Source organism: Candidatus Kryptonium thompsonii, from assembly GCF_001535985.1.
Lineage (GTDB): Bacteria > Bacteroidota > Ignavibacteria > Kryptoniales > Kryptoniaceae > Kryptonium > Kryptonium thompsonii.
In genome coordinates this window covers 1-57,671 of record NZ_CZVS01000044.1, presented here as the reverse complement: position 1 = coordinate 57,671, position 57,671 = coordinate 1, and the positions used below count along the sequence as shown (strand labels likewise).

General features: G+C 37.6%; 55 protein-coding genes and 2 tRNA genes (1 of these 57 running past the window's edge). 15 read left to right on the top strand and 42 right to left on the bottom strand.

What is annotated here, in order from left to right; all coding sequences use genetic code 11:
- Together AWW78_RS07130 and AWW78_RS07125 are read right to left on the bottom strand one after the other, a co-directional pair.
- A protein-coding gene (locus AWW78_RS07130) for an MBL fold metallo-hydrolase (RefSeq protein WP_102134771.1) crosses the window boundary here: on the bottom strand, positions 1-231 show its start. The gene continues 840 nt to the left of window position 1, outside the view; only the first 231 of its 1,071 coding nucleotides appear in the window; the start codon lies at positions 229-231; its stop codon lies beyond the left edge, outside the window.
- Between the two features lie 29 nt (positions 232-260).
- Positions 261-1,109, bottom strand: coding sequence for an inositol monophosphatase family protein (locus tag AWW78_RS07125; RefSeq protein WP_075426182.1), 849 nt, complete (start codon positions 1,107-1,109; stop codon positions 261-263).
- A gap of 137 nt (positions 1,110-1,246) precedes the next feature.
- Between AWW78_RS07125 and AWW78_RS07120 the strand changes: the two genes are divergently transcribed.
- From AWW78_RS07120 to AWW78_RS07110, 3 genes are read left to right on the top strand one after another with little or no spacing between them, the layout of a single operon-like run.
- Entirely contained in the window at positions 1,247-2,458 is a 1,212-nt protein-coding gene (locus AWW78_RS07120; RefSeq protein WP_075426181.1) for a metallophosphoesterase, read from the top strand.
- Positions 2,459-3,439 (top strand): fibronectin type III domain-containing protein, encoded by a 981-nt coding sequence (locus tag AWW78_RS07115; protein ID WP_047133389.1) that lies wholly within the window; start codon positions 2,459-2,461, stop codon positions 3,437-3,439.
- Complete coding sequence (locus tag AWW78_RS07110) at positions 3,436-4,200, top strand: ABC transporter ATP-binding protein (RefSeq protein WP_047133388.1); 765 nt, start codon at positions 3,436-3,438, stop codon at positions 4,198-4,200. Before AWW78_RS07115 ends, AWW78_RS07110 begins: the two co-directional genes overlap by 4 nt.
- Here AWW78_RS07110 and AWW78_RS07105 read toward each other — a convergent pair.
- The 9 genes from AWW78_RS07105 to AWW78_RS07065 all read right to left on the bottom strand — a co-directional run bounded on the left by AWW78_RS07105 (position 4,197) and on the right by AWW78_RS07065 (position 15,383).
- The gene (locus tag AWW78_RS07105; RefSeq protein WP_047133387.1) at positions 4,197-5,651 is read right to left on the bottom strand and encodes a DUF2851 family protein; all 1,455 of its coding nucleotides are present in this window, start codon (positions 5,649-5,651) and stop codon (positions 4,197-4,199) included. The two genes, AWW78_RS07110 and AWW78_RS07105, sit on opposite strands and share 4 nt — an antisense overlap.
- A complete protein-coding gene (locus AWW78_RS07100) occupies positions 5,629-5,904 on the bottom strand; it encodes a hypothetical protein (RefSeq protein WP_143713999.1) in 276 nt (91 codons plus the stop codon). The genes AWW78_RS07105 and AWW78_RS07100 overlap by 23 nt, the downstream gene beginning before the upstream one ends.
- Before the next feature lie 60 nt (positions 5,905-5,964).
- On the bottom strand, positions 5,965-6,849 hold the full coding sequence (gene speE / locus AWW78_RS07095) for a polyamine aminopropyltransferase (RefSeq protein ID WP_276325948.1): 885 nt from the start codon (positions 6,847-6,849) through the stop codon (positions 5,965-5,967).
- Positions 6,833-7,246 (bottom strand): adenosylmethionine decarboxylase, encoded by a 414-nt coding sequence (gene speD / locus AWW78_RS07090; protein ID WP_075426179.1) that lies wholly within the window; start codon positions 7,244-7,246, stop codon positions 6,833-6,835. The genes speE and speD overlap by 17 nt, the downstream gene beginning before the upstream one ends.
- A gap of 125 nt (positions 7,247-7,371) precedes the next feature.
- The gene (locus tag AWW78_RS07085) at positions 7,372-8,757 is read right to left on the bottom strand and encodes a M20/M25/M40 family metallo-hydrolase (RefSeq protein ID WP_047133384.1); all 1,386 of its coding nucleotides are present in this window, start codon (positions 8,755-8,757) and stop codon (positions 7,372-7,374) included.
- 36 nt (positions 8,758-8,793) lie between these two features.
- Positions 8,794-9,747 (bottom strand): site-specific tyrosine recombinase XerD, encoded by a 954-nt coding sequence (xerD, locus tag AWW78_RS07080; RefSeq protein WP_082349307.1) that lies wholly within the window; start codon positions 9,745-9,747, stop codon positions 8,794-8,796.
- A complete protein-coding gene (locus tag AWW78_RS07075; RefSeq protein ID WP_047133383.1) occupies positions 9,734-12,040 on the bottom strand; it encodes an HD family phosphohydrolase in 2,307 nt (768 codons plus the stop codon). The genes xerD and AWW78_RS07075 overlap by 14 nt, the downstream gene beginning before the upstream one ends.
- 3 nt (positions 12,041-12,043) lie before the next feature.
- The gene (locus AWW78_RS07070) at positions 12,044-12,910 is read right to left on the bottom strand and encodes a Cof-type HAD-IIB family hydrolase (RefSeq protein ID WP_047133382.1); all 867 of its coding nucleotides are present in this window, start codon (positions 12,908-12,910) and stop codon (positions 12,044-12,046) included.
- 94 nt (positions 12,911-13,004) lie between these two features.
- Complete coding sequence (locus tag AWW78_RS07065) at positions 13,005-15,383, bottom strand: hypothetical protein (protein WP_047133381.1); 2,379 nt, start codon at positions 15,381-15,383, stop codon at positions 13,005-13,007.
- A gap of 92 nt (positions 15,384-15,475) precedes the next feature.
- On the opposite strand from AWW78_RS07065, the gene AWW78_RS07060 reads away from it, so the two are divergent.
- Together AWW78_RS07060 and AWW78_RS11010 are read left to right on the top strand one after the other, a co-directional pair.
- Positions 15,476-15,877: a hypothetical protein gene (locus tag AWW78_RS07060; protein WP_047133380.1), complete on the top strand. Its 402-nt coding sequence runs from the start codon at positions 15,476-15,478 to the stop codon at positions 15,875-15,877.
- Entirely contained in the window at positions 15,870-16,244 is a 375-nt protein-coding gene (locus AWW78_RS11010) for a c-type cytochrome (protein WP_082359561.1), read from the top strand. Before AWW78_RS07060 ends, AWW78_RS11010 begins: the two co-directional genes overlap by 8 nt.
- Here the strand turns inward: AWW78_RS11010 and AWW78_RS07050 are convergent.
- The 14 genes from AWW78_RS07050 to ald form a co-directional block, all read right to left on the bottom strand.
- A complete protein-coding gene (locus tag AWW78_RS07050) occupies positions 16,230-16,832 on the bottom strand; it encodes a carboxymuconolactone decarboxylase family protein (RefSeq protein ID WP_141651961.1) in 603 nt (200 codons plus the stop codon). The genes AWW78_RS11010 and AWW78_RS07050 overlap by 15 nt on opposite strands.
- A 77-nt stretch (positions 16,833-16,909) precedes the next feature.
- Entirely contained in the window at positions 16,910-17,680 is a 771-nt protein-coding gene (locus AWW78_RS07045) for a tetratricopeptide repeat protein (RefSeq protein ID WP_047133378.1), read from the bottom strand.
- 127 nt (positions 17,681-17,807) lie between these two features.
- Positions 17,808-19,535, bottom strand: coding sequence for a sodium:solute symporter family protein (locus AWW78_RS07040; RefSeq protein WP_047133377.1), 1,728 nt, complete (start codon positions 19,533-19,535; stop codon positions 17,808-17,810).
- Positions 19,536-19,553: 18 nt separating this feature from the next.
- Complete coding sequence (locus AWW78_RS07035) at positions 19,554-22,448, bottom strand: serine hydrolase domain-containing protein (RefSeq protein ID WP_159421217.1); 2,895 nt, start codon at positions 22,446-22,448, stop codon at positions 19,554-19,556.
- A gap of 1 nt (position 22,449) precedes the next feature.
- On the bottom strand, positions 22,450-23,394 hold the full coding sequence (locus AWW78_RS07030) for an N-acetylglucosamine kinase (protein WP_047133376.1): 945 nt from the start codon (positions 23,392-23,394) through the stop codon (positions 22,450-22,452).
- 20 nt (positions 23,395-23,414) lie between these two features.
- A complete protein-coding gene (locus tag AWW78_RS07025; RefSeq protein WP_075426177.1) occupies positions 23,415-24,440 on the bottom strand; it encodes a PorV/PorQ family protein in 1,026 nt (341 codons plus the stop codon).
- Between the two features lie 21 nt (positions 24,441-24,461).
- Positions 24,462-27,560 carry a hypothetical protein gene (locus AWW78_RS07020; RefSeq protein WP_047133375.1) on the bottom strand — a complete coding sequence of 1,033 codons (3,099 nt, stop codon included), beginning with the start codon at positions 27,558-27,560 and terminating at the stop codon, positions 24,462-24,464.
- Positions 27,524-27,991, bottom strand: a complete 468-nt coding sequence (locus AWW78_RS07015) for a hypothetical protein (protein WP_047133374.1) — start codon at positions 27,989-27,991, stop codon at positions 27,524-27,526. Before AWW78_RS07015 ends, AWW78_RS07020 begins: the two co-directional genes overlap by 37 nt.
- Before the next feature lie 234 nt (positions 27,992-28,225).
- Positions 28,226-29,125 carry a DUF58 domain-containing protein gene (locus tag AWW78_RS07010; RefSeq protein ID WP_047133373.1) on the bottom strand — a complete coding sequence of 300 codons (900 nt, stop codon included), beginning with the start codon at positions 29,123-29,125 and terminating at the stop codon, positions 28,226-28,228.
- 16 nt (positions 29,126-29,141) lie between these two features.
- Positions 29,142-30,002: a DMT family transporter gene (locus AWW78_RS07005; RefSeq protein ID WP_176696236.1), complete on the bottom strand. Its 861-nt coding sequence runs from the start codon at positions 30,000-30,002 to the stop codon at positions 29,142-29,144.
- A gap of 8 nt (positions 30,003-30,010) precedes the next feature.
- Positions 30,011-31,483 carry a polysaccharide deacetylase family protein gene (locus AWW78_RS07000; RefSeq protein ID WP_047133371.1) on the bottom strand — a complete coding sequence of 491 codons (1,473 nt, stop codon included), beginning with the start codon at positions 31,481-31,483 and terminating at the stop codon, positions 30,011-30,013.
- A 12-nt stretch (positions 31,484-31,495) separates the two neighbouring features.
- Positions 31,496-32,812 (bottom strand): serine hydroxymethyltransferase, encoded by a 1,317-nt coding sequence (gene glyA, locus AWW78_RS06995; protein ID WP_047133370.1) that lies wholly within the window; start codon positions 32,810-32,812, stop codon positions 31,496-31,498.
- Positions 32,813-32,839: 27 nt separating this feature from the next.
- Positions 32,840-34,135, bottom strand: coding sequence for an acetyl-CoA hydrolase/transferase family protein (locus tag AWW78_RS06990; RefSeq protein ID WP_047133369.1), 1,296 nt, complete (start codon positions 34,133-34,135; stop codon positions 32,840-32,842).
- Positions 34,132-35,259, bottom strand: coding sequence for an alanine dehydrogenase (gene ald, locus AWW78_RS06985; RefSeq protein WP_047133368.1), 1,128 nt, complete (start codon positions 35,257-35,259; stop codon positions 34,132-34,134). Before ald ends, AWW78_RS06990 begins: the two co-directional genes overlap by 4 nt.
- An 80-nt stretch (positions 35,260-35,339) precedes the next feature.
- Here ald and AWW78_RS06980 point away from each other — a divergent pair, with 80 nt between their 5' ends.
- Genes AWW78_RS06980 through AWW78_RS06970 form a run of 3 tightly spaced genes read left to right on the top strand, consistent with a single transcriptional unit; the run spans position 35,340 to position 37,786 of the window.
- Positions 35,340-35,843, top strand: coding sequence for a cytidine deaminase (locus AWW78_RS06980; protein ID WP_255307821.1), 504 nt, complete (start codon positions 35,340-35,342; stop codon positions 35,841-35,843).
- Positions 35,824-36,408, top strand: a complete 585-nt coding sequence (locus AWW78_RS06975) for a thymidine kinase (protein ID WP_047133366.1) — start codon at positions 35,824-35,826, stop codon at positions 36,406-36,408. The genes AWW78_RS06980 and AWW78_RS06975 overlap by 20 nt, the downstream gene beginning before the upstream one ends.
- 22 nt (positions 36,409-36,430) lie before the next feature.
- Positions 36,431-37,786 carry a NupC/NupG family nucleoside CNT transporter gene (locus AWW78_RS06970; RefSeq protein ID WP_047133365.1) on the top strand — a complete coding sequence of 452 codons (1,356 nt, stop codon included), beginning with the start codon at positions 36,431-36,433 and terminating at the stop codon, positions 37,784-37,786.
- A gap of 63 nt (positions 37,787-37,849) precedes the next feature.
- Here the strand turns inward: AWW78_RS06970 and AWW78_RS06965 are convergent, their stop codons facing one another.
- The 8 genes from AWW78_RS06965 to prfB all read right to left on the bottom strand — a co-directional run bounded on the left by AWW78_RS06965 (position 37,850) and on the right by prfB (position 43,786).
- A complete protein-coding gene (locus tag AWW78_RS06965) occupies positions 37,850-38,515 on the bottom strand; it encodes a site-2 protease family protein (protein ID WP_047133364.1) in 666 nt (221 codons plus the stop codon).
- A gap of 56 nt (positions 38,516-38,571) precedes the next feature.
- Positions 38,572-38,658 (bottom strand) — tRNA-Leu (locus AWW78_RS06960).
- Between the two features lie 69 nt (positions 38,659-38,727).
- A complete protein-coding gene (gene pta, locus AWW78_RS06955; protein WP_047133363.1) occupies positions 38,728-39,711 on the bottom strand; it encodes a phosphate acetyltransferase in 984 nt (327 codons plus the stop codon).
- Between the two features lie 23 nt (positions 39,712-39,734).
- Complete coding sequence (locus tag AWW78_RS06950) at positions 39,735-40,784, bottom strand: glycoside hydrolase family 130 protein (protein ID WP_047133362.1); 1,050 nt, start codon at positions 40,782-40,784, stop codon at positions 39,735-39,737.
- 3 nt (positions 40,785-40,787) lie between these two features.
- Complete coding sequence (locus AWW78_RS06945; protein ID WP_047133361.1) at positions 40,788-41,135, bottom strand: DNA-directed RNA polymerase subunit omega; 348 nt, start codon at positions 41,133-41,135, stop codon at positions 40,788-40,790.
- Between the two features lie 24 nt (positions 41,136-41,159).
- A complete protein-coding gene (gene gmk, locus AWW78_RS06940) occupies positions 41,160-41,753 on the bottom strand; it encodes a guanylate kinase (protein ID WP_047133360.1) in 594 nt (197 codons plus the stop codon).
- Between the two features lie 19 nt (positions 41,754-41,772).
- Positions 41,773-42,642: a YicC/YloC family endoribonuclease gene (locus tag AWW78_RS06935; RefSeq protein ID WP_176696235.1), complete on the bottom strand. Its 870-nt coding sequence runs from the start codon at positions 42,640-42,642 to the stop codon at positions 41,773-41,775.
- Between the two features lie 30 nt (positions 42,643-42,672).
- Positions 42,673-43,786 (bottom strand): peptide chain release factor 2 gene (gene prfB, locus AWW78_RS06930; protein WP_234697363.1). Its coding sequence is split into 2 segments (ribosomal slippage): positions 42,673-43,716 and positions 43,718-43,786, totalling 1,113 coding nucleotides; the frame shifts between segments, so codons are not numbered across the junction.
- Between the two features lie 155 nt (positions 43,787-43,941).
- Here prfB and AWW78_RS06925 point away from each other — a divergent pair.
- The 6 genes from AWW78_RS06925 to hemN are packed head-to-tail and all read left to right on the top strand — an operon-like array spanning position 43,942 to position 50,217.
- On the top strand, positions 43,942-44,766 hold the full coding sequence (locus tag AWW78_RS06925) for a cytochrome C assembly family protein (RefSeq protein WP_047133357.1): 825 nt from the start codon (positions 43,942-43,944) through the stop codon (positions 44,764-44,766).
- A gap of 22 nt (positions 44,767-44,788) precedes the next feature.
- Positions 44,789-46,054, top strand: a complete 1,266-nt coding sequence (gene hemA, locus AWW78_RS06920; protein WP_047133356.1) for a glutamyl-tRNA reductase — start codon at positions 44,789-44,791, stop codon at positions 46,052-46,054.
- Positions 46,055-46,065: 11 nt separating this feature from the next.
- Entirely contained in the window at positions 46,066-47,007 is a 942-nt protein-coding gene (hemC, locus tag AWW78_RS06915) for a hydroxymethylbilane synthase (RefSeq protein ID WP_047133355.1), read from the top strand.
- Positions 47,004-47,780 (top strand): uroporphyrinogen-III synthase, encoded by a 777-nt coding sequence (locus tag AWW78_RS06910; protein WP_047133354.1) that lies wholly within the window; start codon positions 47,004-47,006, stop codon positions 47,778-47,780. The genes hemC and AWW78_RS06910 overlap by 4 nt, the downstream gene beginning before the upstream one ends.
- Complete coding sequence (hemE, locus tag AWW78_RS06905) at positions 47,777-48,835, top strand: uroporphyrinogen decarboxylase (RefSeq protein WP_047133353.1); 1,059 nt, start codon at positions 47,777-47,779, stop codon at positions 48,833-48,835. The genes AWW78_RS06910 and hemE overlap by 4 nt, the downstream gene beginning before the upstream one ends.
- Positions 48,832-50,217, top strand: a complete 1,386-nt coding sequence (gene hemN, locus AWW78_RS06900) for an oxygen-independent coproporphyrinogen III oxidase (protein ID WP_047133352.1) — start codon at positions 48,832-48,834, stop codon at positions 50,215-50,217. Before hemE ends, hemN begins: the two co-directional genes overlap by 4 nt.
- Before the next feature lie 3 nt (positions 50,218-50,220).
- Here the strand turns inward: hemN and AWW78_RS06895 are convergent, their stop codons facing one another.
- Together AWW78_RS06895 and AWW78_RS06890 are read right to left on the bottom strand one after the other, a co-directional pair.
- Positions 50,221-50,721: an HNH endonuclease gene (locus AWW78_RS06895; RefSeq protein WP_047133351.1), complete on the bottom strand. Its 501-nt coding sequence runs from the start codon at positions 50,719-50,721 to the stop codon at positions 50,221-50,223.
- Between the two features lie 90 nt (positions 50,722-50,811).
- Positions 50,812-51,840: a C40 family peptidase gene (locus AWW78_RS06890; protein WP_047133350.1), complete on the bottom strand. Its 1,029-nt coding sequence runs from the start codon at positions 51,838-51,840 to the stop codon at positions 50,812-50,814.
- 114 nt (positions 51,841-51,954) lie between these two features.
- Here AWW78_RS06890 and AWW78_RS06885 point away from each other — a divergent pair.
- Positions 51,955-52,026, top strand: a tRNA-Lys gene (locus tag AWW78_RS06885).
- 3 nt (positions 52,027-52,029) lie between these two features.
- Here AWW78_RS06885 and AWW78_RS06880 read toward each other — a convergent pair.
- The 7 genes from AWW78_RS06880 to AWW78_RS06850 all read right to left on the bottom strand — a co-directional run.
- On the bottom strand, positions 52,030-53,016 hold the full coding sequence (locus AWW78_RS06880; RefSeq protein WP_047133349.1) for an aminotransferase class IV: 987 nt from the start codon (positions 53,014-53,016) through the stop codon (positions 52,030-52,032).
- Between the two features lies 1 nt (position 53,017).
- A complete protein-coding gene (locus AWW78_RS06875; protein WP_047133348.1) occupies positions 53,018-54,211 on the bottom strand; it encodes an aspartate aminotransferase family protein in 1,194 nt (397 codons plus the stop codon).
- Entirely contained in the window at positions 54,211-54,846 is a 636-nt protein-coding gene (gene coaE / locus AWW78_RS06870; protein ID WP_082349154.1) for a dephospho-CoA kinase, read from the bottom strand. Before coaE ends, AWW78_RS06875 begins: the two co-directional genes overlap by 1 nt.
- A gap of 80 nt (positions 54,847-54,926) precedes the next feature.
- Positions 54,927-56,477 (bottom strand): ribonuclease Y, encoded by a 1,551-nt coding sequence (gene rny, locus AWW78_RS06865; protein WP_047133347.1) that lies wholly within the window; start codon positions 56,475-56,477, stop codon positions 54,927-54,929.
- A gap of 269 nt (positions 56,478-56,746) precedes the next feature.
- Positions 56,747-57,040, bottom strand: coding sequence for a cell division protein ZapA (locus tag AWW78_RS06860; RefSeq protein ID WP_075426176.1), 294 nt, complete (start codon positions 57,038-57,040; stop codon positions 56,747-56,749).
- 65 nt (positions 57,041-57,105) lie between these two features.
- Positions 57,106-57,378 (bottom strand): cell division protein ZapB, encoded by a 273-nt coding sequence (gene zapB, locus AWW78_RS06855; protein ID WP_141652079.1) that lies wholly within the window; start codon positions 57,376-57,378, stop codon positions 57,106-57,108.
- A gap of 11 nt (positions 57,379-57,389) precedes the next feature.
- Positions 57,390-57,671, bottom strand: a 282-nt coding sequence (locus tag AWW78_RS06850) for a phenylalanine--tRNA ligase subunit beta-related protein (protein WP_047133344.1), incomplete at its 5' end; no start/stop codon positions are given.

Here is a 57,671-nt window from a genome sequence, read left to right as displayed (position 1 = left end):
TCTTCTCTCTGCCCCACCGCCAAATATCATCTCAAAAATTCTCTTCGCAATAAACGGAAAGACAACCGAGAACTTCCCTCGTTTAAAATTCGGATCAAGATTATAAAATTTGCCATTTATATTTATGCTTCCATATTCAACCTTCAAACGATTTTTTCTATCACCAACAACATCGCAAAAAGAAGCTAAAGAAATAAAGCAAAGGATAAGCGACAAAACTTTCAACATCATAACTCTAAAATTTTGTTATCACTACTTTTCTATTGCTCCCTGATAAACTTTAAAATTTCACCATGCAAGGATTCATTAGCAACTATAACTCCCTTTCTTTTGACTTCCCTCTCGTTATAGTGTAAACTTTTCCCATAAGAGTCGGTAACTTTTAAGCCAGTCTCTTCAGCGATTATATGAGCCCCTGCAAGATCCCATTCGCTTTTATTATAAACGCTTACAACAGCATCGGCAAAACCGCCAGCAACGCTTACAATTTTATAAGCGATTCCACCTGCATACTTCACATTTTTAAATTTCTCTGCAAGCGCCTTTATCAACTTAACATTATTGACCTCTTTTCTGCTCAGTATGACAGTTGCCCCATCAAGTGTGCTCGGATAATTTTTGCTCTTTATCAAAAAATTTTGAAGTTCCTGCTCATCTGGAAAAACACCATTTAATTCTTCCCCTTTTAGCATATACGCACCTTCCCCCTTAACACCAAAATACAACTCCTTGCTTACGGGGTTATAAACTACACCAATCACTGGAACTTTATTCTCAACGAGAGCAAGTGAAATTGAAAACATAGGGAATCCTTCCAAGAATTCCTCCGTCCCATCCAGCGGGTCAACTATCCAAATTCTTTCTTTTTCTAACCTTGCTTGGTCATCAACCGTCTCTTCGGAAAGCCATCCATCATCAGGAAAAGCAAGCCTGATCCTTTCCATCAAAATCTTATTTGACTCAATATCAGCATCGGTGACTGGGCTTCCCTTTCCTGATTTGCTTTTATATGTTATGCGGTAATTTTTATTTTCAAAATACTCTTCTAAAACTTTTCCAGCGTTGAGAACTGCATCTATTGCCACTTTCAACTCTTTTAGGCATTCCATCTACTTAACAGTTTTAAGGGTTTATTTTTCGCAGTTTTAATAAATTATCAAAACTTGACTAAAAATGAAAGTTGTATCGCTTGTTTTTGTTATGCTGATTTTTTAAAATTTAAAAAACAAAATTTTGAATTGAAGCTTTGCCTTGGGTTCTGAGGATGACATTGATCTTGCTCAGCATTTTAATCCTGATTTACCTATATCTCTCGGTCAAAATCTCAAATGCAGTTAAACAAATTACGAATGTGAATCAAAAAATTGTAAGATTTTTCGCCATCCTTATACCGCTTTATTTAATCTCTTACCCTCTAATTGGCTTCATAGGTTATTTAAGCGGTTTTCAAGGGATAATTCATGCTTTCAGATTTGGCGATAAAACCTTTGACGCATTTTTCACCTATCCATTTTGGTTTGGGCTTGTTTTCGCAATTCAAGCTTTCTTCCCAATTCTCATAATTGATATAGCAAAAGCAGTTATATCACCTCTCCTTGCCTCAGCCGTTCAGATGAGAATAAATTTTATCTATCCAAGACTGATCTTGTTAATTACCCTAACAACTACCTTATATGCTGGTGTAAAAATTTACATGGATACAAAATCAATAAATCTTAACACAATAAATTTCAAATCCCCAAACCTTCCTTCCGCCTTAAACGGTCTAAAAATAGTCCATATAAGCGACATCCAAGCAGATAGTAGAACTGGAAGGAACAAAATCGAAAAATACATCAACCTTGTTAATTCAGTCGAGCCCGATATCGTTATTTTCACTGGGGATCTTGTGACATCTGGAACTAAATATATACCTCTTGCTGTAGAAATGCTTTCAAAAATAAAGTCAAGGTTTGGGGTTTTCGCATGCATCGGGGATCACGACTACTGGGCTGGGGTTGAAAGTATCTCAAAAGAGATGAAAAAGTATGGAATGAAATTATACGACAATGAAAATGTAAATTTAAAAATTGGCAACGCAACCCTTAGTTTAACACTTGTGACAAATATTTACAGCAAACGCCCAGATACTGAAACACTTTCGAAACTTTCATCTCAAAATACCGCTGATTTAAAAATTTTTATAACACATCAACCCTCAGAAAATCTTGTCAAATTCGCACATGACAATAGGTATAAAATTTTTCTTGCTGGGCATACCCACGGTGGTCAAGTTGTCTTTTCTGTATTCGGTCATAAAGTCATACCATCAAGAGTTGAAACAAAATATGTTTCAGGACATTATCAACTTGGCTCGATGCTAATAAATGTAAACAGGGGACTTGGTTTTACACTTGCACCAATTAGATTTAACGCCCCCGCTGAAGTAACACTAATAAAATTATCTTCACAAAATTAAATGCCAAAACACGTTCTTTTTCTATGCCTGTGTTTGTTTATCTTCTTATCGGGTTGTAGAAGAGAAGTACAACAATTAATTGAACCTGATTTAATCCCTCCATCACCACCACAGGGATTATATGTTTATTTTGCAGGCGACGGCATGGTGATTCTAATCTGGCAAAACAATAGAGAATCAGATTTGGCGTTTTATAAAATTTATCGTTCAACCGATAGCGTGAATTTTTCATTCATCGCACAAACATATGAAAATATATTTGCGGACAAAGAACTTGATTATGACACAACTTATTACTACTACATTACTGCAGTCGATAACTCAGGCAATGAAAGTGAACCAAGCCTCACCGTTAAAGCAAAACCGATAAATCTTTATCCACCAATACAACCCCTTGGGTTAACAGTTGAAGCTCACAACGACATCAATGAAATCTACATCAATTTAAGTTGGTATAAAAATCCGGACGGGGATATAAAGCTATACAAAATCTTTAGAGCCCAAACTCAAAATTTTGAAACAGTTAATTCAAATCTCATTGGAACTTCAACAACCAACTTTTATAGGGATACATTAAATCTTTCCATAAATCAACGTTATTACTACAAAATTATTGCAGTTGACAAGGGTGGGCTTGAAAGCAAGCCAAGCTACGAAGAAAGCGATGTAATTTTACGGTCACCGGAACTTATCAAACCAGAAAACAATGCGATCACCGGTTACAATTTAACTTTTAAATGGGAAAAGGTTGAAAACGCAACTGGATACATCATATTCATTTCCACTTCAAAGTTTGGAAACGAGATATGGAAGAAGGTGATATACCAAGAGGGTTCAAACGATACCATTTCCGTTTCATATTCGGGCTCATCGCTCTATAATGGCAAAACTTACTTTTGGAAAGTTGCGACTTTTACAAAAGATGAAAACATAATAAATTCAATTAGCGAAACAAGAAGTTTTACCGTAAGTGTAAGATGATTGAAGCGATAAAAATAACAAAATACTTCAGTGATAAAGCGGTATTAAATGATGTAAGTTTCAGCGTCAGAAGTGGTGAAATTTGTGGATACATTGGACCAAATGGCGCTGGCAAGACGACCACAATAAAAATTTTGACAGGGATAATTAAACCATCAAGTGGATTTGCTTATATTGATGGCATCAGCGTAACCGAAAACCCAAACGCAGTCAAAAAAATAATAGGTTATGTTCCAGAATCTGGAGCTGTATTTGAAACCTTGACCCCAATTGAATTTCTCACCTTTATCGGTAGAATTTATCAAATGAAAGACTCAATTATTGAAAAAAAGATAAGCGAGCTAATGGAAATTTTCGAAATTTACGAATACAGAAATGAGCCGATGTTAAGCTTCTCAAAGGGGATGAAACAAAAAGTTATATTAATATCCGCTCTAATGCATGACCCGAAGGTTTTACTCCTTGACGAGCCGTTAAATGGTCTTGACGCAAATTCAATTCAAATTTTTAAAGAAATAATAAAAAAACTTGCTGAAAACGGCAGAACAATTTTTTATTCCTCACATCTGCTTGATGTCATCGAAAAAATCTGCGATAAATTGATAATAATTAACCATGGTAAAATCATCGCTTCCGGAACGCTTGATGAAATACTTAAAATAGCTGGGGTATTAGATTTAAACGATGCCTTCGCAAAATTGACTGGAAGCGAAAATCTCGAGATGAAACTTCAAAATTTTATCAATAAGATTAAACCTTAAAGAAAAAGTTTATTTCCTATTGCACATGCACTGCAAAGCGCGTTCGAACAATAAAACTTGTAAAGTTGAATTCCACCCTGATGCGTTAACCCAGATGATGAAATCTTCATCCTCCCTTTAAAAAGTTCATCTTCAAGTTTTGCTGTTATCCAGTTTGATGAAAGATTTGGGAAATTTTTATATATCTCAATCAATCTCTTTCCGATGTCTTCTTTTTTAAAAATCCTTGAAAACACAAGCATAATGGGCAGAATTGCATTGACAACTATTTCTTTTGACTTTGAAATCCCAATTGTGTAACCAGTTTTAACATTGCGCCCTCGACCAAAGTTATAATGGTTTTCCCAATAACCCTCCGACTTCACGCGCAATAAATTTACAAGATGTTGTATTTTTTCAGTCAAATTTACCTTCGAAAGGATTATATCACTTGCCTTGGCGTAAAAATCCTCATGGATCAAACGCCATATCAAAACAGAAGCACCCGCAAGTTTAAACACCGGAGAATTAGCGGGTCTTACAGATGAAAGTTTCCACTCTGAATGGTGCATGATTTCAGAGCGATAGGACTTCTTCACATTTACCCACTCCTGATACATCTCTTCAAGAAAAAGTTTCGTTTCATGGTCAAGTCTTTTCTTCACATAATATTCAAGCAATCCTGAAACGCCGAATAAGATCGCTTGTATTTTCAAAATTTGCTTTTCATAAGAGTGCGCAAAGGAATGTTCTGATATGAACCTTAAAGTTAAATTTTTCGAAAGCCTTTGGAATGGCAATTTATTTTTTGAATACCCGAGCCCTTCCATAATTTTTTCATAAAGAAGCTGATCCCATATAAACCGATGAGATAATTGATAAAGCGAATAACTTCGATATGTTGGTAGGTAATTCTCTGGTGGCTCTGAGATCAGGAAAAAGTTTTCATCGATTATCTCAAGCAACCTTTCGCTTAAATTTCTCGCTTTAAAAAATAACCGCGTTAAACCTAACTTTTTTATCCATTTAAGTTTCTCTTCAGCTGGAACTATTTGGTTTATTTCACAGCATTTGATTTTATCATCTTTCCCCACCAGTGCTCTGGGAAAACTGACCTTGCGGTCAATCTCCGCATTTAAAACCTTCCGCCCAGAAATTGTTTGAACAAATCCATCACTTGTGTCATCCTCTAGGACAACATGAAGGATAACTGTATTGTATCTCTCATCGAGATAATGTTTATGTCTTTTCCAGTCAGATGCCCTTATATGAATCTCAACATCCCCGCAATAGGTCTTACCATTGATTTTAACTTTCGCATTTATAAAATCAGCGCCATCGTCTGTGTTTATCTCGCCAACGTCAAGGATCTCTACCACGCAATTGGCTTTTGCCTTTAAAGTTAAATTTCTACCCGAAGAGAGCCAGATAGAGTAAAGATATATTTCATCAATGTCTTTGGGGTTGAGCATTTAAGCTTTTTTTATCAAGATATTTTTTCGCTTCATCAAAAAATTTTGCCCATTTTTCAGGGTCTTTACTATATGCCTTTGCAATCGAATCGATCTCCCGCATTTCGATTTTATTTGCACTCAAGACAGAATCAATTTTCATTTTAAGTTTAATCGTATCATTTTTAAACTTCTCAGTCAGGAATAAAATTTCCCCATATGTTTGTGCAAATTTCACATCTTTATCTTTTTCCTTGTCAGAGTGGCAGGACATAAAAAAAAGCGCGATTAGAATGACGATATATGCTTTTTTAAAGCCCACATTTAAAAGTTTTTATTTAAGTAAATCTATGAAAAAGTTCGGGAGAGCGAACGATGCAAGATGAACTTTTTCGTTATAATACTTTAAAGTTGGAGCAAAATTTTTAACTCTATCTGGATAAAAATCCTTTATGGGATCAAACTTTTTTGAACCAAGAATAAAACTTATTACCCCGCTTGCATAGGTTGGAACATTAGCGATATAAAAATGAACTATTGGGAAATACCTTTTAAAAATTAAAAAAATCCGTTTTATTAAATCAGGGAAAACAAAAGGTGATTCTGATTGAGCTACGATTATTCCCGAATCATTTAAAGAGGCAAAAGCATCTTTATAAAAGCTTTCTTCAAAAAGTCCAACCGCCGGACCTATTGGGTCCGGGGAATCTATCAAAATGATATCATAAATTCCACGCTTTGATTTAACAAATTCAATTCCATCTTGAAAATTTATTTCAACCCTTTCATCATCAAGGTATGATGCAAGGTTTGGGAAATAAATTTTTGATGTCTTCACAACTTCTTCATCTATTGCAACAAGTTCAACTTTCTTGATTGTTTTATGTTTTAAAATTTCTCTCACAGCACCACCGTCTCCACCACCTATCACAAGCACATGTTTTGGTTCCGGATGAGTAAAAAGAGGGACATGCGCTATCATTTCATGATAGATGAACTCATCCTTTTCTGTAAGCATAATAAACCCATCCAACGCCATAACCCTGCCATAGTCATAAGACTCAAAAATCTCAATCTTTTGGTAAGGCGTTTCTTTCTCAAAAAGTTTGTACTTCACCCTTAAAGATATAGCGGTGTTTCCGGGTCCGTATTCCGTAAGCCAAACTTCTTTTCTATTACTATTTGGTATGTCAGTATTTACTTCACCTTTCTCCTGCAAGAACTCCTGCTGATATTTTCTTTGTAATCGTACCAGTTATGTTTTCCGAAAGCCCGCGTTTTACCTCCATGAGGTAGCTACTTTTAGCCTTGAATTTTTCTTTTAAATACTGATAGCTCACATACGGATCAACATCGTCGCCACATGTGAAGACATCAACTGCTGCATAGCCATACTCAGGCCATGTGTGGATTGTAAGATGTGATTCCGCTATAACAACAACCCCACTCACACCGTGAGGATTGAAGGGATGAAAAAATGTTTTCACAATAGTTGCACCAGCAAGTTCTGCCGATTTCGTCAGAACTTTTTCAACAAAAGAGACATCGTTCAAAAGTTTTCGGTCGCAGTTGAAAAGCTCGATTAGAAGATGCCTCCCTAATGCTTTCAATTTCACCTCCTCCTATTTTTTAGAGTTTGACATTCTAAAAAATACAGGTAATTAATAATAAATTTTTTGTTAAGTTTCAAGTTTTTAAAACAAAAAGGGGCTTTTATTCAAAAGCCCCTTTTTAAAGTTTTTTATTTTATCTGGGAAATCTCATAAAAGTATCTAACAAACGCTTTCATCCCACCTGATGCCTGTCTCCAATCAAAGTTTTCATTCGGCCCATGATATCCATGCTCGGGTAAGCTAAGCCCAATCATAACAATTGGAACTTTTAACAACTTTTGCATCGTGACAACCGCACCAATTGAACCACCTTCCCTTATGAAAGCGGGTTTAACTCCAAATGCATATTCGATTGCCTTCACCGCTGAATCAGCATAGGGTCCTTCGAATTCTCCAAGATACGGCTCAAGTGCGTTCTCACGTATAACTTCAACATCCGGGTTAAGCTTCTTCACATAATCTTTAAGCAATTTGAAAGCTTTTTCCGGTGTTTGATTCGGGACAAGTCGCATGCTTATCTTTGCTTCAGCTCTTGGGGGAACTATCGTCTTTATCCCAGGGCCTGTATAGCCACCCACAATGCCATGAACTTCAAAAGTTGGCTCAGCCCAAATTCTTCTCAAAACCTCCGCTTTGTTCTTCGTTCTCACGCTCTTGAAACCAAATATTTCGATTCTCTTTTTTACATCAAATCCTGATGCAAGGAAATTCTTCAATTCTTTATCGCTTAATTTCTTTACATCCTTGTAAAATCCGGGAATCTTTATTTTACCTGTTTTTGCATCGTAAAGCTGTGATATGAGTTGACAAATTTCACCAATCGGATTTCTTGCCCAACCACCTGTGGTTCCAGAATGAACATCTTTCGTGCCCGTTTCAAGAACAAGCCTGGCTCCTTGTAAACCTCTCAACCCATAAGGTATAGCAGGTTTATCAGAAGAAATCCACAAAGTATCCGAGACAAGGATAGAATCTGGTTTGATCTCCGATTTGTATTGCTTGATGAAGTATTCAAAGTTCGGGCTTCCGTTTTCCTCCTCAAATTCCCAAATGAACTTAATATTCAATGGGATACCATTTTCAACCGCAAAACGAGCAGCAAAAAGGGCTGAAAGAGCTGGTCCTTTATCGTCAGTTGTTCCACGCCCATAATATTTCCCATTCTCCTTGCTAAACTTAAACGGTTCACGAACCCACTCAGGACCACCGGCAGGTTGAACATCAAGATGATTATAAATCGCAAGAGTTGGATTCTTTGGATCAGTTACATATGACCCGAAGACAACTGGATTTCCGGGGGTTTGACATTTCTTAGCTTCAAAACCAAATTTCTTCAAAAATTCAACTGCAAGATCAGCCCCTCGCTCAATATCATTTCTGTAAGATGGGTCCATGCTGATGGTTGGGATTTCAACTATTTCACCAAGCATTTGTTCAAATTCATTTCTGACATCATTAACATAACTATTGAGCTTTTCAGCTATGTTTTCCCAGTTTGGTAGTTGACCTGCCATAGTTTTTTGCTCCTTTTTGTTTTAGTTTGTTAAAAATTAAATTGCCCTTGGGTGATAAAGGCGATATATCTCTTTCAATGTTTCATTGCTTATGTGAGTATAAATTTGAGTTGTTGTTATGCTCGCATGCCCAAGCATTTCCTGAACCGATCTTAAATCCGAACCGCCTTCAAGGAGATGCGTCGCAAATGAATGTCGCAATGTGTGCGGGTGTATTTCTTTTTTTATACCCGCCATCGAGGCATATTTCTTTACAATTTTATACACACTCATTCTCGTCAGTTTTCTGCCTAATCTACTTAAAAAAAGAAAATCTCCGCTTCCAATTTTAACAAGTTTCGGCCTAACTTTCAACTGATACTCCCGCACCCATTTAATTGCCACCTTACCAATTGGTACTAACCTCTCTTTTGAACCCTTGCCAAAAACCCTTATAATTTCCATATCAAATAGCAGATCAATCTGCCTCAAATTTATCAATTCAGAAACCCTCACACCTGTCGCATACATCAATTCGAGTAGTGCTTTATCCCTCAATCCAATCGGAGTTGAGACATCCGGTTGCTCAAGCAAAGATGAGACTTCATCAATGCTCAGAACTTCAGGAAGTTTTCTCCTTGTCTTTGGACTTTCAATGTTTTCAACGGGATAATTCTTAGAGTATGACTCAAGAAGCAAAAATTTATGGAATGTTCTTATCGAAGCAATATTTCTAGATATACTTGATGGGCTCAACCCAGCCATTCCAAGCGCATGGATATACTCCCTTATCAATTCTTCGCTGACACGATCCGGATGCTCAATTCCTCTATCCTCAAGAAAAGAAATATAGCGAGCAAGATCAATGGAATATGATTCAACTGTATTTTTCGAATAACCCTTTTCAATTTCAACAGACCTAAGAAAATGAGTTAAAAATCGCCTCCAATTATTATTCTTAATCTTCAACAAAGCCCTATCGAACACATATTTTTCATCAACTTGAGACATTCCCTGACTTCTTTGTTTTTCTTGTTGCTTTAAATTTTACCTGCTTATTTTCACCCGACTTCTTTTCGATCACTTTTTCCTGTTCAGGATATTTAACCCTGGGGTGATAAAGATTGACAAGCATTTGAATAAATGTTTTCTTTATCTCTTCAATATCTTTAAAAGTTAAATTTGATTCGTCAAGTTGACCATCTTCAATTCTGTTTTCAAATATTGCCTCAACAGTTTTCTCTATATTCTCAGGTGTTTTCTCATCAAGCGATCTAACCGCAGCTTCCACGGAATCAGCAAGCATTACTATCCCTGTCTCCTTTGAATCTGGTTTTGGTCCTTTATACCTGAAATTGCTTTCCTCTATTTCGACGTTTCTTAGTTCTCTTCTCTTCAATGCTTTTCCATAAAAATAGGCAACGAGCGTTGTCCCATGATGCATAGGGATAAACTTTATTATCTCAGATGGAAGACCATATTTTCGAGCCATTTTTTGACCTTCCTCAACATGTGATATAATTATCTGAACGCTTTGCTCGGGCGTGATTGAACTGTGAAGTTTATCTGATTCCATTTGATTCTCGACGAAAAATTCGGGATTTAGAATTTTACCGACATCGTGATAATATGCTCCAACGCGGGCTAGCACGGAGTTGGCTCCAATTGCTTTTGCTGCTGCTTCTGCAAGCGTTGCAACTGCAATACTATGGTGAAATGTTCCTGGCGCCCTCGCCGAAAGCTCACGGAGAAGGGGATGATTGAAATCAGAAAGCTCAAGAAGTGTAATTTCCGTCATAATCCCAAAGATCTTCTCAAAGAAAACTAACAATCCATATGTTAAAATTGGTGAAAGCAAAGCATTACCAGCCACAAAGCTAAGTTTAGTAAGGATAACATTTATGGATTCCTGCTTTTGAAAAGAAAAACTAAGCACAACAAAAGCATACGCAATAAAAATGAAGATAAAACTTCTAAAAATTTGCATCCTATTGCCAATACTCCTGACAGAATAAATTGAAATTGCTCCAGCGACAAATGATGCTACGGTAATATCATAGCTATAACCAGTAATGGAACCGATCACAAGTGAAATAGCCGCAGTTGCCCAAAACGCAACTCTTGAATCAAATATTATCGTCATCAACATTGAAAATGCTGGTATAAGAATAAGATAATTCACTTCATATCCTGCTTTCATCCTCGTTATCAGGAAAGCGAGCAAAATCTCAAACATGAAAAGGGCAGTTATAAGGGAAAGCAATTTATTATCAAAATAAATTTTCTTCCTGTACATGTAAAGATAAATCCAAAAGATGGTTAGTATGCTACTGATCAAAATAAAACGCCCAAGATCTTTCAACACTTGTCCTGTTCCAATGCCCCGCTCCTTCTGAGCCCTTCTCAATGATTCCAGCTTCAAATACTTTTCTGGAGTTATTATCTCATGTCTAGATATTATCTTCTCATTTTCTCGAACGACGCCAGCGGTTCTTAAAATCTTGCTCTTCTCCCGTTCAATTAAGTCATTTGTCTCTTCCTCGTTAAATATTAGATTCGGCTTAACAAATGAATAAAAAATCTTTGCGATCAAGTCAAAATAAGTTGAATCTATTACACCGAACTCAGGAAAATTTTTCTGCACAAAATCTTCAGCAAAAACACGAGCTTCACTTAAGTCATAAAACTTTCCCTGCTTATAAACCTCCTCAAACTTCCCCTTTCTTAAAACTATCTCATTTCGCCTTAGCGCTGATCTCGGAATTGAAATAACCCCGACGGGTCGGTATATTGATGAAAGATATGTTTCAGCAGAGAGCTTTAATTTATTTAAATTAAAGTAACCGACTTTGTATAGAAACTCGATTTTCTCAACTTCTTCAGGGGTGATTTTCTGAATCAAAACTTTCTTTAAATTTTCAATTTCAGCCGAATCACGCTTGTTATTCGACTTAACTTGATGAGCTTGTTTCAGATCAAGATATGATTTTAAATTAGTCAAAAAAACATGAATTTCATTTAGCTGATTTTTGTAAACTTGTGTATCTACATCAAATATGAAGTAAACTTCATTGTAAACTCTTGCAATCTCCTCCTGATATTGTTTTTCATCTTTATAAATTGGAAAAGAAAAAGGTGCAACGACATCATCATAAAGCCATACGCTTCCAACCTCATATTTATGTTCAAAAACATAAGGGCTCCTGAACAAAATCACAGCAAAAAGCGGAGGGAGAAAAAACATCAAAACCTTCAAAGTTAAACCCCTCGCGAAAAAAAATGTTAGATTCTGTAAAATTTTCATATCTTAAGCTGATTTTTTTGCATCAAGCAAAATTTCAAGAAATTCGCTCACACCATCTTCATCGTTTGTCTTGGTCGTAACATAATCAGCATTAAATCTTACTTCGGCAATTGCATTTTTCATCGCTACAGCCACACCAACCTTCTTCAAGAATTCAAGGTCGTTATAAAAATCCCCAATTCCAACTACTTCCTTACATTTCAGCCCGTAATATTTACACACATATTTTAATCCTGTCGCTTTTGAAATCCCACGACGTTTCACCTCAAGATAAGTTAACCTATCATATTTAAGCGATGGGTAAATTGAAGTCGATATATTCGAAAAGAAAGGGGGTTCAAGTTTATGCGCAATTTTATGAAGTATCAAACTTCGATCCGAACTAAAAACAACGCGAAGAACCTTATCAGTATGATCATAATATGAATCAACCTCCATTGTTTCAGCCTCCAAATTTCCAATATATGATGGAAAGATGGTATTTTCTGGAGTATAAATAACCTTATCTTCAGAATAAAAAAGTATGTTTACAAAATATCTCTCGGCAAGGTCAAGCGCTTTTAGAACCTTTTTTTCTGGAAGATAAAAGGCTTTGATCGTCTCACCCTCGGGAAACTTGACAAGAGCGCCATTTAGTGAAACTATAGGATCTTCAATGCCAAGCTTTTTAGCATATTTAACGGAAGCAGAATGCACACGACCAGTGATAAGAGTAAATCTAATCCCATAATCTTTTAATTCCTTAACAAGTTGCATCGTCCCTTCACCGATTTGATTCTCAGAGCTCAGCAATGTCCCATCAAGATCACAAGCGACGAGCTTTATCTTTTTTAATCTTTTTTTAAGTTCAGAAAGATCAACTTTCGCCACTTTTCACACAGGTTGTTTTTCTGAAATTTAGCAAAAAAATTTAACAAAATTGTAAAAAAGAAAAAACATATGACATGGTCCAAAATTCTACATGCTAATAAATCATCACATACTTTGAATAGCCAGGATAAACAAACGCGCTATTCTCAAAAACTTCTCCGCAACCTTCTCCACCAATTTCCTGATAAAATTTCACAATTCGTCCAAACCTAAAAAATTCGGGGCTTACCTCAAATTTTATATTCGGTGTATCACAAAAAATGAAAACATGTTTTTTATCTTTGTCAATTACAACTTCAAAACTTCCGTTCCTCATAAAGCTTTTAACTATACTCTTATCATCCTTCAATATTTCAATGCCCGAATCAGATTTTTCACCATATGTTTGAACAGGCGCACTACCTTGATTTTTCAGTGCGAACCGCCCATCATTAACCCTTTCAAAAATTTGTCCTCGATTTTTGGCAACGGTTACAAATTTCACAGCAATTTTATTTGACTTCTCCAGGGGCAAATTATCAAGGCTTAATATCAAAACGGCAGAAATGGGGGAAGATATTTTTATTTTAAAATTACCAAGTTTGTAAGTTTTTGAAGTGTCAACTTCACCAGAAACCGCCTTGAAAGTTTTTGAGTTTATCAGCAAAACACCCTTTGCAAAGTCGATTTTAATCTCATCACGAGTAATTTTCATCAACGAATCAATCAACTTCTTTGCGTTTCCTCTAAAAATATCTCTTGCTGGAATGTTAATTTCATTCCCTCCCAAACTTGCGATTTCATCATTACTTAAAATCTTATTTCTTAACATGAAGTTGTAGGAGAGTTTATAAGCCTCGTTCCACCAATCGATAAACGTTTTAAGATCATCGGGGTAAAAGCATATATTTACTTTCTCATGAAATGGTTTTATTTCAGAGTTGATAAAAATCTTCGCAGCGTATCCAAATAACCCCCATCTTGTTGGATCAGATTGCAACCCAAATGGTGAGCAAACATTGACATCGCCCCAAGTATAGTAAGCGAAATAAATCACGGCATCATAATCCTGAAGCAAAGAATAAACAGCCATTTGAATTAAACTTGAAGCCCTATATTCATTTGGATAGCATAAAGCCCACTCACGAATTACAATTGGTTTTTTATCCCAAGCATAGAAACTTGAATAAACAGGAAAACCCCACCTATCACTTTTTTTAAGGTAATTTTCATTTCTGAAGAACGAAATACCAACCCACTCGCGACCTTGCTCAAAAAATGGATGATCCATATACATATTTTGTCCGATAAAATCAAGTTCAGAAGCAACTGTGTATGTATCGCATATAAACTCACCGTTAACAGTTGTAGTCAAAGGTATAGGACATCCTCTCGAGCGAATGAACTCTTTCAAATCTTTGAAAAGTTTTACTTGAAGAGACATCAAAAATTCAATTCCATCTTTCTTTCTCAATGGGTGATCAATTTCACTATGCCCAACCTCGCTAAATTCCCCTAATTTTAACTTTGGGAATTTAACCCTACCTTCTTCAATAGATTCATCATTACCCAAGATTGAAAAACCATCTTTAGTTGTCCAAGCTCTTTTTAAATTTTCAGTATTAACATACTTCTCCCTCAGAAATTGAACCCACAAGCGCATAAATTTAGTTTTATATGGTTCGATCATCGCATCAAGTTTATCGTATTGAAAGAAAAAGCTATCTTCATTTATGAGCTCTATCATCGCAACCGCTGGGTTTAACCCATTGGGCACCCCTGTATATGGATTTACATGCTTAAAAAGGAAGTTATCAATAAATTCTTTCTGAAGCTTAATCATTTGCTCATCAAAAAGGCCATAAGGCGAACCCTTTCGCTCCATCTTCTCTGCGCCTTCAACCCCATCTCCAGCTTTAAATGTTCTATATGCACGAAGAACAAGATAAACGTAAATTCCACGCTTTTGCGCCTGATAAATCCAGTAATCAACTCTGTCAAGGTATTCTTTATCGAGATTTCTAGAATTATTTTCGTTTGGATAAGACTCATCAATTATGTTTCTTCTGACTATACCAAATTTCTCACCTCCTCTGTTATCAAGTTCATGCAACCTTATAATATTACACCCAGCGCGAGCAAGAACCTCAACCACTGTTTCGATTCTCTCCTTAGGTATGTCAACATGGCTTCCAGCAATTGTTACACCCCAAAATTTTATTCGCTTGTTTGTTTTTTCAAGGTAAAAATGTCCATCCTCCCCAACCTTTACAAATCCAAATTTTCCCGCGGGTGGGTCCAAGAGAAAACTAAAATCAATAAGTGAAGCATCGGGAAACTCCCCAAACCTTGGATCAAGCCATCTTACTGCAAGCGTATCTTTAAACTTGCCAGATATTTTTCTTTCAAATGTAATAGCCTGAGCAATAAGCAGGTTTGAAATAAAAGATAAAACAATCAAGACTTTTGCCAATTTGAAAAGTTTACCATTCATGAACACACCTGTAAAAATTTTTCGCTTGACAAATTTTAAAAAAATTTAAATTCTGCATATCTTAAAGTCAAACAAGTAAATTTAAAGTTACAATGAGACCCCTATTCGGAATTCCGATTTTAATTCTCGCTTTTTCACTTTTATCCTGTGCCCGACATCAGGGTGAAAATATAAAACTTCCTGAAGACATCAGACGCGGACGCGAAATTTTTTATGATCCAAACTATGGGAGCACCGGGCTTGCCTGTGCAAATTGTCATGCAGATTTTGATGATGTTAACCATCCTGATGATAAAATCAGACCAGGGCATAACCTGATAGGGGCTCATAAGCGAAAAGTAACTTGGTATGGTAGATTTCGTGGTGATGCATTAAATATAACAGCAGCTGGCGCCGGGCTTTGCGTTGTGATGTACCAGAAAAAATACGGAGTCACGAACCCATTAAAAGCTCTAACACCAGAAGATGCACAGGCGCTATTAGCATATTTTTGAATTTATATCCAAAGACACCGCAATCGAAAAATTAACATCACAACCTATTGTTTTACCTTGGGAAGAAGAGTCGATAAGAAAAGAAAAAATCCGCCAAATTAAAGGGAAAATCTTAACTCTTTCGGGAGTTCCAGAAAATGGTGCGATAGTTTATGAGAAAGCTTGCGCTCAATGTCATTCTGAAGAAGGTGATCTCGCCCCACAAATTTTCAGACCGGAAATCACGGCAGAAAAAATAATTGAAATGGTTCGCGCCGGCTCACCAGCATCAGCCGAAACCCCAATGCCCTTTTTTACCTCCGATAAATTGACGGATCAAGAGATAGCTGATCTAATCGCTTACATTATGAGATCACAGGGAAGATAGGATATTTTGAAAAATTTTCAATGCCCTTTTAACTTTTGCAATCCCACAAATATCGGTGATCTCTTCGATTGTTTTGATAACATCTTCCTGTCTAACTCCCACATTTAACGCACCCCTCAAATGAGAATAAAGTTGCCTTTCCCATCCGAGCGATGTAAGAATTGCAACATTCAAAAGTTCCCTCACTTTCAAATTTAGCACATCCCTACTTAAAACTTTACCATAACCTTCGATCAACATCCACTCAAGAAGCTCAGGATGAAGTGATTCCATGTTTTTAATCAACTTATCAAAACTTTCACCATAAACCTTTTTACATGTCTTAACTCCGTTCGAGTAAAATTTATCAACATTGTAACCCTTTGATTTAGCCGAACCCTTTCCCACAAATTTCCTCAACACTGTAAAACCTTCGATAACTGCCGGAAATCCAGCAAAAAGATAACACTGTAAAATCGCTTCTTCAACTCTCTTAACTTTTACACCATGCGAGAAAGCTTCCCTTAACTCCTCCTCTAGTTTCTTCCCTTTACCAAGCGATACAAGTGAGACAATCCTTGTTAAAAATTTTATATCCGAGTTTTTCATATCTTTCCCATTTTTAACAAAAAACCCGACCAACAATGGTCGGGTGTAGAAGTTTAAATTTCACAAAATTTAAGGATTTACTGCTCCTTCAAAAGATCAAGCTCATATTGTGCATTCCTCGCAAGGCGTGGATCTTTTTTAGCCTCAAGGAATGCCTTCCTTGCTTCCTCAATCTGACCTAGTTTTTTATAGGCAACGCCCAGCTCAAAATATGCATCTGAATTCGCACCTTTTGGATTTATCTCGATTGCTTTCTTAGCAGATTCAACTGCTTTATCATATTGAGAGAGTTTATTGTAAACAATCGCAAGCATTACATAAACCTTGGGATAATCCTGTCTATAAGTTGTTGCTTGCGTCAAAAGATCAACCGCTTCTTGGAATTTCCCAGCTTGAATTAATGCGTTTGACTTACCTAATAACGCCTCAACGATTCCCTTAATTGCAGCATCAAGCTTTTTATCATATTGTAGCGCTTTCGTATAATTTTCAATGGCGTTGTCATAATCACCCTGAGTCAAATAAATTCCCGCAATCGCATTATAAGCTGGGGCAAAATCATTTTTAAGATTTATCGCTTCTTTAAATGCATTTATTGCTTCCTCATTTTGCCTCAAGGCCTTGAGAGCAAGACCCTTATTGTAATAAAACCTTGGGTCTTTTTGAAGCTTCAACGCTTCATCATATTTTTCAATCGCTGCCTTATAATTCCCGCTTCTTAAAAGAGAATTACCCTCGTTAAAAAATTTTGCCGCTTCAACCTCGGGCTTTACTGAATTACCGCCTTGTGAAATTGCAAATGAAACAACGAAAATTAAAAACATAGCCAAAGAAAAAAGTTTTCTCATATTATCAACCTCCTTGAATTTTCATTGCTCTTTTTTGTAATTATAAAACATTTTTTGTTAAAAGTCAATATCTTACGGCGATTTGCATTTAAAAATCTTATCTAATTGCTTTTTCCCAACCGCGCTTTTATAAATCCCAGTATATCACCAAACCAGCAATTAAACCAATCAAAAGATAAACTATCCCAATTAAATACTCACCCAAAACAATTTTACCAATCCCAAAAAGCGACATATAAACCAAAACAATTCCGCTTATCCAATCCAAAAAAAGATAGATGTAGCCCGAGTCAGGGTTGACATCCCGAATTCCCTTAGCAATTTTCTTCCAGCCAATCCCACCCGGATGAACGCGGCGGTAAAAGTTAACAAGATGCTCTCTATCAACAGGCTTAGTTATAAAGGTTGCAAGAAGCCATGAAGCGGTTGTAAAACCAACGATGTAAAAAAGTGTTTCTGGGAAGGTTATCTTTGTGAAAAATTTTATGTAAGCATAACCAAAAAGTGGTGCAATCATAGCCACGATCTCACTCCACGCATTTATTCTCCACCAATACCATCTCAAAATTAACACAAGTCCAAGTCCTGCGCTTGCTTCAATTATAAACTGCCATGCCCCAGAGATAGTTTTGATTATCAAAGTTATCAAAACAGAAACAACCATTACAATCAATGTCACAAGCCTCGCTACGAAAACATAATGTTTTTCACTTCCATCCCTTTTCACAAATCTTCTGTAAAAATCATTTATGACATAAGATGTTCCCCAATTTAAATGTGTTGCGATCGTTGACATATAAGCTGCGAAAAATGCAGCTATCAATAGTCCTTTTAGCCCCGCGGGAAGATAATCTCTCATTGCATAGATATAACCAAGTTTTTTATCATCCAAGCCAAGCTCTGGGTAAAGCACAAGCGTTGCAAGCCCAACGATTATCCAAGGCCAAGGTCTTATGCAGTAATGAGCAATTGTAAACCAGAGCGTTGCCAACAAAGAATGTTTTTCGTCTTTTGCAGACATCATCCTTTGAGCAACATATCCACCTCCCCCAGGTTCAGCACCTGGATACCATGAAGCCCACCATTGAACGAAAATGTATGCAATAAAAGATGAAACACTCAAAGCGAGAACACCACCATAAGCAAGTTCTTTTTCTGCTCCAACAACAGGAGTGAACTTAAAAACCCATTCTGGAAGCTTTTCCTTTAACCCGGATATGCCATTTATATCGGGGAGATTTACAACAACGATCGCAAGCACTATCGTTCCAACCATCGCAATGGCGAATTGAAATGCATCTGTCACAGCAACACCCCAAAGTCCGGAGAGAGCAGAATAAATTGCAACTATGAGCATCGCTCCGAAAACATAATATCTCACAATCTCCTCCGAAACCCCGAAAAAGCCAGTTAAAATTGAAACCATCGCAACATTTACCCACCCAATTATAACAGTGTTAACAAATAAACCAAGATAAAGTGCCTTAAACCCGCGAAGGAAAGAAGCCGGCTTCCCAGAATATCTTACTTCAACAAATTCAACATCGGTCAAAATCCCCGCTCTTCTCCAAAGTCGAGCAAAGAAAAAAACAGTTAACATTGAACCAAAAAGAAAATTCCACCAAAGCCAATTTCCAGCTATACCATTTTTAGCGACAAGTTCAGTAACCGCAAGGGGTGTATCAGCGGCAAATGTAGTTGCAACCATCGATGTCCCCGCAAGCCACCATGGAAGATTCCTGCCCGACAAAAAGAATTCGCCTACGCTTTTTCCTGCTCTTTTTGAATAGTAAACTCCGATTATGACGCTAAGTAAAAAATATGCAGCAACAATTATCCAATCAATTAGTTGCATTTGACACCATTTTTATTTTCAATCCACAATTGCGTTTGAAATTGCTTTATGGACAACTTTTCTAAGTTGAATATGTTTAGTGTTCGCCCTGGTCGGATGAACACGATTCGTCAAAAGAACCGCGATAACATTTTTCTCGGGATAAACATAAACAGATGTTCCAGTAAAACCAGTATGCCCAAACGCATTCTCTCCAAAGGCACCATCAAGAGCGCTTTTTCCATAAGGCGAAAGTGCATTATCCCAACCAAGCCCACGATTGTTAGGCCATCTCTTAGTGAAAAGTTCAACTGTCTCTTTCCTGAAAAATCTTTTACCGCCATATTCACCACCATTTAAAATCATCTGCATTAACACTGCAAGATCCCTCGCATTTGAAAACAACCCAGCATGCCCAGAAACTCCACCAAGAGCCCTAGCGTTTTCATCGTGGACAACCCCATGAACAAATTTACCAAGTGTACTATCATATTCGGTTGGAGCGATATTTTCAAGCCACTTCTCCGGAGGTAAAAATGTGGTATTTTTCATTCCAAGCGGTATATAAAATGTCTTCTTGACATACTGATCAAGTGGCATTCCCGTGACAACCTCAATAATTTTACCAAGAGTTATGAAGCCGAGGTCACTATAAACAGTTGAATCCCCAGTTTTATAAACTAAAGGTTGAGCATAAATCGAGTCAAGGATTTCATCCGGTGTCTTACAAAGTTGATAAAATGGTTTCCACGATGGAAGGCCACTGTTATGTAAAAGCAAATTTTTTACGGTAACTTTTTCTTTACCATTCTGGGCAAATTTCGGAATGTATTTTGCCACAGGATCATCAAGATTAATCTTTCCTTCTTCATAAAGCTTCATAATCGAGATTGTTGTTGCTGCAACCTTCGTTATCGAAGCCATATCATAGATTGAAGATGGGTTAACTTTTCTGGAATACGGATCATAAGAGTAAGTTCCAAATGCTTTATGGTAGGCTATGACTCCATTACGTGCCACAAGCAAAACCGCCCCAGGACTTACAGAATCTTGGATTGCTTTTTCCATGATCGAATCAAGAACCGCAAGCTTGGCTGGATCAAAACCAGCCTCGTCAGGATAACCATAACGCAATGTTGCTTGTGGGTAGCTCAACCCTGTTCCAAGTGTTGCGAAACCAGGAATATTTATGGGTAACTTACCCTGCGGAGAGATCTCACCAAACAAAACCTCCGCAGTAGCCTCTACAACAGGTTGGGCATCCGAGTAAGAACAGATGTAAGCTTTCACATTCGGATATTCAATGACAATATAAGGGTTTCCAAAAGAAATTAACACAACTGGTTTCCCCGACGCGAGAATTTGTTTAAGCAATCTTGACTGTTTCTCGGGTAGTGCAAGTGATGCTTGGTATGCTCTGACCCGAACATAGGCTGAAACTATAACAAGATCAAAGCCATTTAACTTTGAAAGTATAGCGTTTAATTCTTCATCTGTACTTCTTAAATCAACTCTTTCGAAGGAAATATTATCATATCTTTTCGAAATTTCCGAAACAAACGAATTCCCACTGTACGGATCATTTGAGTCAACCATAGTTATAAACAATATCCTCTTATCGTTGAATTGCATTAAAGGTAAAATTCCGTCATTTTTAACAACAGTTATTGAAGCGCGTGCTATCTCCTTCGCTTTTCGGAGGTGCTCCTCAGTAGCAACAACATCCCGAATTTTGTTAACATCAACAAACCTGTTTTTATGTAGCCCAAGGTCATACTTGAACTCAAGTATCTTTCTTACAGACTCATTTATTCTCTCTTCACTTATTTCCCCTCTTTTCACAGCTTTTACAATTGCATCAATAGCCTCATCAACATCTGGTGGAATTAAAATTATATCATTCCCAGCTTTAACAGCTAAAACAGATGCAAGCGCATTAGAGTAAAGTTTTGTAACTCCACGCATTGTCATCGCATCGGTTACAATTAAACCTTTAAAGCCAAGTTCGTTTTTCAAAATTCCGGTTACTATGTTATAAGACAAAGTAGATGGCAAACCTTTAACAGTATCTATTTGTGGGAAAGATATATGCGCAATCATTACCGACTTAACACCTGCTTTTATGGACTCTTTAAACGGAACAAGTTCTATTGAGTCCAATCGTGACTTGGGATGATTAATAACCGGGAGATCAAGATGTGAATCTATATCCGTATCTCCATGCCCCGGGAAATGTTTAGCAGTTGCTATCATCCCATTTTCTTGAAGTCCACGTATAAATTCAACGGAAAACTTTGAAACTATTTCCGGGGTTTCACCAAAAGAGCGAATGTTAATTATAGGATTTTTGTAATTGTTGTTTACATCAACAGTTGGAGCATAATTTTGATGAATCCCCATAGCCCTACCTTCTATAGCTGTTATCTTTCCAACTTCATAAGCATATTCTAGCTTCCCTGTGGCTGCAATTCCCATAGCTGGCGGGAAATGAGTGGTGTTATCAAGTCGCATCGCTGTCCCCCATTCAAAATCAGCTGAGATCAAAAGCGGTATCTCAGCTATCTTTTGAAAGTAATTTATCATATCAGCGGTTTCATAAACATCACCCCTGAAGAAAATTAATCCCCCCACTTTCTTATCTTTAACATAATGGACAAGGCGTTGGAATTCTTTATTATCCCTCGCAAGAAAAATACCGCGTGCATCAGGCATTATCATCTGAGCTACTTTTTCCTCAAGCGTTAACTTCCTCATCCAATAATTAACCCACTCCGTTTTATTAAGCTTGGACAAGTCAATATGTTTCTTTTGACTTCTTTTCTGTGGTAATTGCGATAAATTCTCAACAGAACTTTTCACGCGGTTGATCAATTTAACATTAAAAATCGCAAGCAAAATAACGGCAACAGAAAGCAATAAAAATATTTTCTTCATTTTAAGCAATTCCATTTTGTTTCTTAATTAAATTTTTTCCATAAATCACAGCCCCATAAGCAGGGGAAGAAGCAGGCCTAACTAAGTTGATTTCGGGCAATTCTTGTGCTATCATATCTTTCAATCTCCTTGAAACATAATTATCGCTTTGCAACACACCACCGAGAAGAGCGAGATTAACCTTTTCTCCAAACCTTGCTTTTTTCAGCATAGCCCTAATATGAGCTAAAAGTTCAAAACATGCATCATCAAGAATTTTAATTGCTATCTCATCTCCAAGTTCCGCAGCCTTCATAACAAGTGGCGCCACCTTGGCGATATCAAATTTTCCCGAGTAAATTTCACTTACAACCTGCATTAAATCGGTTAAATTAAACTCTTCAAAAATTAACTGCTTCAAGATTGTTTCTTTTCCTCTTCCATCGACACATTTCGCAACAGCTCTCAAAGCTTCACGCCCTATTACAAAAGCACTTCCCTCATCGCCTATAAATCTCCCCCAACCTCCAACCCTATGAATTTCTCCAGCAACATCTTTTGCAAACATAACTGAACCTGTACCAGCAATTAAGATGATACCAGACTCCCCCATAAATGCACCTTCAAGAGCAATTCTAGCATCGGTTTCTATAATCAATTTAGGTAGAGATAATTTTTCGACTTCTGCATAATTAACTATTCCCGTGTAAATCCTTTCTCTATCTTTCTCTCTCCCAGCTCCAGTAATACCTATGACGACAAGCTCAACATCCGAAGTTTGGCAATTAGCACCATTGATAAGTTCATAAATTAACTCAACAAGCGATTTAGCGACCGTCTCAACTCCAAGCATTTGAAAATTTGCTGAGCCTTTAAAAGCTTCTGATATGACTTCTCCTTCAAAGGTCGAAATCACACCGTGCGTTTTCGTTCCACCTCCATCTATACCTATCAGATATCTCTTCACATTCCGTTTTTTCAAATGTTTTAAAACTTAACAGACAAAGTTAAATACTGGACATTTTTCAAACGCCCAAAGTCAAGATATGCATAATCAACTGCAAGAGCTAAACCCTTTGCAATTGAATACTTTAACCCAGCGCCAAATGTATACCTCTGCTCCCCTCCTTTTTCAAATAACGATTTATAACCGCCTCTCAGGAAAAAAATCTCTTTAAACGAATATTCAACTCCGAGATTTAAATATTCCGTATTATCATTGGGGTGAACTGCATCAATTGCGGTTGTTAGCCTTTGTGATTCAGTTTTAATAAAATCGTTTGAAAGTCCAACTCTAAATATCAAAGGCATCTCAAATTTATCTGTTTGAATAAATGCGTTGATATTATTTCCAGTGCCACCACCAACTGTATAGATAATTATCAAATCACGCCCCGTAAGTTGCATTTTGGTTCCGTAATTTGACATACTCGCACCAATTCGCATCCCGTTTAAGAATGGGGTTATATATAAAGTTCCAAAATCAAATGCAAAACCCTGCGCCACTTCATGCCAAATATATTCCCTCACATATTTTGCATTGAAACCTATCGCAAACCTATCTGTTAACTGCCTTGCATACGAAACCCCCATCATCAATCCCCCAGCTTTAAATCTTTCACCAGTTCCATCTGGCATTTCAACAGTCCTCACTTCCATCTCACCCATCGTAAGTGAAGATATTTGCATGCCGATACTTCCAAAATTCCCAAGATTTAAAGCAAAGGCAGCAAAGCCATATCTTATGTCCATAATCCAATCAACCCAATCAAAGATTACCTCACCCCTACCGCTTATCCTACTTAAACCAGCGGGATTCCAATAAATTGAACTTATATCATCAGCAATTGAATTGAAAGCGCCACCCATTCCAATTGCACGCGCTCCTATCCCAATTTTTAAAAATTGAGCCGAGGTCGTTCCAGTCTTGGTTAAACTGCTCCCTATCTGAGCCAAAGAAGTTGAAATTAAAACAAAACCGATGAAGCAAACAAATAAAACTTTTTTAAACATAACGCTACTCCAAAAATTTTGTTATTTAATTATAGCGAATTTGATCAATTTTTCACCTATACCTGGGGCTTCGATATGAGCTATGTAAACACCATAACTTACACCCAATCCATCCCTATTCAACAAATTCCAATACTCCCGACCATTATCCACACCACTACTGTGATATATCTCCTTCACCAACTCACCACTCAACGTGTATATCCTTATAACACACTCCCTAGGCAAACCATCAAAATATATCCTCCTTTCCCCCCTAACCTGACCAGGCAACTTACTCACAGGCTCAAGCTCATTTATCCCAACATATGGATTTGGCACTACCTTTATCCTATCCAACAAATTACTCGCTAAAACAGGATCATACCTATAGCCTTTAACCTCTAACCTGAAACTATCTACATCAGTAACTCCACCCTCAACTGTATTAAAACTCCGCTTCGTCTTAACCCAAAACTCATCACCCTCCTTTAAATCTATCCCTATCCTCGGATATACATACTCAACAACACTATCACCAACACTCTCCTTCACCCTCTCAAAATATACCTGCCATGTAGTCCTATTCGTACTACCACGCTCCAAAAACATAATATCCTCTCCCAAATCCCACCTACCATTCCTCACCACCTCTCGAACATATACCTTCACACGATAACCCTCCGTCACATTCTCAACATAAAACGGCAACCTAACCCCATTCACACTTGTATCTACTGGACTTGATAAACTACCATTACTCAAGGTATCTAACTTCCCAAACCTTATCACAAAATCCGCAGGATACATCCTACGACCGATACCAAGTGTAGCCGTAGTTATTTTATACTTGATCTTACCTATGCTACCCCCACCCCAACCACTTCGTTCCAAATCTAATCCCAAAGCATCATTCCAAACTCTCAACCTCATACCATCAAACACCTCACTACCATCTCCACCGGAAATCTCCCCACTACCCTTAACTGCATAGTACCTATACCTAACATCAACAACCTTCCCAATCAATCCACCACCGCTTAATGCCTTTATCAAACCTCTGTTATAATCTATCGCATAATCAACCCCTTCACGGTAATTCGAAACTACAATGCTACCTCTTAAAGGCAAACTTGAAAGCTTAACCCAAATCGTATCAGCAAAATTTATCCTGTCTATCTTTTCCTCATCAGGCACAACATTCCAACGCAAACTATCCCCACTACCCTCAAACCATATCCAATATCCCATATCCCTAACCTCCAAATCATTCAAAACCTCCACCTCTACCTTACCTGTACCCCTACCAGATGTATGCTTAAACCTAACCCCATCAACAAACCTACTTACCTCAGGACCTACATACCCAATCGCCCTATCCCCAGGAATTACACTCACCACATTCTCATCCAACTCTTCTTCTCCACTTATAGGATCAACAACTACCTTCATCGTACATTCACTCGGCGGTATCCCCAAACTATCTCCCCTATCATACGAAACAACCGCATAATAATACTTAACACCATTCATCACACCAACACTATCTACATAACTATGCACTAGTCCGACATCATCTCCCAAATAATAATGTATCCCACGACCAGGATATGGAACAACGCTATACCCACGCCAACCATTTACCTTATCAAATCGTGCATCACGCCCATACGCATCTTTTAACGGAACCCTCAAGTATTTCGCACCCCTACCATCTGTTATCAACTCAACATCCTTAAAACTTGGATCTGTTGACCTGTATATAACATACCCCTCAAAATCATACCCAGGATCATTTGCATCCAATGGATTCCGCCCAAACAAAGGATCAAAACTACGCTCCGCTCTCGTATCCCAATACAATACAACTCGCCTATCCCCAGCTACTGCTCGAACTTTCGGTCTCTCAGGTGGGCGATAAAACCTATAATTCGCATTGTATATCCTCTGCACTGTTTCTGCATTCAATAATAAATCATTCAAATCCTCACCCAAAAGTAATGCGATCGAAAATCTACGAGTATCGCCTGGGCGTAAGGTTATAAATCCTGAGCCATAAATACAAACAAGGTCAACCGTTTGTTCTATCTCAGAAAAATTACCTGGCAAAAGTCTTCTCCACATCTTTTCATCCGTACCCCTACCTGTCTCTGTTGGATTCCAAACATAAGCATTAAAGCTTGTGAGCCCAATCATATCAGATTCATCAAGATCTGTGAACTCAAAATTTGGTTCACCCGGACTCAACGGATCTAAACTACCATCAGCAAGCAACTTACCCCTTGTCGGAATACCATCCCCCTCGCCTTCATCCCCCGTCCCAGGAACACCATCAACACCAACATCATCAACAAGTGGATTCCAATCCCCGTCATTGTCTATCCCATCCTGCTGACTCTCATCAATCATACCATCCCCATCGTTATCTATCCCATCGTAAGGATTGCCAGGTGACTCCAAAAATTTATACCCAAAATAACCCGGCTTTAAACCAAATTCACCTTTACCATCATGATCATAGATGTAAACCATACTTCTCGCATAGACAGGGATATTATCAACAGGTGGATAATTCGGAACATTATGGGGCGGTACAAAAAATGCGTCATCGTCAGTTTGCTCACTACTAGTCGGAGCACCACCCCCGATGTCAGCATCACCATACATTCCAAAAATAACCGAATCAAGAGTTTTAGGGGATACATTTGTAATCGTATAAACAAAGAAAATACAATCTTCCGCAAGCGGATTAGCCCATTGCAAAGCCCTCACCTGTACTTGTACCCCAAGCCCTCTCTTTGATGAATCCTCAGGAAACGGGAAGTAAGCATGTTCTTTATTGTCCCTATCATCCATAACATAAAACGCCTCAAGATCAGCTTGCGTTGCATCTCTTGAAAGATATCCAGGCCAAACATACCTACCCAAAACTGGATCATACCAACTTGATGGCCATGAATCAGGTTTACCATCGCCGTCTCTGTCTTTATCGGGATTATGCGCTATCTCATCCTGATTTGGATCCGCATAACCCGACAAAGGATTAAACGTCCAAAATTCTGTTCCATCTGGCGAAATTGTACTATAATATCTTAATCCATCACTTACAATGTGAATTCTTCTATTGTTCGTATCAACCACAGAAGCAGCGACAAGTGGCTAAATTCAAAAATATGGGGCAAATTGTTCCATATGGCATTTAACCGACGATTAAAATTGCCCCCTGCCCCAATTGCACCATAATTATAAATTATCGTTGTTATTTTATTGCCATTCATAATCAAACTTTTTCTATCGGCATACGCTTTTATTTTCCTAAGATCAAAATTATCCTTCGCCTTAGAATTTTCAACTTCTTCTCTTTTGCCCGAGCCACCTTTAAGATAAGATTGCAAAAGCATCAACGAATAATCCTTTACAAGCTCATGTTCAATTTTTCTCTGGGCTTCCCGCTCTTTATTAAAATGTTCCCTCAAAATTTTAAGTGCCTTTTCCCTGTCGGAAAGTTTTTCCTGAGAAATGGACAAATTAAGCAATAAACCTACAAGGGCAATGATTAAAGTAAATCTCATAGATCAATTGACATTTTTGAGAAAATCAACTTCCATCTCTTTAAACTCGTTCTTTCCTAACGAACTTCATCAAAAGCACTCACTCTAAAACTTCAACTTATTCAATAAAGCCTTTCTTTTTCTACATAGCTCGCAGCAATGCTAAAAGCAAGAACTTTAGACTTTGAGAAAATATAAGAAAATTTAAGCGACTTTGTCAATAAAAATTGTTCAAATTTAACGAAACCCAAAAATTTACATCAACTCCCGCCTTTTGCTTAAGTACCTAAAAAGCGCCACATCAAAAGGGGTAGATGTGTCCATAATCTCATAGTCAATTCCATTAACGAGACATTCCAATCGATACCTTTTTATAAATTCATCAAACACCCGTTGATAATCCTTCTGAATATAAAGTGATTGCGTCATTATTTTTTCAAATGTTTCCATATCTCTGAAAACCGCATCTGCACCGAAATTAAAATTTCTCTCCATCGGATCAAGTATCTGGAAAACTATAACCTCGTTCTTTTTATGCTTAAAATGTTTAAAAGCACTTATCACCTCATCCTGATCATCGAGCAAATCACTTAACACAATTACAAGCCCCCTTCTTTTTATTCTTTCTGCGACGAGATGAAGTGATTTAGCAGTATTTGTGCGATTACCCGGCTCCGTCCTTTCAAGCTCGGAAAGTATCACATCAAGATAACTTCTAATAGAACGAGGCGGTAAAAACTTTCTTATACCCTCATCATAAACTACAAGCCCCACTGCATCCCTTTGCATCATCATTAAGTATGACAAAGCGCTCGCGAGATAGCAAGCATACTCAAACTTCGCTATATTACCACTTGAAGAGTAAGCCATCGACCGACTCGCATCAAGGATTATATATGCTCTCAAATTTGTCTCCTCTTCAAATTGCTTAATAAAATATCTATCCGTCCTTCCGTAAACCTTCCAATCAATATATCTGGTTTCATCCCCTGGCGCATACTGCCTGTGTTCCGAAAATTCAACGCTAAAACCATGATATGGACTTTTATGAAGCCCAACTATAAATCCCTCAACCACAAGCCGAGCTATCAACTCAAGATTGCCCAACTTTGAGACAACCTTAGGATCAAGATATTTTCTGTAAGTTTCTGGCATAATTAAATGATTTAATTTATCCAAGTTGAACAAGGAAAACGCCAATAACTACAAGCGTCCCACCTATCAAAAAAGGCAATGTTATCGGATTTCCAAAAATTATCATACCAAGTATTGCAGTCATTATCGGCTGTCCATTTGTAAAGATCACAACTTTGCTCGCTTCAATTTTACCAATAGCATAATACCAAAGAAAATAACCAAAAATTGAAGTTCCAACACCAAGATAAATAACCCCAAGCCAAGATGCAAAAGAAATGGAATTAAAATCAAGAACGATAAAATCATACAAACCGAACGGAAGATAAGCTAAACTTCCAATTATCATCGCAACCCCTGTCACATAAAGTGCACCATACTTAATTATCATCGGCTTCCCTAAAACTGAATAAAGCGCCCAAAACATAGCCCCAAACATTATTACGATATTTCCCTTCAAATATTCAAAGTTCAAACTTATCCCATGCTCAGCGAAAACGATTCCGATTCCAACAAAGCTTAACATAACCCCCAAAACTTTATAAAAATTTATCTTCTCTTTCAAAAACATCGCCGAAAAAATAAGCGCAAAAATTGGTGTCATGGCATAAATCAAAGAAGCATTCGCAGGAGTTGTATACTTTATGCCGAAAATAAAAGCAAACTGATTTAATGGCACAGCCAGAATACCAAGCATGAAAAACCTTAACCTATCAGCAGATTCAACCCTAATCCGCCTGTATTTTGAGAAATGAATTATGAACCAAAATCCAACTCCCGCGATTCCAGACCTTAAAAGTGTAAGCGCAAGCGGAGAAATCTCCTTTACAACTGCCTTTGCAATTATATGAGTTAAACTTGCTATCAATGTCTGTATAGTGAGCCAAAAATAGACCATCTCAAGCCTCATTCGTTTTCAAATAAATCCAAAACTTCGCTACAACTCCCAATAAAAGCACCTTCATTTAAAGCAAACTTAACAAACTCCTCATAAATAAAATTCCAACCCTTGAAATCAAACTCATCATAGACCGAATTATGAAATAGAACGGTCATCACTCCACCGAAACATTTAACAACTTCGGCAAGTTTTAAAATCTCATTTAAAATATCCTCAACCCCAGCACTGCTTCTTCCATATTGATAAACTGAATCCATAAACACAAGCGGAATCTCATAAATCTCAAGCTCAACATTATTCCGCACATCATAAATTTTATATGGAAACACATAACCACTTCTGAAGCCATAGCGTAAATTGAAACCAAGTGTTGAATCATACTTGAAACCGAGCTTGCTGTGAATTAACGGCGTCTTTTCAAAATTATACCTCAAATAATGTTGCCTCACCCCACGAATTTTCAACCCTGTCAAATTTTCAAGTTTTATTTTTTCCTCCTCCATCAACTCAATTTTATCAAAGGAATCAAAACTCGGATGAAGCCCTATCTCAAAATTTGAATTTATCAATTCACTGACAAAATCATTCATGAACTCATTCCACTCATACCTTGCGTCATACTTCGATTTCCCACCCGATTTAAGGAAAAATGTTGACTTAATCCCGAATGATTTTTCAAACTCAAAAATTTTTCTCATCCCATCTCGATACGGATCCATTCCCTTTGCAAAGAAATAGAGAAATTTTGCAAACCTTTCACGCCTTGCTTGAATGTCTTCTCGACCCATTATGAATTTATTCATAACCTCATTATAAACGCCAAACGCAGACCACTTTTTTAAAACATCGATATCATGAGTCAGACAAACTGCGAAATCTTTACCCCTCCATTTTCTCCCGTTGACGACAAAACCATTCCTTTCAATTAAAAACTTCAAAATATAAAAGTAAAAATTCACCACGGGGAAATTTGCCATGCCAAGTTTGACAAGCAAATTTTCCTCATCGGGAAAACGCCCAAGGTTATCTTTCTTGGTTTTAAATCTTTCATCCCAAGATGAAAGAAAATAAAACGCACACGATAAAAGATCGAAGTTTATAACACAACCCTCTTCAAATTCAAAAACTGGTTCACCTGTTTTAAAAAATATCGGAAGGCTAAACCCATCAAACTTCTCTGGAACTAACGGCGCTGATAAATTAACAAAATGAATCGTGGCAAGATCATAAATTTCATCATACGCTTTCCCACGCTCAAAAAGTTCAATTGCTCGCTCACTCTTTCTTATAAAAATCACATTGCCACTATGTTTAAAATCTTTCCCATAAAAAATCAATAAGTCATCCTCCGAAACCTCATCCAGAGAATCTACAAAGGTTAAATCGACTTTGTAAGCGAGCGAAAAATTTCTAAGGACATACTTAATTCTCTCCCTGTGTGAATTAATTTCAACATCAGTAAAAACTTTTATCCCCATAAAATTACTCTCTCACTTAACACTTATAGCGCTTAAAGAAACGAAATCGTAAAGCGGAAATCTCTCGCACAACTCTTTAACCTGTTCCCTTACTTCCTTGTAAACATTTTCATTTCCGATATTTGAAATGACCTTATCGATAAGTTCAGCTATATATTCCATTTCTGGTTCGCCCATTCCACGCGTTGTCAATGCAGGTGTTCCAAGTCGAATTCCGCTCGTCACAAGCGGACTTTTATCATCGAAAGGCACCATATTTTTATTTACTGTGATCCCCGCAAGTTCAAGGGCTTTTTCTGCATCTTTTCCAGTGACGCCTTTATTTCTCAAGTCAATTAAAACAAGATGATTATCAGTGCCTCCAGAAACAAGGTTATATCCCAACTGAATTAATTTATTTGCAAGCGCTTTTGCATTTTTTATGACCTGCTTTGAATATTCTTTAAACTCCGGCTTTAAAGCCTCTCCAAAGGCAACAGCTTTAGCCGCTATCACATGCATTAACGGTCCACCTTGTATCCCGGGCATGACAGTACCATCAATTATTTCCGACATCATCCTAAGGCGATCACCTTTTGGAGTTTTAATTCCAAATGGGTTTTCTCTATCTTTATGCATCAAAATTAATCCACCTCGCGGTCCCCTTAATGTTTTATGTGTCGTCGATGTGACTATATCACAATAAGGCAAAGGATTTTTCAATAATCCTGAAGCTATCAATCCTGCAGGGTGAGCGATGTCCGCCATAAGATAAGCCCCAACTTTATCCGCAATTTCTCTAAAGGCTTGATAATCATAATCCCTCGGGTATGCGCTTGCTCCGACAACTATCATCTTTGGTTTCTCGCGCTTCGCTATATCTTCAACCTCGTTCATATCTATCATACCAGTATCTTTTGACACTCCGTAAAAGACAGCCCGGTAAAGTTTGCCTGAGAAATTAACAGGCGAACCATGCGTTAGATGTCCACCGTGAGCCAAGTTTAGACCCATAATTGTATCGCCGGGCTGTAAAAAAGTAAAATACGCTGCCATATTTGCTTGACTTCCCGAATGCGGCTGAACATTTGCATATTCACAATTGAAAAGTTTTTTCGCCCTCTCACGAGCAATGTTCTCAGCAATATCCACAAATTCACATCCACCATAGTATCTTTTGCCGGGATAACCTTCAGCATATTTATTTGTCATAACCGAGCCCATTGCTTCAAGTACGGCCCTTGAGACGAAATTTTCACTGGCTATAAGCTCAAGCGTATAATTTTGTCTTTCAACTTCGCCAGCGATTGCGTTATAAATTTCCGGATCTTGTTCCTTAAGGGAAAACATTTTAATTGTCCGAGCTTTTGTTTTAAATCAGAGATAACACCTCTTTTTCGCTTCAAATTTTAACCAATCTCTAAAATCAGGGTGAGCGATTTCAATCAATGCCTTCGCTCTTTCCCTTATGCTTTTACCATGCAGATAAGCGACGCCATATTCAGTGACGACATAATGAACATCCCCTCTTGAAGTGACAACACCCGCACCTTCCGACAAAGTCGGCACAATTCTTGAAATGGTGCCATTCTTCGCAGTTGATGGCAGAGCAATTATCGGTTTTCCACCTTTCGAACGCGCAGCGCCGCGGATGAAATCAACTTGTCCACCTATTCCGCTGTAAATCTTATACCCTATTGAATCAGAACAAACCTGACCAGTTAAATCAATTTGCAAGGCAGAATTTATAGCCACCATTTTCTCGTTCTGACTTATAATAAACGGATCGTTAACATAATCTGATGGATGAAACTCGAAAAGCGGGTTATTATCGATAAAATCAAAAAGTTTCTTAGTACCAAGAACAAAGCTCGCTATAACTTTTCCTCTATGTAAAGTTTTTTTCTCATTGTTCACCACGCCAGATTCTATAAGTGGAAGCAAACCATCGCTGAACATTTCCGTATGAATTCCAAGATCTTTTTTATCCCTCATGAAAAGTAAAACTGCATCTGGAATACCGCCTATTCCCATCTGCAAAGTTGAACCATCCTCAATCAATTCAGCAATATAACCAGCAATCTTTCTGTGAAGATCTGTTATCTCTTCCTTCGGAAGTTCAAAAAGTGGTCGATCAGATTCGACAAAATAATGAATTTTGCTGACATGGATGAAACTATCACCAAGTGCTCTCGGCATATTGGAATTCACTTCAGCGATGACAATCCTCGCTGTTTCAGCGGCTGCTTTGGTACATTCAACACCAACACCGAAACTGCAAAAACCATATTCATCAGGCGGAGAAACAGTTATCAACGCAACATCAATCTTATACTCTCCACTATAAAATAATTTTGGTATTTCAGAAAGGAAAATTGGGACAAATTCAGCTCTACCGTCATTTACAGCATCCCTGACATTTGGACCAGTGAAGAATGCACGGTGTTTAAAATGTCCTTGCATTTCAGGGTTTACATAGGGAGCTTCGCCAAACGTTAAAATATGTGCTATTTCAACATTTTCAAGTTCATCTTTTCTTGCAACAAGTGCTTTTAACAAAGGTTCCGGGGTAGCACATCCGGGATGAACCCAGACTTTGTCTCCGGATTTTATAACTTTTACTGCTTCTTCAGCGGTAACAATTCTTTCTTTAAAGTGCTTTGTCCAGCTCATAACAGTTCTTCAATTTTTTTATATTTAAGGTTGAAAATTTCCGCTATATTTTTATTAGTGCAATAGCCAGCATGTGTGTAAACACCTTTACTAAAGTAGGGATTTTCCTTGGCTACCTGCGGGAAGCCCCTTTCAGCAATTTCAAGTATATAAGGTAAACTCACATTGGTAAGCGCATGGGTTGCCGTTCTTGCAACATTTGATGCCATATTCGGGACACAATAATGGATTACACCATGTTTTACAAAAACAGGATTTGCAATCGTCGTAGGTCTACTGGTTTCAACGCAACCACCTTGGTCTATTGAAACATCAATTATTACAGATCCTGGCTTCATCTTTTTAACCATTTCCTCCGTTACAAGTTTAGGGGTTAACGCACCATGAATTAAAACAGCACCTATTAATACATCCGCAAACTGAACTGCTTTTTCAATATTATAAACACTTGCGATCGCAGTTTCAACTCTCTTGTCAAACAACTTCTCAACTTCCCTCAGTTTATCGATGTTATTATCAAGGACCATGACATGTGCTCCAAGTCCGAGAGCTGCTCTTATCGCATTTTGCCCAACGACGCCAGCACCAAGTATTACAACGGTTGCAGGGGGAACACCCGGAATTCCACCCAAAATGATACCCCGACCTCCATCTTCGTTTTGCAGGTATCTTGCCGCAACTACAATTGCCATTTGTCCTGCAATTTCACTCATCGCCTGAAGTATAGGAAGGCGCCCGTCGGGAAGTTCAATTATCTCATATCCTATTGCAGTGATATTTCTTTCAAGCAAAATTTCAATAAACCTTTTCGGTGCAACAGCAAGATGAAGAAAACCAAACAAAATATGACCTTCGCATAAATAATCGTAGTCCTCCTCCATCGGTCGTGAAACTTTGACTATCATTTGCGATCTTTTATAAACTTCCTCGCGTGAAAAAACAATCTTTCCTCCCATCTTTTCATATTCAATATCGCTAAAACCACTATATTCCCCCGCAGATGTCTCCACATAAACCTCATGCCCTCGGTCGACAAGTGCTTTTACTCCCGCTGGTGTAAGAGCGACTCTTCTTTCAAGGATTTTTTGAGCGTCCCTGCTTTCTTTAGGTATCCCTATGTTCATTGTTCTACTAAACTTTTCTTTTTACTTTTCTCCTTGCAAATATACTAAAAAGTTTTTGCATTCTGAAGACAACCCCAAGCATGACCAAATTGATTTTATCGGCAACTTTGAATATATTTTTACCTGTATCCAAAATTAAACAGAGAATTTTGATGAAACATGATGAATTGGTTAAACTTGCCCTCAAAGCAAAAGAATTTGCTTACGCTCCGTATTCAAAATTTAAAGTCGGAGCAGCTATCTTAACCGACGATGGGGAAGTTTTTACGGGTTGCAATATTGAGAATAGCTCATATTCATTGACCATCTGTGCCGAAAGAGTGGCAATTTTTAAAGCTTATTCAACTGGAAAAAGAAAATTCAAATCAATCGCAATTGTCTCGGACGCAAAAAATTATACATCACCTTGTGGCGCATGTAGGCAGGTGTTGATGGATTTAGCTGGCGAAGAACTTGAGGTTATCTTAACGAATTCAAAAGGAAGGAAAAAAATCCTAAAATTGAAAGAATTACTTCCATTACCCTTCAGCTCAAAAGACCTTAAAACAAAAGGGGGAATAATTCATGGACATCACAGAGTTTGAAAAAGTCCCACAAGGTTCAAAGGGAACAGGCTGGATAGAAGTTATAGCTGGAAGTATGTTCAGCGGTAAAACAGAGGAATTAATAAGAAGAATACGCAGAGCTCAAATTGCTAAGCTAAAAGTAGCTGTGTTCAAACCAAGAATTGATACAAGGTATAGCATCGACAGAATCGTTTCGCACAGTGATATATCAATTCCATCAATGGTGGTTGATAACGCAAAACAAATCCTTGAACTTGCAAAAGATGCACAAGTTGTTGGGATCGATGAAGCTCAATTCTTTGACATGGATTTAGTTGATGTATGTGAACAACTTGCCAACGAAGGTAAAAGGGTAATCGTCGCTGGGCTTGATCAAGATTACAGAGGAAAACCTTTTGAGCCGATGCCACAACTTCTCGCTATAGCGGAATACATAACAAAGACGCACGCTATTTGTGTTGTATGCGGCAATCCAGCAAGCAAAACTCAAAGGAAAATAAAAGCTGGTGAAAGAATAGTCGTTGGGGCATCCGATATTTATGAAGCAAGGTGTAGAAAATGTTTTGAACCCCCTGAGGAATAAAAACTAACGGAGAAAACATCTAATGAAGCTACTTTCCTTTCTCAATGGTCTATTGGGGATGGTGGTCATAGTAGGAATAGCTTTCCTTGTCTCAAACAATAAAAAAAGGGTTAACTGGCGACTTGTTATTTCAGGACTTTTAATTCAAATCATTTTTGCTGTTTTTATTTTGAAGGGTCGTGAACTTGCTAATTTATGGGCACCACTTGGCTGGCCCAAAATTTTGTTTGAGTGGATAAGCAAAGCTTTCGTTATCATACTTGGCTTTACAATTGAAGGAGCAAAATTTGTCTTTGGAGATTTAGCAATCAGTCCAGGACAAAACAATTCACTTGGTTTTTTCTTTGCCTTTCAAGTTCTACCAACTATCATATTCTTTTCATCTTTGATGTCCGTGCTCTACTTCCTTGGAATTATGCAAAGAGTTGTTCAAGCGATGGCTTGGATCATGCTTCGACTTATGGGGACAAGCGGAGCTGAAAGTTTATCATGCACCGCAAATATATTTGTCGGTCAAACTGAAGCACCATTGATGGTTAGACCATTCATAGCGATGATGACGATCTCGGAACTTCTCGCAGTGATGGTTGGCGGAATGGCTACAATAGCAGGCGGAGTTATGGCTGCTTATGTTCAAATGCTCGGTTATTCCTTTGCTCAAGCACATAACCTTGACATAATGACTGCGCAAGTGAAATTTGCCGAGCAACTTCTTGGAGCAAGCGTCATGGCTGCACCAGCTGCACTCGTGATGGCGAAAATTATGATCCCCGAAACTGGGGAACCAGTGACAAAAGGAACTGTAAAAGTGAAAGTTGAAAAGACAGCACAAAATGTTATAGAAGCAGCTGCTGAAGGAGCATCAAATGGCTTACATCTCGCCTTAAATGTCGGCGCAATGTTAATTGCTTTCATCGCTCTTATAGCTATGACAAACTGGGGTCTTGAAAAAATTGGAACAATTGGTGGACTTAACGATTTCCTTATAAAAAAATTTGGCTCTCCCCTTAAACTGGAGCTCATCTTCGGCCTTATACTTCAATACCTTGGTGTGGCAATTGGAATCCCTTGGAGTGATGCGCTTAATTTTGGAAGTTTACTGGGGACAAAGATAGTTCTAAATGAATTTGTCGCATATTTGAAATTTTCTGAACTAATAGCCCAAAATAAAATTGTTTTAGAAAAAACCATCACGATGACAACGTTTGCACTTTGTGGTTTCGCTAATTTCTCATCAATTGCAATTCAAATTGGTGGAATAAGTCCAATGGCTCCAAATAGAAGAGCTGATTTGGCACGACTCGGATTAAGAGCTGTTTTGGGTGGAACACTTGCTAACTTAATGACAGCAACTATCGCAGGAGTTCTTGTGGGCTAACTTAACAAAAAGGGCGGTTTAAAACCGCCCTTACCTTCACTTAAATAAAACTTCTGTAAATTATCAAGCCAGAATTTGAATTAGAAACTCCATCGGCTTTGCTATAGCCCGAACTATTGAGAAGAAGATATGCGAAAAAACAGGCACACGCATTAGAAATATTACGATGAAAATTCCAAAGAAACCGATCTGCCTGTAGCTTTCACTCACTCTATCAGGTAAAACTGACGCAAGAATATGCGAACCATCAAGCGGGGGAACAGGGATTAAGTTAAAGACACCAAGAATTATGTTAAGATAAATTCCTCCGTAAAACATCTTTAAAATAAATTCATAAGCAAGTTTAACTGTCTCCGAATTAAAAGAGTTAAAAAATCCCTCAAACTTTAAAAGAATGATCACGGCAAAAGTACAACAAAGGGATAGAAAAAGATTTGAAAAAGGACCAACACCTGAAACGAGAATAGAATCCCTCTTATAATTTTTAAAATTCAACGGGTTAACAGGAACAGGTTTAGCCCATGCGATAAAAACACGCCCCGCAACAAGAATCGAAAACAAAGGCACGAGAATTGAACCCACAGGGTCAATATGTGGAATTGGATTTAATGTCAACCGCCCTGCATACTTTGCGGTTGGATCACCACATTTCAGCGCGACATAACCATGCATTACTTCATGGACGACAACGCTGAAGAGAAGAATTGGGATTAAATAAAGGGTTTCCATTTTTAATCGTTTTAATTTGCCAATCAAGGGATTTTAAAAAATAAAAAATAAGAAAGTGCCGAAGGTGGGAGTCGAACCCACACGGGGTTTAAAGCCCCACGGGATTTTGAGTCCCGCGCGTCTTCCAGTTCCGCCACTTCGGCTTTGCATTTAAAATATAAAAACCGAGAAAAATTTTTGCAAATAACTGAAAAACTTTACATTTCGATGTGCTAACCCATAACACAATTTATAGCGACAACATTAACAATGTCTTCAACGCTACAACCTCTCGAAAGATCAAAACATGGTTTCTTCAACCCCTGAACGATTGGACCAAGCGCCTCCGCTCCAGCCATCCTTTGAGCCATCTTATATCCAATATTCCCAGCATCAAGATTTGGGAAAATTAACACATTTGCATTGCCTTGAATAGGACTATCTGGTGCTTTCCTTCTTGCGACTTCAGGAACGATTGCAGCATCAAGTTGAAGCTCACCGTCAATTATCAAATCGGGCTTTTTGCTCTTTGCTATTTGCGTTGCTTGAACAACTTTATCTACCATCTCATGTTTTGCACTTCCCTTCGTTGAAAATGAAAGCATTGCAACATAGGGCTCCTCTTCAGTGAGCTTTTTATGATTTATTGCTGTTGAAATAGCAATATCAGCCAATTGCTCCGCTGTCGGATCTGGAACAACTGCACAATCAGCAAATGAATAAACCTTGTTTGGGAAAACAATCAAAAAGAAACTTGAAGCAATTGAAATCCCATCCATCAACCCAACAACTTGAATTCCAGCCCTCAAAACATCAGCAGTTGTTGAAATCGAACCAGCGACGCTTCCATCCGCCAATCCCTCCCTTACCATCATCGCACCAAAGAACAACGGGTTTTTCATCGTTTCTTTCGCTTCTTCAAAGCTAATCCCTTTATGCTTTCTTAAATTGTAAAATATATGAGCGAAATCGCTTAATTTTTCCGAACGCAGTGGGTTTACAATTCTTATACCTGATAAGTCAACATTGATCTTTTCCGCAAGAGAATAAATTTTCTCTTCATCACCGATTAAAGTTACATTTGCGATTTTCTCATCGGTAATAATCCTTGCAGCTTTCAAGGTTCTTTCATCAAGTGCATCAGGCAGGACAATGTGCTTTTTAAGTTGTTTCGCTTTTTCTTTGATTTTTTCCAGAAAAGTTATTCCAATTGCCATGTGCTTTGTTCCATTAAATTTTTTTATGTTAAAGCCCAGCGTAAAATTTCGTCTTTTGAAATTCTTCCACCAAGAATTACACTATCAGCTCCAGCATATGGAAAATAAAGATAATCACTGTAAAAATACGAACCACAAATAAACAAAACATTATTTACACCAAGCTCTGGATCCCCTCTCGTCTCAAACTCAGTTTCAGGACACATGAATGGCTCAAATTTTTTAACAAACTTTATATAACGATTTCTATCTTCATCTATAACTGCAATGCCAAGATCATATTCCCTTGTTCCGTCCATTTTTAAATTTCCAATATGGTAAATCATCACATATTTCCCCTCCCCGACTTTCAACGGTGGAGCGCCAGCACCATTCCATGTTTTTATAAATCCAGACCTTGAAATTGACTCAAACAAAACACCCTCATCATTCCACTCCCCAAGTATATTATCGCTCGTCGCATAATGAATAAACATTGCCCCCTCTCCTTCCATCGGTCGATGTAGCAAAACAAATTTCCCATTTATTTTTTCGGGGAAAAGGACAGCGTTTTTATTATCAACCTCGTTAAGCCTGCCCTTTAAAATTCCATGTTTTGTCCAGTGCACAAAATCTTTAGTCTCAGCTATACAAATGTTAATTTTGTTTTTCTCTTTCCCACTTTGATACCCTGTATAAAACATGTAGTATCTATCACCAACCTTTGTAATTCTTGGATCTTCAACCCCTAAGTCTTCAAACTTTTCCTCTGGCTTTAAAATTGGGTAAGGAAATCTTTTGATAAGGTTTAAATCGGGTGATAAAATAGCAAGCCCAAGGGAAGAACGTCTGTAATCGTAATTTTGCGTCATTCTCCCTTGAGCTCTATAAATCAAGAAACATATAGCATCATGTTTTTGAATTTCAGTTAAAGTCTCTTTATCGGGTTTAATTGATTCAATTATTTCCCCTATTTCATCCCTATCTTCAACAAGAACACAGGCGGGATTAAAAACAACCTTGTTTTCCCACGGATTATTTTCAACTACTTCAAGTATTGGTCTTCTGGAGTTTAACCTTTCAATCTTAAACATCCTTTAATAACGTCTTTTCTCATAATTCCACACAAGCTTTCCATTAAGGTATTCTTCTATTGCAACATCTACCGGCTTTGGCAACTGGTCAAACTCTTCCGCAATTTTAAGTTGTTCTACAGGTACTCTCAAAACTTGTTCCTCATCAATCAACTTAATGCTCTCCTCCTCTGCCGGCGGTGTACTCTGCTGTTGCGATTTGAGCGCTTTCATCTCTTCAAGTCGTTTATTGAACATTATTTTCCTCTCGTCATTTATCTGTCTTGCTCTCTTCGCCATTATGACAATTGCTTCATATGTGTTCCCAGCAAGTTCCTGAATCTTCTTTAAGTCAAGTGGTTTGATCCCCATCTCAAAGTTTATTTCATTTTGTTTTTAATATTCATGTTTTTGAATAGCTTTCCACTTCTCAATTTCATCAAAAATCGCTCTTACAACGGATTTTACCGTGCTTTCAAGGTTATCATTGATAAAAATATAATCAAAATATTTAGCTTTTTCAAGTTCCATCGGAACTCGTTCAAGCCTTCTTTTAATTTGCTCTTCCGATTCAGTCTTCCTCCGCTTTAATCTTTCTTTGAGCGTTTCCATATTTGGGGGCTTAATGAAAATCAAAACGGAATCTTCAGGGAATTTTTCTTTTATTGAGATTGCACCATTTACATCGACATCAAAAACCAAGATATCGCCATTTTTTAACGCACTCTCAACGACGCTTTTCAATGTCCCATAGTAATTTCCATAAATTTCCTCCCACTCCAAAAGCTCACCATTTTGTATCTTTTTCTCAAATTCCTCCCGACTCAAAAAGAAATAATCTTTTCCGTCAACCTCACCATTTCGTTTTGGTCTTGTAGTGGCAGAAACCGAAAATTTCATAAAAGGAAATTTTTCCAATATCTTTTTAGCAATCGTTGTTTTCCCAGAGCCACTTGGCGCCGAAACAACTATTAACTTACCTCTGTTCATCTTTCACAAGCTTTAAGATTTATTCAATATTTTGTAATTGCTCCCTGATTTTTTCAATTTCTTCCTTAACAGCGATGACAAGATAAGTTATCTCAGCGTCTTCCGTCTTTGCACCTATTGTCGTTGCCTCACGGAGCATCTCCTGAAGTAAAAAATTTAATCTTCGCCCAACAGCAACTTCATCACTTTTTAATGTCTCAAGGAAAAACTTCAAATGACTTTTTAACCTGACACATTCCTCCGTCACATCAAGTTTATCAGCAAGCAAGACAAGTTCCATCTCAAGACGATTCTTGTCAAATTCAACATCTTCGAAAATTTTTTCAATCTTTTGCTTTAGAGTGCTTTGTTTGTTTTTTAAACTTTGCTCGGAAAGAGTTAAAATTTTCTCAAGGTGATCCGAAATCAAATTAATTCTGTTCTCAATATCCTTTGAAAGTTCAAGTCCTTCCTTTTTTCTCGCCTCAACAAGTTTATCAAGCGCTTCATCAATCGCACTTTTAACAATTTCCCAATGTTCGTCTGAGATATCATTAGTCAAACCTGACTCAAAAATTTCACGAAACATAAGAAGATGTTCGAGCTTTATCTCGCCCTTCACTTTAGCTTTCTTTTTGATCTCACGAAGCAATTTCACAAAGTGATTTACAATGTCAAAATTAACTTCAAATGTTCTTAAATACGCTGGATCAATTTCAAGATCAATTAAAATCGTAATCTTACCTCTTGCGATTTTCCTGCGAATTAACTCTCGGATTTCAAACTCCCTTGATTGAAGAATCCTCGGAATTTTTGGAATAACCTCAAGAAAACGAGAATTTAAACTTTTCACTTCAACAGAAACAGAAACTCCATCCTGTTTAATCTCAGCCTTGCCAAAACCTGTCATGCTTGAAAGCATCTGCGATGAAGAGAAACTTTAGTTGGAATTTGCCTTAACAGAACTCAAAAGATATGCCTTTATAAACTCATCTATTTCACCATCCATAACTGCTTGAATGTTTGATGTCTCATAGCCAGTTCTGTGATCCTTGACGAGATTATATGGGTGGAAGACATACGAACGGATTTGACTTCCCCATTCTATTTTTTTCTTTTGCTTCTCAAACTCGTCGAGTTTCTCCCTCTCCTTCTCTTTCTGCAGTTGATACAACCTTGACTGGAGCAAACGCAACGCCCTCATCTTATTTTGATATTGTGATCGTTCGCTTTGACATTGAACGACAATTCCAGTTGGTATATGCGTAATTCTAACGGCGGTTTCAACTTTATTAACATTTTGACCGCCATGTCCTCCCGCTCTAAATGTTTCAATTTTTAAATCATCTGGATTTATCTCTATTTTTGTGTCTCCCTCGTCAAGTTCTGGGTAAACAAAAACTGAAGCAAAAGATGTGTGTCTTCTTTTGTTCGCATCAAAAGGTGAAATCCTCACAAGTCTATGAACGCCACTTTCTGCCTTTAAATAGCCATAGGCATAAGGACCTTCAATTTCAACAACAGCACTTTTTATCCCTGCGCCATCCCCTTCAAGTATATCAACCACAGTTGCATTGTATCCATTTCTTTCAGCCCAGCGCAGATACATTCTCAAAAGCATCTCCGCCCAATCCTGCGCTTCCGTTCCTCCAGCTCCTGAATGAATTGTTAAAATCGCACTTTTAGGATCATCTTCACCATTCAGAAGATTTTTAAGCTCAAGCTCATCAATCTTTTTCTCAAGCTTTTTTATCTCCCTTTGCAGTTCACTCGTAAATGCAATATCTTGCGACTCCTCCGCAAGTTCAACGAGAACTTTTACATCCTCAAGCATCTTTTGAACGCTCTCCCACTCGTTTAGCCAATCTTTAATTCTGCTTATCTCCTGCATAGTCTTTTGTGCCGATGGTAAATCGTTCCAGAAATCAGGATTTGCAGTTTTCCCCTCAAGTTCAGCCAAATAATTCCTCTTTCCCTCTATGTCAAAGAAACCTCCTTAAAGTTTCAAACCTTTCGGAGATTTCTTCAACTTTTGCCCTAAAATTCTCAAACATCTTTGGACGCCATCTTTTATTTTTGGATTTAAAAATAATAAAATTTTTTGATTTTACAAACTCCCCGTTGCAATAGCACCTTAAATTGCCAAAACTTGCTTCAATCTTGAAAACAAGTTATATTTACATCTGTAAAAACTAACGATTCAATTATCGTGCTTCTGGTTCTGAAAATTTTCAAAATCACCTTGTCGATTTTATACATAATAACAAGTTGGCTTTATGGTCGTGCGTTCTTTAAAGACGACAAAATAGCACGAAGACTAAAAACCAAGTCTCTCATCTTTACCTTAACACTCCACTTTATTTACCTTATCATCAGGACAGCGGAACTTAAACACCCACCCGTGACATCGGTTTTTGAACTTTTGAATGTGCTTGGATTCTCGCTTGCACTTGCTTATGTCATAATTGAATTTATAACAAAAATTAAAAATACAGGCTTTTTTGCAATTCTTATCGCCTCAGTTCTTGTGATAGTGTCGGGGATTTTCTCAAGGGATATTTATGGTTTTGAATATGATGTTTTAAAAAATGAGCTTCTTGCGCTACATGTAACTTCAGCCCTCGTTGGATATTCTGCTTTTGCCCTTTCAGCAATTTACGGACTTCTTTACATAATGCTTTATAACAAAATCAAAAGCAAAACATTTGATACGGTTTATAAAAATCTGCCAAACCTTGAAAAAATTGAATCCATGCTTTGCAAATCAGCAACCGTTGGCTTTTTCGCATTGACATTTGTCATCACCGTTGGGTTTATCTGGCTACCCAAAGCATTTAAAAATTTCTCCTACACAGATGCAAAACTTATTGGAACTTTAATAATATGGCTTGTTTACGGTGGCGGTTTAGGGATTAGAAAAATAGCAAACCTATCGGGTAAAAAGACAGCCACTATGACAATAGTTGGCTTTATACTTGTCTTCATTCTTATGGGATTTGCAAATGCGATGTCAGGATTTCACAGATTTTATTAACAATTAAATCCCCCTTCTTTCGATGGATCTATTGCTTGTTGGATTAAATCATAAAACGGCAAGCGTTGAAGTAAGAGAAAAAATTTACTATACACTTGAAGAAACAGAAAAGATACTGCCTGAAATTGTTTATCTGTTTCTAAAAGAAGGGGTTCTCCTCTCAACCTGCAATAGAACCGAGCTTTACGGAGTTTTAAAAAGCGAAGAAATTAAACCCGAACAATTGATAGATTTCTTGATTTCTAAAAAAGAAGCCACTGGATTTGTAGATCCGTCTCACTTTTATATAATGCGCTCTTACGATGCAATCAGACATCTGCTTGAAGTTGCCTCAGGCATTGACTCAATGTTAATCGGTGATGTTCAAATTCTTGGACAGGTGAAAGATGCTTACGAAGTTGCTGTGAAATGTGGCGTGGTTGGAACGCTTTTACACGAAGTTTTTCACACCGCCTTTAGAACAGGAAAAAGAGCGAAATCGGAAACATCAATAAGCGAAGGTGCGGTTTCAGTAAGCTACGCAGCTGTCGAACTTGCAGAAAAAATTTTTGCAGATCTCTCCAAAAAGAAAGGAATGCTCATCGGGGCAGGCGAAACAGCTGAACTTACAGCAAAACATCTCGTAGCTCACGGTATAAGTGAGCTTTACATCGCAAACAGAACAATTGAAAGAGCTCAAAAACTCGCTGAGCAATTTAATGGAAAAGTTATAAAACTTGAAGAAATCCCAGATAAGCTTGCTGAAGTTGACATCGTCATAAGCTCCGTAACGGTCGATAATTATATACTCACCTTCCACCAAGTAAAAAACGCCATTTCAAAAAGAGGAAATAAACCAATCCTGATCATAGATATCGGAGTTCCCAGAAATGTTGAGCCAAAAATCAAAGATATCGAAAATGTATTTCTTGAAGATATCGACTCCCTCGAATCAATAGCAAAATCAAACTACGAAAGAAGGTTAAATGAAATTCCCAAGGTTCAACAGATAATTGATGAAGAGCTTAAGAAATTAATAAAATGGTATGAAGCTCATCAAGTCGCGCCGACGATAAAACTTTTGAGAGATCGATTCGAAGAGATAAGGCGACTTGAGATTGAAAAATATAAAAATAAATTCTCTCCCGAAGATTTTGAAAAAGTTGATGCACTTACAAAATCGCTTATAAATAAACTTCTTCACACACCAACGGTAAACATCCGAGAATCATCAAATGGAAAACCTGAGTCAGAAAGAATAAAGTTTATACAGTTTGTAAGGGAGTTGTTTGGACTTGAACAAAAATAAACCGCTACGAAATGAAGCAAAAAATAATCATAGGTACGCGTGGTAGTAAGCTTGCGCTGTGGCAGACGGAATTTGTAAAGGAAAAACTTTTGAAGATTTTCCCAGACCTTGAATTTGAAGTAAGAATCATCAAGACCAAAGGGGATAAAATTCTTGACTCACCGCTTTCAAAAATTGGAGATAAAGGAATTTTTACAAGGGAAATTGAAATTGAACTTTTAAATGGTGAAATTGATCTTGCAGTTCATAGCTTAAAAGACCTACCGACAAAATTGCCAGATGGCTTAATAATTGGTGCCGTATTAGAGCGAGAAGATGTGAGAGATGCTCTGATTTCCAAAGATAATTTAAAACTCGCAGAACTTCCCCTAAATTCAACCATTGCAACCAGCAGCCTGAGAAGAAAAGCACAACTTCTTCACTTCAGAGCTGATTTTCAGTTCGTTGACATTCGCGGTAATGTTGACACGAGATTTAAAAAATTTGATGAATCAAACTGGAACGGAATGGTTTTAGCGTACGCTGGAATAAAACGAATGGGCTACACCAACAGAATATCTGAATTGATCCCAACGGATATAATCTTACCTGCCGTCGGTCAAGGTGCGATAGCGGTTGAAATAAGGGAGGATGATACAGAAATTTTCGAAATTGTGAGGAAAGTAAATCATTTGGAAACTGAACTTGCAACGAAAGCTGAGCGAGCACTCCTAAAGCATCTTGAGGGTGGGTGCCAAATTCCAATTGGAGCATTTGCTTGCATCTCAAATGGGAAAGTTAAGCTCTCAGCAATGATAAGTAGCCTTGACGGCTCACTTCTCGTTCGTGACTCAATTGAAGGAGATGTAAATGGAGATACTGAAAAACTTGGTATTGAACTCGCTGAAAGACTCCTTGAGCAAGGTGGTGCTAAAATACTTGATGAGGTAAGAAAAGCAAATGATAAAAAATGAAAGTTCTCATAACACGAGCAAAATCGCAAGCGACCGAATTCGCCCAATATCTTGAATCGTATGGCTTCACCTGTGTCTTCTTTCCAACAATTGAGATAGTTGAACCAGATTCATGGGAAGAGGTCGATGAAAAAATCAAACAAATCGACAAGTATACTGACATAATTTTTACAAGCACAAACGCAGTTAAATTTTTCTTCGATAGATTTACAAAATTCCACGCACTTGAAAAACTGCGTGGGAAAAGATTTCACGCTGTTGGGACAAAAACGAAAGAAGAAATCGAAAAATATGGCTTCAATGTTGAAATACTACCCGAAAAATCTGATAAAGAGAGTTTGTTTTTGAAGATTATTTCAGAGAAAAAGGAGGCAAAATTTTTATTCCCAAGAGGCAATCTCACCGATGAAAACTTCATAAAAATTTTTAAGGAAAAAGGTCTTGCTATTGATGATGTGATCGTTTATAAAACGATAAAACCAGAGATAAGCGAAGTGGAAAAAGAAAACATCGAGAGAATGATTGAAAATGGTGAGATAAAATTTATAACCTTTTTCAGCCCGTCAAGCGTGAGAAATTTTTTTGAGATTTTCAATAATATAAAATTCAACGGTCAAAAAATAGCAGTGATTGGCCAGACAACGCTAAAAGAATGCGAAAAATTTGGATTAAATGTTGATATAAATCCGATGAAATTTTCACCGAAGCCAAACGCCAAACTTTTAGCTGAACTTATGAATGAAGAGAAAACAAAATTGCTCGCTCAAAATTGAAAAACGATATATTTTTAAAGGCATGCAAAGGTGAGAAAATAGAGAGAACGCCGATATGGATAATGCGTCAGGCGGGGAGATATTTACCTGAATATAGAAAGATACGGCAGAGATACGACTTTCTTACAATGATAAAAACTCCCGAACTTGCATCGGAGATAACGATCCAACCTATCGAAATAATCGGGGTTGACGCAGGAATAATCTTCTCCGATATTCTCGTCCTACCCGAAGCGATGGGATTAAAACTTTATATCGATGAGGGTAAAGGACCACGATTTGAGAGATATATTCAAAGTGAATCTGACATCGCAAATCTTTGCATTCCCGATCCAACTGAAAAATTAAAATATGTGTTAAATGCCATTGAATTAACAAAACGAAATATTGATGTTCCATTAATTGGTTTCGCTGGCTCGCCTTGGACATTGTTTGCGTATATGGTTGAAAGTGAGCAGGAAAAAGATTTCAAAAATGCAAAATTGTTAATCTACCTAAAACCCAAACTCGCACACAAATTACTTGAAAAAATCACACTTGCGGTTTCAGATTTTTTAATCGCACAAATTGAATATGGAGCTGACGCAGTTCAGATATTTGATACATGGGGTGGAATTTTAAGTTACGATGAATTTAAAGAATTCTCTCTCAAATACATCGCGTATGTAATTGAAAGGATTAAATCAAAATTTGATGAAATCCCTGTGATCTTATTTTCCAAGGGGACATGGCAATGGATTGAGGAAATCATAAATACAGGGTGCGATGTTATAAGTATTGACTGGACATTTGATATAAAAAAAGCAAGAGAAAAATCTCATGAAAAAATCTCAATTCAAGGAAATCTCGATCCAGTGATTCTCCTTTCCGAGCCAGAGATAGTTGCACATGAGGCAATGAAAATTCTTGAAAAATATGGAATTGGCAACAGACATATTTTCAACCTTGGTCATGGTATCCTGCCTGACACCCCAGTTGAAAATGTGAAAGTTCTTGTCGAAACAGTTAAAACGAAAAGCAAAAATTACCACAAAATAAATGCAAATGAGCCATGAAGTTTGAAAATATCAATATAGAGCTTTTGAAAAAATACGATCGTCCTGGACCAAGATATACGAGTTACCCACCAGCCCCTGCTTTTTCAAAAGATTTTGGTCCAGATGATTACAAAAATGCAATCGTTGAAAATAATCTCCAAAATTCAACTGCTGATTTATCGCTCTATTTCCATATACCCTTTTGCGATACGCTCTGCTATTTCTGCGGGTGCAATATGCTTGTAACACACAGACGCGAAACGATAAGAAAATATCTTGACTATCTTGAAAAAGAAATTGATATGGTTTGGAAATTAATTTCACCCAAAAGAAAAGTAACCCAACTACATTGGGGCGGTGGAACTCCGTCTTATCTTAATCCAGATGAGATAAAGGAACTTGGGGAATTTATAAACGAGAGATTTCAATATGTTGATGACCCTGAAGTTGGGGTTGAAATTGACCCGCGCGGTTTAACTTACGAACATATGAAAGCATTTCGCGAGGTTGGATTTAACAGAATAAGCATGGGGGTACAAGATTTTGATCCAAAAGTTCAAAAAGCAGTAAACAGAATCCAACCCGAGGAGATCACAAAACAAGCGATAGATTGGGCGCGTGAACTTGGATTTAAGAGCATAAACCTTGACTTAATTTACGGTTTGCCTTTTCAAACTCTTGAATCATTTGAGAAAACAATCGATAAAGTGATTGAACTTTCCCCCGAACGACTTGCGGTTTTTAACTTTGCTTATGTACCATGGCTTAAACCACATCAACGCGTCATAAAAAAAGAAGATTTGCCAGCACCTGAGATTAAACTGCAAATTTTGAAAATGACGATAGAAAAACTCACCGACGCTGGCTACATCTACATTGGAATGGACCACTTCGCAAAACCAGATGATGAACTTGCAATTGCCCAAAAGGAAAAAACACTTTATAGAAATTTTCAAGGATACTCAACCAGAGCTGGAGCTGATCTTTATGCCTTCGGAATGTCTGCGATAAGCCAATTTCAAAACATATACGCACAAAATTATAAGGAATTGAAAGATTATTACGCAAGGATTGACGAAGGTAAACTTCCGACAGCCATCGGCTATAGAATGAATCAGGACGACATCATAAGAAAACATGTAATAATGCGATTGATGTGCGATATGGAACTCACGAAAAGTGAAGTTGAGAAAAAGTTCAATATAAACTTTGATGAATACTTTGCCGATTCAATTCCGAAGCTTCAAGAGTTCATTGAAGATGGGCTTGTTGAATTAACAGATGATAAAATAATCGTAACCCTGATGGGGCGACTCGTGATAAGGAATATCGCCATGTGCTTTGATGCGTACATCGAAAAAATGATGAGGGAAAAACCTATATTTTCAAGAACTGTTTGATTCTCACAAGAATAGATACGGCTTCCAACTTTCGTCGATCTCACCGACAAAATTCTTGATAAAAAGAATTGGATTGGGTCGCATTGGCTTCCTCAACAACTTCATCCCTGCCTCTTCGGGTGTTCTATCGCCCTTTCTATTGTTGCATTGCACACATGCACAAACAAGATTTTCCCATGTGTCTTCCCCACCTTTTGACTTAGGGATGACATGATCAACTGTAAGCGGAACGCCTGTGCGCCCACAGTACTGACACCTATGGTTATCCCTTTTGAGAATATTTTTCCGAGTTAAAATTATCCTCCGATATGGCATATGAATATAATATGCAAGCCTGACAACCGTCGGGAAAGGAATCGAATACGAAACAGACCTTATGTATTGTCCTTCCTTCGCTGCGATAAGTTCTGCCTTGCCAAGATAAATCAAATTAATTGCCTTTCTAACAGGGCATATACTCATCGGCTCATAATTTTGATTTAAAACGAGAACCTTTTTGTCCAACGGGCTTGATATCCCATCTCCTTTTTTCTCGTATAAACGAAATTTGAATTGAACTTCTCCCTTGAATTTAACTCACCTCCACTGAAAAATTTAAACTATTTCCTGTTTTTTAAAATTAAAAACTCTTCTTGCACCCACAAAAGTTCTCTCAAGACGTTCGCTATAAAGACCGCTTCCTTTATCAAGGCTATTTAACCTTACAAACCCTGAAGCGTGAATTATTTCTTTACCTCTACCTGTAAAAATTCCAACATGTGTTATCCTTCTGCCATCCGAACTAAAAAACAAAAGGTCGCCCTTTTTAAACTTTGAAAAATTTTTCCCAATATATTTTCCAACCTCCCACTGCATATCCGAATCTCTCGGCAATTGAATTCCATTTATCCTGTAAACAGTTTGGACAAATCCAGAACAATCAAAACCTTTTGGAGTTTTTCCGCCCCACACATAAGATACACCAAGAAACCTCTTCGCCGTTTGGATTATATCGCTTATATTTTGTTTCTTCACAGCTTTGAATTGTTTTGCTTCCGATTTTCTGATAAATCCATAAGTTCCATCAGGAAGTTCAACCTTCAACCAACCATCTTTTGAACCAAGATAATTTAAAACAGAACAAACGACAACATCTCTTAAAGTAGTTGAATTAACATCAGGTTTTGAATAAACGAAGCCGAAATTCGAAGTAAACTCAACTTTGGGTTTATTCATATACTCTGAAAATTTACCCGAATCCATTAAAGCCATTTGCGGCTTGTAAACCCAACCAATATATCCATCAAAATGCAACCTTATCCTAACCCAATCATCTTTAATTTCAAGGACATCAAAAGTTTCACCCAATATAATTTGGGTTGTTTGTTCGCTTCTCATAGATGGCTCTTTAAAGACGGGAGCAGTTCCAACATTGCAAACGCCATACCTTAGAGATAGTTCCTTATCAGGTAAAAGTTTAACGGGGGTTTTGATAAAATAATGTTTGATTAGCTTACCAGCGCTTTTAATTATTTTTGCATCAGATATTTTAAGGAAACCTTCAGATAACTCAAACACGCAAAGTCTTGTATCAATCCCAAGCTTCCGTCTAATCCTTTCAATTTTTAGGTTTGGGTCTTCCATAAACCGCAAAGTTTTGTATTTGTTTAAAATATAACCTATAACAAAATAAATGCCAAATTTTCAAGGGGTGGAATTTGCGTAGGAAGTAAAAATTTTGTATATTTACAATGCTTTGGGCCCGTAGCTCAGTGGTAGAGCATCTGCCTTTTAAGCAGGAGGTCGGAGGTTCGATCCCTCCCGGGCTCACATTTAGTCATAATCAACCGGGGTTAAAACTTCACTGTTTTCAGTCATATCTTTTTTAAACATTTCTCTAAGTCGTTTATAAATTTCACCTGGTTTACCGTCGCCAATCGTGATGCCGTCATATTTTACAATCGGAGCCACAATAAGCGTTGTGCTGAAAAACATCATCTCAGCACTGTTATATGCTTCACTTATTGGAATGTCCGTTGAAATTACATCTTTTAAAATTCCCTCACCTTTGAGCAAGTTGGCAAAATAGATTGCTCTCTTAAGCATCGTCCCATGTAAAACTTTTTCAAGCCGTGGATATTTAAAAATCCCATCCCGAGTTACAATTGCAACATTTTTATTTGAACCTTCCGTAAGATAACCTTCAGAATCAATTGCAATTGCTGTATCAGCACCAACATTATGCGCAAAGAATTCCATCATTGCATTCGCAAGGTAATTGCAACTTTTTACTTGAGGCGTAAACGGCTGTCTTAATGGAAATGGACTTGTCACAACACTTAAACCTTCCTCATAATACCTCGCAGGGTAATTTGGTGATGAAGTTATGATAAGATAAAAATGCCCCTTTGGCGATTCATCAGGATAAACGCTAAAACCACCAGTCCCTCTTGAAATCCAGAATCTAGCCATGCAATCCCGCTTTCCTGTTATCGCAATCGTTTCGAGAATTATATCCTTCATCTCTTGCTTTGACAGCGGAATTTTAATGCCGATGGCAGTCGCAGAGCGAATGATCCTATCAAGATGCTCATCAAGAAGGTAAACTTTTCCATTGACGACGAGAGAATTATCAAAAACCCCATCGCCACGGTGAACCATATGGTCATCAAACGGGATCGTCATAAGGTTCGGGTTTGTCACAACCGCATCCCATACCGTTGAATACATCGCAAAATATTTCTCTTTTAAAGGTGTTTCTTGTTTAACCCAATCGAGATAATCCTTCTCGGTCCAGATTTTTAATTTCTTTCCCTTCATTTCAACTCCTTAAACTTTGTTGTTTGATTTCGTTTAAAACCTCGTCAAATTTTTCAATAAATAAATCAACATGTTCTTTTTCTATGATAAGTGGTGGCAATAACCTTATAACATTGTTGCTTGTGCAATTTACAATTACACCCTTCTCAATGAGACGATCAACAATGTTGAAACATTCAGTGCTAAGTTCAACCCCAATCATCAAACCGATACCGCGAATATTTTTTACAATTTCGCCATGTTTATCTTTTAGCTTTAAAAGCCTTTCACGGAGATAGTTTCCAATTTCTTTAACATTATCAATTATTCCATTTTGAATTTCCTTTATGACTGCGCAACCTGCTGAACAAGCTACGGGATTTCCACCAAAAGTTGAACCATGTGTCCCAAGTGTAAATACATCAGCAACCCTTTCATTCCCAAGCACAGCCCCAAGCGGTAATCCACCGCCGAGAGGTTTTGCAAGCGCAACGACATCTGGCTTAACACCGTAATGCTCAAAAGCAAAAAAGGTTCCAGTCCTCCATAAGCCACTTTGAATTTCATCTGCGACGACAAGAAAATTAAACTTTTCCCGAAGCTCAAAAATTTTCTGCACAAATCTCTCATCAGCAGGTATTATCCCTCCCTCACCTTGAACAAACTCAAGAAAAACCCCCGCTGTTCTGTGGTTAACTTTCTTTTCTATATCCTCAACATCGTTATACTTTGCGATATAAATTTCTGGCAGAAATGGCTCATACCCATCACGATATTTTATCTTATCCATAAGCGAAAGCGCACCCATCGTCCTACCGTGGAATGAATTTGAAAACGCTACAATTTCATTCTTCCCAAATTTCTTTCCCCATTTTCTTGTAAGTTTAATCGCCGTCTCAATCGCCTCAGTGCCACTGTTTGTAAAGAAAACCTTTTTATAACCCGATATTTTTAGAAGTAAATCCGCAAGCTCAAGTTGCGGCTCTTGAACGAAAAGATTTGATAAATGAATATATTTTTCAACCTGATCCAAAATCGCTCTTTTAACTCTATCGTTTCCATAACCAAGCGCATTAACTCCGATGCCAGCTATCATGTCAAGATATCTTCTGCCATCAAAATCGACAAGGTAAACCCCTTCACCATACTTAACATAAATCCTAAGCCGTCTGTAAGTTTGAAAAAGTAAATCTCTCTCAATCTCCAAAACTTGCATTAATTCTCTCCAATTGGTTTTGAAATCTTTTGAAAAAGTGAATAAAGAAATTTTACCCTTTCCCTTAATGCCTCAATATCCCCATCATTTTGTATCACGATATCAGCAAGGCTTCTCTTTTTAGATTGGCTCATTTGCGCCTTCATCCTTTTTAAAACTTCCTCTCTTGTGCAATTATCTCGCTCCATAATTCTTTTAATTTTTAACTCTTCATCAGCATCAACCACAACAACATAATCAAGTTCTTTATCGAACCCAGATTCAAATATAAGTGCAGCTTCAACTATGACAAAACTTTGGTTTTCATTCTTTGAAATTTTTTTAAACTCCGTTATGATTTTCTTTATAACCTCTGGATGAACAATGGATTCAAGTACTTTTCTCTTTTTCTCATCTGAGAAGATGACATCAGATATAAATTTTCTGTTAAGCTTTCCCCCGATGTAGGCTTCATCGCCAAAAAGTTTCTTAATTTTTCTTTTCAACTTTTCATCTTCCTCCATAATTCTCTTTGCCACTTCATCAGCGTAAATCACCTTTGCCCCAAATTCTTCAAAAATTTTGCACACGGTTGTTTTACCCGATCCAATCCCCCCAGTTACTCCAACTGTCAGTATTCCATGCTTGAACTGCAACTTTTCAAATTATTTTTTTCTGAAAATTAAAATTTTTGCAAAGAAAATAAAAAAAGCGGGGTTAACCCCCGCCGTTAACTTTACTTCGCATAAGCCACAGAACGAACTTCCCTTATAACTGTAACTTTGATCTGCCCTGGATATTCCATCTCTTCTTGGATTTTCGCCGCAATGTCCCTCGAAAGTTGATCAGCGAGATTATCATCAACCTTATCAGGTTCAACTATAACTCTGACCTCACGACCAGCTTGAATTGCATAAGTTTTTGCAACGCCTTCAAATGATTTTGCTATCTCTTCAAGTTTTTGCAATCTTCTGACATAACCTTCGACAGATTCTCTTCTTGCACCAGGTCTTGCTCCACTTATCGCGTCAGCTGCTTGAACTATTGCAGCGATCGGTGATTCCATCGGTATATCTTCATGATGAGAACCAACTGCATTGACAACAATAGGATGCTCTCCATATCTATTTAAAATTTCATAACCTATCAACGCGTGGGGTCCCTCTTGCTTGTCGACGACTTTACCTATATCATGGAATAATCCAGCTCGCTTCGCAAGATGCGAATCAAGCCCAAGTTCCGACGCCATTATCGCTGCAAGATATGCAACTTCTATGCTGTGTTGCAGAACATTTTGACCATAGCTTGAGCGATATTTCATCTTACCAACAAGTCGAACAATCTCACGATGAACATTATGAATTCCAAGCTCAAGTAAAGTATTCTCTCCGACTTTTATCATCTCCTCTTCAAGTTCCTGCTTGACTTTTTCAACTACCTCCTCGATTCGAGCTGGGTGAATCCTTCCATCGGCAAGCAACCTTTCAAGCGCAATCTTCGCAACTTCTCTTCTAAATGGGTCAAAACCTGAAATTATAACTGCTTCAGGCGTATCGTCAACAATTATATCGCAACCCGTAAGCTGCTCAAAAGCTCGAATATTTCTCCCTTCTCTGCCGATTATCCTTCCTTTCAATTCATCATTCGGAATATGAAGAACGGTGACTGTCGTCTCAACGGAATGGTCAGCAGCTGTTCTTTGAATTGCTTGAACTATAATTTTTTGAGCTTCCTTCTTCGCTTCCTCTTTTGCTTGTTCTCTAATTTCTCGAATTATCTTGGCTGCTTCAGCTTTCGCTTCAGAAACCATACTTTCAATAAGTATCTTCTTTGCTTCATCGCGAGTTAAACCAGCAATTTTTTCAAGCTGAGCTTTTTGCTCTTCAATTATTTGCTCAATCTCTTTTTGTCTAAGTTCAATTGATTTTCTCTGTTCCTCAAGCTGTTGTTGAACTTTGTTAAGATCACGCTCCCTTCGATTTAATTCCTCAGCCCTTTCATTTAATTTTTCTTCCTTTGCCAAAAGTTGTTTTTCATAAGATTGGAGTTTCTGCTTTATTTGATTTACTTCTGTTTCAAATTCTTGTTTTTTTCTAAACCATTCATCTCTTACCTCGAGAAGTTTCTCTTTCTTAATATTGTTTGCCTCACGTTCAGCGTCTTCAATTATTTTTTGAGCTCTAGCTTCAGCAGTTCCAATCTTTTTTTCTTCAACCTTTGAATGGAAAAACCATCCAAGAAAGAATGCAAACAAAACGATGACAGAAACAATTATGTATACAACCATATCCTTATTCCTCCGAAAATTTTTTTTCAAATAACTTTAAAAATAAAACCGCGCTTGCCAGCTTAGCAAGCTTAACAGTGAGAACCGGTGCCTGCCTGGATACTTCTTACTTCCACCGTCCGCCTTTTTAAGTCCTGGCTAAACCAGGACAGCGGAATCCCACTTCTTCTTCGTGGGATCGTGGCCTGTAATCCGCATCCAAGAGCCAGGCTACCCTTCGAGCACTGACGCTGGTTCTCCCCTAAGCTTAAACTAAGCTGACAGCGCGGTTATAAGCTTAACATTTTATCAACCTTGGAAGATAGACCGCGCAACAAATCCTCTATCTCACCTTCAATACATCCCACATCTCTTCTCTCGCGAAATAAATCTTCAGCTATATTCAAAGCCGTCAAAATTGCAATTGTCAAGATGGATTGATTCGGCAATTTATCGTGCAATTCTCTCATCATCTTATCAACATATTCCGCAGCCTTATATGCGAGTTCTTCATCCTCAACTTTCAAGGTGTATTCGCTATCAAAGATTTTTACCTTCACGATCTTTGAGTGTGGAAGTTCCAAGTTCTCTTCAAAGTTTATTTTCTAAATTTTTAAAACTAGGAAGAAACCAGCGTCAGAAAAATTTTTCAAAGATACTGATTAATTCTTTCCAACAAAAATGCTATTTTCTTCTTTAACTCCTCTCTTTCCACTTCACTAAACAAAACAACTCCGTTCTTTCTCAGTTCTTCATTTTCCCGTTTTAACTTTTCAATTTCTGTTTCAAGTGATTCTATTTTATGCTTCAAACTTTCATTCTCACTCTTCAAGCTCTGCACATACTCAAAGACTCTATCAAATTTCCCTTGAAGCTCTTCGATCAGATTCGTAAAATTTAACTTACTATTTTTACTCTCCATCCCTTCCAAGCTCAATAACTCCTAAGTTTAGCCTCAAACTTTTGTTCAACATACTTAACGACTTTCTGAATTAACTCATTTACTTCCTCATCAGTTAATGTTTTTTCCTTCGATAGAATCTCGAGAGAGAAAGCAACGCTTTTCTTTCCCTCTCCGATTCTTTCACCTCTATAAATATCAAAAAGACGAATGGACTTTAAAACCGCACCTGCTTTTTCTTTTATTGCATTTTCAACCTCTCCAACTGGAACACTTTCATCAACTACAAACGCAAGGTCTCTGAAAACACTTGG

Coding starts and splice junctions, on each gene's coding strand:
- AWW78_RS06935 (WP_176696235.1), bottom strand. CDS start 42,642: ATGACAGGTTTTGGCAAGGCTGAGATTAAACAGGATGGAGTTTCTGTT.
- AWW78_RS07100 (WP_143713999.1), bottom strand. CDS start 5,904: ATGTCCTGCCACTCTGACAAGGAAAAAGATAAAGATGTGAAATTTGCA.
- AWW78_RS07040 (WP_047133377.1), bottom strand. CDS start 19,535: ATGCAACTAATTGATTGGATAATTGTTGCTGCATATTTTTTACTTAGC.
- AWW78_RS07010 (WP_047133373.1), bottom strand. CDS start 29,125: ATGCCAGAAACTTACAGAAAATATCTTGATCCTAAGGTTGTCTCAAAG.
- AWW78_RS07050 (WP_141651961.1), bottom strand. CDS start 16,832: ATGAAAAACTCGGATATAAAATTTTTAACAAGGATTGTCTCACTTGTA.
- xerD (WP_082349307.1), bottom strand. CDS start 9,747: ATGTCTCAAGTTGATGAAAAATATGTGTTCGATAGGGCTTTGTTGAAG.
- hemN (WP_047133352.1), top strand. CDS start 48,832: ATGAAGTTTGAAAATATCAATATAGAGCTTTTGAAAAAATACGATCGT.
- AWW78_RS06910 (WP_047133354.1), top strand. CDS start 47,004: ATGAAAGTTCTCATAACACGAGCAAAATCGCAAGCGACCGAATTCGCC.
- zapB (WP_141652079.1), bottom strand. CDS start 57,378: ATGGAGAGTAAAAATAGTAAGTTAAATTTTACGAATCTGATCGAAGAG.
- ald (WP_047133368.1), bottom strand. CDS start 35,259: ATGAACATAGGGATACCTAAAGAAAGCAGGGACGCTCAAAAAATCCTT.
- AWW78_RS06880 (WP_047133349.1), bottom strand. CDS start 53,016: ATGAAGGGAAAGAAATTAAAAATCTGGACCGAGAAGGATTATCTCGAT.
- AWW78_RS06875 (WP_047133348.1), bottom strand. CDS start 54,211: ATGCAAGTTTTGGAGATTGAGAGAGATTTACTTTTTCAAACTTACAGA.
- AWW78_RS07035 (WP_159421217.1), bottom strand. CDS start 22,448: ATGAAGAAAATATTTTTATTGCTTTCTGTTGCCGTTATTTTGCTTGCG.
- AWW78_RS06950 (WP_047133362.1), bottom strand. CDS start 40,784: ATGTTTAAGATTGAAAGGTTAAACTCCAGAAGACCAATACTTGAAGTA.
- hemC (WP_047133355.1), top strand. CDS start 46,066: ATGAAGCAAAAAATAATCATAGGTACGCGTGGTAGTAAGCTTGCGCTG.
- AWW78_RS07015 (WP_047133374.1), bottom strand. CDS start 27,991: ATGAGATTTACTTTAATCATTGCCCTTGTAGGTTTATTGCTTAATTTG.
- AWW78_RS06980 (WP_255307821.1), top strand. CDS start 35,340: ATGACCAAATTGATTTTATCGGCAACTTTGAATATATTTTTACCTGTA.
- glyA (WP_047133370.1), bottom strand. CDS start 32,812: ATGTTTTCCCTTAAGGAACAAGATCCGGAAATTTATAACGCAATCGCT.
- AWW78_RS06945 (WP_047133361.1), bottom strand. CDS start 41,135: ATGGGGATCAAACCACTTGACTTAAAGAAGATTCAGGAACTTGCTGGG.
- AWW78_RS07000 (WP_047133371.1), bottom strand. CDS start 31,483: ATGGGGATAAAAGTTTTTACTGATGTTGAAATTAATTCACACAGGGAG.
- AWW78_RS06965 (WP_047133364.1), bottom strand. CDS start 38,515: ATGGAAACCCTTTATTTAATCCCAATTCTTCTCTTCAGCGTTGTCGTC.
- AWW78_RS07045 (WP_047133378.1), bottom strand. CDS start 17,680: ATGAGAAAACTTTTTTCTTTGGCTATGTTTTTAATTTTCGTTGTTTCA.
- pta (WP_047133363.1), bottom strand. CDS start 39,711: ATGGCAATTGGAATAACTTTTCTGGAAAAAATCAAAGAAAAAGCGAAA.
- AWW78_RS07115 (WP_047133389.1), top strand. CDS start 2,459: ATGCCAAAACACGTTCTTTTTCTATGCCTGTGTTTGTTTATCTTCTTA.
- AWW78_RS06890 (WP_047133350.1), bottom strand. CDS start 51,840: ATGGAAGACCCAAACCTAAAAATTGAAAGGATTAGACGGAAGCTTGGG.
- AWW78_RS06975 (WP_047133366.1), top strand. CDS start 35,824: ATGGACATCACAGAGTTTGAAAAAGTCCCACAAGGTTCAAAGGGAACA.
- AWW78_RS07110 (WP_047133388.1), top strand. CDS start 3,436: ATGATTGAAGCGATAAAAATAACAAAATACTTCAGTGATAAAGCGGTA.
- AWW78_RS06970 (WP_047133365.1), top strand. CDS start 36,431: ATGAAGCTACTTTCCTTTCTCAATGGTCTATTGGGGATGGTGGTCATA.
- AWW78_RS07125 (WP_075426182.1), bottom strand. CDS start 1,109: ATGGAATGCCTAAAAGAGTTGAAAGTGGCAATAGATGCAGTTCTCAAC.
- AWW78_RS07060 (WP_047133380.1), top strand. CDS start 15,476: ATGAGACCCCTATTCGGAATTCCGATTTTAATTCTCGCTTTTTCACTT.
- AWW78_RS07005 (WP_176696236.1), bottom strand. CDS start 30,002: ATGGTCTATTTTTGGCTCACTATACAGACATTGATAGCAAGTTTAACT.
- AWW78_RS07085 (WP_047133384.1), bottom strand. CDS start 8,757: ATGGCAGGTCAACTACCAAACTGGGAAAACATAGCTGAAAAGCTCAAT.
- AWW78_RS07105 (WP_047133387.1), bottom strand. CDS start 5,651: ATGCTCAACCCCAAAGACATTGATGAAATATATCTTTACTCTATCTGG.
- AWW78_RS07075 (WP_047133383.1), bottom strand. CDS start 12,040: ATGAAAATTTTACAGAATCTAACATTTTTTTTCGCGAGGGGTTTAACT.
- AWW78_RS07065 (WP_047133381.1), bottom strand. CDS start 15,383: ATGAATGGTAAACTTTTCAAATTGGCAAAAGTCTTGATTGTTTTATCT.
- rny (WP_047133347.1), bottom strand. CDS start 56,477: ATGGTTGTATACATAATTGTTTCTGTCATCGTTTTGTTTGCATTCTTT.
- AWW78_RS07025 (WP_075426177.1), bottom strand. CDS start 24,440: ATGTTTAAAAAAGTTTTATTTGTTTGCTTCATCGGTTTTGTTTTAATT.
- hemA (WP_047133356.1), top strand. CDS start 44,789: ATGGATCTATTGCTTGTTGGATTAAATCATAAAACGGCAAGCGTTGAA.
- AWW78_RS06990 (WP_047133369.1), bottom strand. CDS start 34,135: ATGAGCTGGACAAAGCACTTTAAAGAAAGAATTGTTACCGCTGAAGAA.
- gmk (WP_047133360.1), bottom strand. CDS start 41,753: ATGAACAGAGGTAAGTTAATAGTTGTTTCGGCGCCAAGTGGCTCTGGG.